General features: G+C 68.9%; 51 protein-coding genes and 1 tRNA gene (1 of these 52 only partly in view). 33 read left to right on the forward strand and 19 right to left on the reverse strand.

All coding sequences use genetic code 11. The features are described 5' to 3' along the window. The first annotated feature begins 476 nt into the window (after positions 1–476). Positions 477–1,682, forward strand: a complete 1,206-nt coding sequence (locus HR086_RS05515; protein ID WP_174465061.1) for an endonuclease/exonuclease/phosphatase family protein — start codon at positions 477–479, stop codon at positions 1,680–1,682. A gap of 27 nt (positions 1,683–1,709) precedes the next feature. Here HR086_RS05515 and HR086_RS05520 read toward each other — a convergent pair whose 3' ends face one another. The 3 genes from HR086_RS05520 to HR086_RS05530 all read right to left on the reverse strand — a co-directional run bounded on the left by HR086_RS05520 (position 1,710) and on the right by HR086_RS05530 (position 5,337). Continuing rightward, positions 1,710–2,177 (reverse strand): nuclear transport factor 2 family protein, encoded by a 468-nt coding sequence (locus HR086_RS05520; protein WP_174465062.1) that lies wholly within the window; start codon positions 2,175–2,177, stop codon positions 1,710–1,712. Between the two features lie 75 nt (positions 2,178–2,252). Next, positions 2,253–3,701 carry an aldehyde dehydrogenase family protein gene (locus HR086_RS05525; RefSeq protein ID WP_174465063.1) on the reverse strand — a complete coding sequence of 483 codons (1,449 nt, stop codon included), beginning with the start codon at positions 3,699–3,701 and terminating at the stop codon, positions 2,253–2,255. Next, the gene (locus HR086_RS05530; protein ID WP_174455101.1) at positions 3,691–5,337 is read right to left on the reverse strand and encodes an acetolactate synthase large subunit; all 1,647 of its coding nucleotides are present in this window, start codon (positions 5,335–5,337) and stop codon (positions 3,691–3,693) included. The genes HR086_RS05525 and HR086_RS05530 overlap by 11 nt, the downstream gene beginning before the upstream one ends. A 102-nt stretch (positions 5,338–5,439) precedes the next feature. On the opposite strand from HR086_RS05530, the gene HR086_RS05535 reads away from it, so the two are divergent. From HR086_RS05535 to HR086_RS05545, 3 genes are all read left to right on the forward strand, one after another. Continuing rightward, a complete protein-coding gene (locus HR086_RS05535; RefSeq protein ID WP_174455100.1) occupies positions 5,440–6,324 on the forward strand; it encodes a LysR substrate-binding domain-containing protein in 885 nt (294 codons plus the stop codon). A 125-nt stretch (positions 6,325–6,449) separates the two neighbouring features. Further along, on the forward strand, positions 6,450–6,833 hold the full coding sequence (locus HR086_RS05540; protein WP_174455099.1) for a VOC family protein: 384 nt from the start codon (positions 6,450–6,452) through the stop codon (positions 6,831–6,833). A gap of 139 nt (positions 6,834–6,972) precedes the next feature. Further along, on the forward strand, positions 6,973–7,359 hold the full coding sequence (locus HR086_RS05545; protein WP_174462270.1) for a hypothetical protein: 387 nt from the start codon (positions 6,973–6,975) through the stop codon (positions 7,357–7,359). Positions 7,360–7,525: 166 nt separating this feature from the next. On the opposite strand, the gene HR086_RS05550 is transcribed toward HR086_RS05545, so the two are convergent. Continuing rightward, positions 7,526–8,104: a hypothetical protein gene (locus tag HR086_RS05550; RefSeq protein ID WP_174462269.1), complete on the reverse strand. Its 579-nt coding sequence runs from the start codon at positions 8,102–8,104 to the stop codon at positions 7,526–7,528. Between the two features lie 413 nt (positions 8,105–8,517). Here HR086_RS05550 and HR086_RS05555 point away from each other — a divergent pair, with 413 nt between their 5' ends. Both HR086_RS05555 and HR086_RS05560 read left to right on the forward strand, forming a co-directional pair. After that, complete coding sequence (locus tag HR086_RS05555) at positions 8,518–12,084, forward strand: hypothetical protein (RefSeq protein ID WP_254626197.1); 3,567 nt, start codon at positions 8,518–8,520, stop codon at positions 12,082–12,084. Positions 12,085–12,148: 64 nt separating this feature from the next. Next, positions 12,149–12,970 (forward strand): phytanoyl-CoA dioxygenase family protein, encoded by an 822-nt coding sequence (locus HR086_RS05560; RefSeq protein ID WP_174455096.1) that lies wholly within the window; start codon positions 12,149–12,151, stop codon positions 12,968–12,970. Positions 12,971–13,234: 264 nt separating this feature from the next. Here HR086_RS05560 and HR086_RS05565 read toward each other — a convergent pair whose 3' ends face one another. Next, complete coding sequence (locus HR086_RS05565) at positions 13,235–13,936, reverse strand: sigma-70 family RNA polymerase sigma factor (protein WP_174455095.1); 702 nt, start codon at positions 13,934–13,936, stop codon at positions 13,235–13,237. A 31-nt stretch (positions 13,937–13,967) separates the two neighbouring features. Between HR086_RS05565 and HR086_RS05570 the strand changes: the two genes are divergently transcribed. Then, positions 13,968–16,937, forward strand: coding sequence for a tetratricopeptide repeat protein (locus tag HR086_RS05570; RefSeq protein ID WP_174462265.1), 2,970 nt, complete (start codon positions 13,968–13,970; stop codon positions 16,935–16,937). Then, entirely contained in the window at positions 16,921–17,493 is a 573-nt protein-coding gene (locus tag HR086_RS05575; RefSeq protein WP_174462264.1) for a GNAT family N-acetyltransferase, read from the forward strand. Before HR086_RS05570 ends, HR086_RS05575 begins: the two co-directional genes overlap by 17 nt. 65 nt (positions 17,494–17,558) lie before the next feature. On the opposite strand, the gene HR086_RS05580 is transcribed toward HR086_RS05575, so the two are convergent. The 3 genes from HR086_RS05580 to HR086_RS05590 all read right to left on the reverse strand — a co-directional run bounded on the left by HR086_RS05580 (position 17,559) and on the right by HR086_RS05590 (position 19,283). Then, positions 17,559–17,957, reverse strand: a complete 399-nt coding sequence (locus HR086_RS05580; RefSeq protein WP_217440161.1) for a four-helix bundle copper-binding protein — start codon at positions 17,955–17,957, stop codon at positions 17,559–17,561. Between the two features lie 177 nt (positions 17,958–18,134). Next, on the reverse strand, positions 18,135–18,485 hold the full coding sequence (locus tag HR086_RS05585) for a hypothetical protein (protein WP_174455092.1): 351 nt from the start codon (positions 18,483–18,485) through the stop codon (positions 18,135–18,137). Positions 18,486–18,761: 276 nt separating this feature from the next. Further along, complete coding sequence (locus HR086_RS05590; protein ID WP_174455091.1) at positions 18,762–19,283, reverse strand: hypothetical protein; 522 nt, start codon at positions 19,281–19,283, stop codon at positions 18,762–18,764. A gap of 161 nt (positions 19,284–19,444) precedes the next feature. Here HR086_RS05590 and HR086_RS05595 point away from each other — a divergent pair, with 161 nt between their 5' ends. Next, on the forward strand, positions 19,445–20,776 hold the full coding sequence (locus HR086_RS05595) for a DUF4105 domain-containing protein (protein ID WP_174462263.1): 1,332 nt from the start codon (positions 19,445–19,447) through the stop codon (positions 20,774–20,776). Here HR086_RS05595 and HR086_RS05600 read toward each other — a convergent pair. Continuing rightward, entirely contained in the window at positions 20,688–21,992 is a 1,305-nt protein-coding gene (locus HR086_RS05600) for a sensor histidine kinase KdpD (RefSeq protein ID WP_174462262.1), read from the reverse strand. The two genes, HR086_RS05595 and HR086_RS05600, sit on opposite strands and share 89 nt — an antisense overlap. Here HR086_RS05600 and HR086_RS05605 point away from each other — a divergent pair. The 22 genes from HR086_RS05605 (at position 21,991) to HR086_RS05710 (ending at position 43,763) form a co-directional block, all read left to right on the forward strand. Next, positions 21,991–22,539, forward strand: a complete 549-nt coding sequence (locus HR086_RS05605; RefSeq protein WP_254614464.1) for a response regulator — start codon at positions 21,991–21,993, stop codon at positions 22,537–22,539. The two genes, HR086_RS05600 and HR086_RS05605, sit on opposite strands and share 2 nt — an antisense overlap. Before the next feature lie 652 nt (positions 22,540–23,191). Then, positions 23,192–23,923 (forward strand): beta-ketoacyl synthase chain length factor, encoded by a 732-nt coding sequence (locus HR086_RS05610; RefSeq protein WP_141640879.1) that lies wholly within the window; start codon positions 23,192–23,194, stop codon positions 23,921–23,923. Then, entirely contained in the window at positions 23,916–24,695 is a 780-nt protein-coding gene (locus HR086_RS05615; RefSeq protein ID WP_174462260.1) for a 1-acyl-sn-glycerol-3-phosphate acyltransferase, read from the forward strand. Before HR086_RS05610 ends, HR086_RS05615 begins: the two co-directional genes overlap by 8 nt. Next, positions 24,682–24,942 (forward strand): phosphopantetheine-binding protein, encoded by a 261-nt coding sequence (locus HR086_RS05620; protein WP_141640877.1) that lies wholly within the window; start codon positions 24,682–24,684, stop codon positions 24,940–24,942. The genes HR086_RS05615 and HR086_RS05620 overlap by 14 nt, the downstream gene beginning before the upstream one ends. A gap of 34 nt (positions 24,943–24,976) precedes the next feature. Beyond that, complete coding sequence (locus tag HR086_RS05625; RefSeq protein ID WP_141640876.1) at positions 24,977–25,234, forward strand: acyl carrier protein; 258 nt, start codon at positions 24,977–24,979, stop codon at positions 25,232–25,234. Then, positions 25,231–25,782, forward strand: coding sequence for a hypothetical protein (locus HR086_RS05630; protein WP_141640875.1), 552 nt, complete (start codon positions 25,231–25,233; stop codon positions 25,780–25,782). The genes HR086_RS05625 and HR086_RS05630 overlap by 4 nt, the downstream gene beginning before the upstream one ends. Continuing rightward, positions 25,775–27,475 (forward strand): AMP-binding protein, encoded by a 1,701-nt coding sequence (locus HR086_RS05635; RefSeq protein WP_174465064.1) that lies wholly within the window; start codon positions 25,775–25,777, stop codon positions 27,473–27,475. The genes HR086_RS05630 and HR086_RS05635 overlap by 8 nt, the downstream gene beginning before the upstream one ends. Beyond that, complete coding sequence (locus HR086_RS05640) at positions 27,472–28,209, forward strand: glycosyltransferase family 2 protein (RefSeq protein ID WP_174455086.1); 738 nt, start codon at positions 27,472–27,474, stop codon at positions 28,207–28,209. Before HR086_RS05635 ends, HR086_RS05640 begins: the two co-directional genes overlap by 4 nt. Continuing rightward, the gene (locus tag HR086_RS05645) at positions 28,206–29,150 is read left to right on the forward strand and encodes an acyltransferase (protein ID WP_174465065.1); all 945 of its coding nucleotides are present in this window, start codon (positions 28,206–28,208) and stop codon (positions 29,148–29,150) included. The genes HR086_RS05640 and HR086_RS05645 overlap by 4 nt, the downstream gene beginning before the upstream one ends. Then, positions 29,125–30,681, forward strand: coding sequence for a histidine ammonia-lyase (hutH, locus tag HR086_RS05650; RefSeq protein ID WP_174455085.1), 1,557 nt, complete (start codon positions 29,125–29,127; stop codon positions 30,679–30,681). Before HR086_RS05645 ends, hutH begins: the two co-directional genes overlap by 26 nt. Beyond that, positions 30,671–31,090, forward strand: a complete 420-nt coding sequence (locus HR086_RS05655; RefSeq protein WP_141640870.1) for a thioesterase family protein — start codon at positions 30,671–30,673, stop codon at positions 31,088–31,090. The genes hutH and HR086_RS05655 overlap by 11 nt, the downstream gene beginning before the upstream one ends. Further along, positions 31,087–31,698, forward strand: coding sequence for an outer membrane lipoprotein carrier protein LolA (locus tag HR086_RS05660; protein WP_174455084.1), 612 nt, complete (start codon positions 31,087–31,089; stop codon positions 31,696–31,698). The genes HR086_RS05655 and HR086_RS05660 overlap by 4 nt, the downstream gene beginning before the upstream one ends. Continuing rightward, positions 31,688–33,985: an MMPL family transporter gene (locus tag HR086_RS05665; RefSeq protein WP_174465066.1), complete on the forward strand. Its 2,298-nt coding sequence runs from the start codon at positions 31,688–31,690 to the stop codon at positions 33,983–33,985. Before HR086_RS05660 ends, HR086_RS05665 begins: the two co-directional genes overlap by 11 nt. Continuing rightward, positions 33,982–35,214 (forward strand): NAD(P)/FAD-dependent oxidoreductase, encoded by a 1,233-nt coding sequence (locus HR086_RS05670; RefSeq protein WP_141640867.1) that lies wholly within the window; start codon positions 33,982–33,984, stop codon positions 35,212–35,214. The genes HR086_RS05665 and HR086_RS05670 overlap by 4 nt, the downstream gene beginning before the upstream one ends. Then, positions 35,202–35,768 carry a DUF3261 domain-containing protein gene (locus tag HR086_RS05675; RefSeq protein ID WP_174455082.1) on the forward strand — a complete coding sequence of 189 codons (567 nt, stop codon included), beginning with the start codon at positions 35,202–35,204 and terminating at the stop codon, positions 35,766–35,768. Before HR086_RS05670 ends, HR086_RS05675 begins: the two co-directional genes overlap by 13 nt. Positions 35,769–35,772: 4 nt before the next feature. Beyond that, positions 35,773–36,954, forward strand: coding sequence for a beta-ketoacyl-ACP synthase (locus tag HR086_RS05680; RefSeq protein WP_174455081.1), 1,182 nt, complete (start codon positions 35,773–35,775; stop codon positions 36,952–36,954). After that, on the forward strand, positions 36,954–37,418 hold the full coding sequence (locus tag HR086_RS05685) for a hotdog family protein (protein ID WP_174462255.1): 465 nt from the start codon (positions 36,954–36,956) through the stop codon (positions 37,416–37,418). Before HR086_RS05680 ends, HR086_RS05685 begins: the two co-directional genes overlap by 1 nt. Then, positions 37,411–38,142: a 3-oxoacyl-ACP reductase FabG gene (gene fabG / locus HR086_RS05690; RefSeq protein ID WP_141640863.1), complete on the forward strand. Its 732-nt coding sequence runs from the start codon at positions 37,411–37,413 to the stop codon at positions 38,140–38,142. Before HR086_RS05685 ends, fabG begins: the two co-directional genes overlap by 8 nt. After that, complete coding sequence (locus HR086_RS05695) at positions 38,139–39,377, forward strand: beta-ketoacyl-ACP synthase (RefSeq protein WP_141640862.1); 1,239 nt, start codon at positions 38,139–38,141, stop codon at positions 39,375–39,377. The genes fabG and HR086_RS05695 overlap by 4 nt, the downstream gene beginning before the upstream one ends. An 11-nt stretch (positions 39,378–39,388) precedes the next feature. After that, on the forward strand, positions 39,389–39,832 hold the full coding sequence (locus tag HR086_RS05700; RefSeq protein WP_141640861.1) for an excinuclease ATPase subunit: 444 nt from the start codon (positions 39,389–39,391) through the stop codon (positions 39,830–39,832). A gap of 123 nt (positions 39,833–39,955) precedes the next feature. Further along, positions 39,956–41,731 carry a serine/threonine-protein kinase gene (locus tag HR086_RS05705; protein WP_174455076.1) on the forward strand — a complete coding sequence of 592 codons (1,776 nt, stop codon included), beginning with the start codon at positions 39,956–39,958 and terminating at the stop codon, positions 41,729–41,731. Positions 41,732–42,041: 310 nt separating this feature from the next. Then, positions 42,042–43,763, forward strand: coding sequence for an FG-GAP-like repeat-containing protein (locus HR086_RS05710; RefSeq protein ID WP_174465067.1), 1,722 nt, complete (start codon positions 42,042–42,044; stop codon positions 43,761–43,763). Positions 43,764–43,780: 17 nt separating this feature from the next. On the opposite strand, the gene HR086_RS05715 is transcribed toward HR086_RS05710, so the two are convergent. The 9 genes from HR086_RS05715 to HR086_RS05755 all read right to left on the reverse strand — a co-directional run bounded on the left by HR086_RS05715 (position 43,781) and on the right by HR086_RS05755 (position 53,683). Beyond that, positions 43,781–44,602, reverse strand: a complete 822-nt coding sequence (locus tag HR086_RS05715; RefSeq protein WP_174465068.1) for a DUF429 domain-containing protein — start codon at positions 44,600–44,602, stop codon at positions 43,781–43,783. Between the two features lie 212 nt (positions 44,603–44,814). Next, on the reverse strand, positions 44,815–45,294 hold the full coding sequence (locus tag HR086_RS05720) for a hypothetical protein (RefSeq protein ID WP_174455073.1): 480 nt from the start codon (positions 45,292–45,294) through the stop codon (positions 44,815–44,817). A gap of 33 nt (positions 45,295–45,327) precedes the next feature. Beyond that, positions 45,328–46,029, reverse strand: a complete 702-nt coding sequence (locus HR086_RS05725; RefSeq protein ID WP_254626198.1) for a DUF6585 family protein — start codon at positions 46,027–46,029, stop codon at positions 45,328–45,330. A 970-nt stretch (positions 46,030–46,999) separates the two neighbouring features. Continuing rightward, a tRNA-Leu gene (locus tag HR086_RS05730) sits at positions 47,000–47,081 on the reverse strand. Between the two features lie 87 nt (positions 47,082–47,168). Continuing rightward, entirely contained in the window at positions 47,169–47,585 is a 417-nt protein-coding gene (secG, locus tag HR086_RS05735) for a preprotein translocase subunit SecG (RefSeq protein ID WP_174465069.1), read from the reverse strand. Positions 47,586–47,678: 93 nt separating this feature from the next. Continuing rightward, positions 47,679–48,452, reverse strand: a complete 774-nt coding sequence (tpiA, locus tag HR086_RS05740; protein ID WP_174465070.1) for a triose-phosphate isomerase — start codon at positions 48,450–48,452, stop codon at positions 47,679–47,681. Positions 48,453–48,500: 48 nt separating this feature from the next. Then, positions 48,501–49,688 carry a phosphoglycerate kinase gene (gene pgk / locus HR086_RS05745; protein ID WP_174465071.1) on the reverse strand — a complete coding sequence of 396 codons (1,188 nt, stop codon included), beginning with the start codon at positions 49,686–49,688 and terminating at the stop codon, positions 48,501–48,503. A gap of 28 nt (positions 49,689–49,716) precedes the next feature. Beyond that, positions 49,717–50,727, reverse strand: a complete 1,011-nt coding sequence (gap, locus tag HR086_RS05750; RefSeq protein WP_141640853.1) for a type I glyceraldehyde-3-phosphate dehydrogenase — start codon at positions 50,725–50,727, stop codon at positions 49,717–49,719. Positions 50,728–50,827: 100 nt separating this feature from the next. Beyond that, on the reverse strand, positions 50,828–53,683 hold the full coding sequence (locus HR086_RS05755) for an N-acetylmuramoyl-L-alanine amidase (protein WP_174465072.1): 2,856 nt from the start codon (positions 53,681–53,683) through the stop codon (positions 50,828–50,830). A gap of 78 nt (positions 53,684–53,761) precedes the next feature. Here HR086_RS05755 and HR086_RS05760 point away from each other — a divergent pair, with 78 nt between their 5' ends. Beyond that, positions 53,762–54,457, forward strand: coding sequence for a diacylglycerol kinase family protein (locus tag HR086_RS05760; protein WP_174455069.1), 696 nt, complete (start codon positions 53,762–53,764; stop codon positions 54,455–54,457). A 95-nt stretch (positions 54,458–54,552) separates the two neighbouring features. On the opposite strand, the gene HR086_RS05765 is transcribed toward HR086_RS05760, so the two are convergent. Next, positions 54,553–54,753 carry a hypothetical protein gene (locus HR086_RS05765; RefSeq protein WP_246137768.1) on the reverse strand — a complete coding sequence of 67 codons (201 nt, stop codon included), beginning with the start codon at positions 54,751–54,753 and terminating at the stop codon, positions 54,553–54,555. Between the two features lie 326 nt (positions 54,754–55,079). Here HR086_RS05765 and HR086_RS05770 point away from each other — a divergent pair, with 326 nt between their 5' ends. After that, positions 55,080–55,971: the 5' portion of an NAD(P)/FAD-dependent oxidoreductase gene (locus HR086_RS05770; protein ID WP_174465073.1), read on the forward strand. The gene runs 704 nt beyond the window's last position; the window shows 892 of its 1,596 coding nt (coding positions 1–892); it begins with the start codon at positions 55,080–55,082; the stop codon falls past the right edge of the window.

Genomic DNA, 55,971 nt, shown 5'->3' on the forward strand with positions numbered 1-55,971 from the left:
TATAAGAGACAGGCCCCGCCCACTGCCACAGCTCCAGTCCACCCCAGGAGCCCTCCGGCACCGGCACGGGCAAGGGCGGCGCGGCCCCTTCCACACCGGAGGCCTCGGTGGGCAGGGCAAACAGCAGCGACTGCAGGGAGCTTGTACGAACCATGTCTCGGGCCTCTCGTGGCGGGACGCGTGCGAGCCAGCGCGCACCGGACGGTGTGCCCTGGCGGGTGCCTCCACCCTCGGGTGAATGTTTGAGGTCAAACCTACTAGCGGTATGAGTGGGCCGCGTCCATGAACTTCTCCGAGCCCGGACGCCCTGCGGCCCACGAGGCGTCAGCTCGGGGACAGCGACTCCCGGGGTCCAAACGACCCGGCGTGCTTTCCTGGGATGGCGGGGCTGAGCGACACTCGGGGTTCGTGCAGAGAGCCCTCGGGGCGCGCGGCGCCTGGCCGTGCGCTCCCTCATGGAACGCGAGGAGTCGACGATGAGCATCTGGAATGTGGCGGGTCGCTGGGCCCGGAACGTCCTTCAGCAGCCGGCCGCCGCCCCTGTCGGCAACGAGGCCCGGGCGAAGAATGGAAGCGCCGCGGAGACGCCGAAGGACTCCTTCACGCTGTCGCCTTCGCCGGGCCCCAGTCCCACCCGGCCGGAGCTGAACCCCGCGCCGCCGGAGGGGTACTCGAAGCCGGTGAAGGCGAACGAGCTGCCGGACGTGGGCAACGGCTCTGGCGTGCTGACGCTGAACCTGGCCAACGGCGCGGGCTCCAAGTACCGCACGGAGGACAACCGCGAGGACCAGGCCCGGCTCATTCGCGAGACGGGCGCGAACATCGCGGGCTTCCAGGAGGTGGACATCAACGTCGACCGCAGCGGCAACGCCAACACCGCGCTGAGTGTCGTCACCCACCTCAACCCGGCGTTCGAGGCCTTCAAGTCCGGCACGGTGCCCACGGTGCCCATCGGCGAGGACGCGCCGGCGACGGCCATCCGCAAGGGCAACGACGGCACCACGCTCTACCAGACGCCCGAGGGCACGCTGGTGACGGGCGAGTCCTTCTCCGGTGATGACCGGAACATCAAGGGCGACAGCGGCGCGGACGCGACGTACGGCAACGCGGTGTACGTGGGCGCGCCGGACAAGGTCGTCGACGCGTACACCATCACCCTGCCCGCCGCCGAGTCGGGCGGCCCCACGGTGTCCTCGCCGGAGCAGCTCGCGGCGCTGGGCGACGGCAAGGTCACCGACGCGGAACGCAACGAGCTGGGTCAGCGCAACGAGGCGCTGCGCAAGAACAGCCCCTCCGAGCCGCGCACCGCGCTGGTGACGCGCGTGGTGGGGCCGGACGGTCGGGAGAAGAGCATCATCAACGTGCACCTCGCGGCGGGCAGCGAGTCCAGCGGGCTGCGCGCGAAACAGCTCGCGTACCTGGCCGACATCGCCCGGGCGGAGGCGAAGGGCACTCCGGCGCGCGAGCTGGTGGTGATGGGCGACTTCAACGACTCCACGAAGAACGTGGGCGACGCGCTGGAGGGCGCGGGCCTGCGCCGCGTGGTGGGCGGCAAGAAGGCCAACGGCGACAACTTCGACCAGGTCTGGGTATCGGGCGGGCTGGACACCGACACCAGCGCCCAGGTGAAGACGGAGGGCGTCAGCGACCACGCCCACGCCGGCTACACCGTCATCCGCTGAGCACGGCCCCGCGTGACGGCTGGCGGGCTACTTCTTGCCAGTCGTCGCGGGAGGCGCGGCCTTGGGGAGTCGCGAGATGTGGCTCGCGGCAATCCGCCAGCGCCCGTCGCGCTTGATGAGCGTGTCGGTGAAGCGGAAGTCCACGTCGAAGGGCGAGCCACCGGAGACGCCCTTCACGGAGGTGATGCCAATCACCACCGCCGTGTCGCCGTAGAGGCGGACCTTCATGTCGTGGTTGCGGAAGACCTCGTAGCGAGGCTCCTTCGCGCGGACCTCGGCCAGGGTGGCCGCGCGGTCCGTCACGTTTCCCGCCGAGTCCATCTGGGTGAAGCCGCCGGCGAGAAAGCCCTCCAGGAAGGCGACGTCGCCCTTCTGGAAGGCCTCGCACGCGGCGTGGAGCCCGTCGAGCACGGCCTTCTCATCCGCGCTCGGAGACGCGGCGACCGAGGGAGACGACAGCGCGAGGACCAACAGGGTGAGCATCGACTTGAGCATGGAGGGCCTTCCAGGAAAGGCCCTCGACGTACAGGGGATGCCACCGGCTGTCGAACCGTCGTTGCTTCTTGAAGCTCAGTCGTCGCTCGACGCCCGCTGGCGCAGCACGAGCAGCCTCGGCTCGGTCATGTCCTCGATGGCGTACTTCACGCCCTCCCGTCCCAGCCCCGAGCCCTTCACGCCGCCATAGGGCATGGTGTCGACGCGGAAGCTCGGCACGTCACCCACCACGACTCCGCCGACCTCCAGCTCGTCCCACGCCCGCATCGCGCGCGACAGGTCATTGGTGAAGAGGCCGGCCTGCAAGCCGTAGCGGCCCTCGTTCACCGTGCGCAGGGCCTCGGTGAAGGACGTGAAGGACTGGAGCAGCACCACCGGACCGAAGGCCTCCTCCGCGCAGAGCGGCTCGTCCGCGGGCACGCCCTCCACCACGGTGGCCTCCAAGAGCGCGCCCTTGCGACCACCGCCCGTCAGCACGCGAGCGCCTTTCGCGACCGCGCTCTGAATCCAGCCTTCGAGTCGCCGCGCCGCGGGCTCATCAATCATGGGGCCGAGCGTCGTCGCCTCGTCCCGGGGGTTGCCCGCGAGCAAGGCCTGAGCCCGGGTGACGAGTCGCTCCTTGAGCGCCTCGTAGTGCGAGGCATGCACGAGCACGCGTTGCACGGAGATGCAGCTCTGCCCCGACTGGAAGAAGGCGCCGTGCGCCACCCGGTCCGCGATGACGTCCAGCGAGGCGCCGGGCTCGCGGTCCACCACGCAGGCCGCGTTGCCACCCAGCTCCAGCACCACCTTCTTGCGTCCGGCGCGGGCCTTGAGGTCCCAGCCCACCTTCTCCGAGCCGGTGAACGACAGCAGCTTGAGTCGCTCGTCCTCGATGAGCGGACCGATGTCCGCGAGCGAGGGGGTGATGACGGAGAAGGCGCCTTCGGGCAGGGCCGTCTCCGCGAGCACCTCCGCGAGCAGCATCGCGCTCACGGGTGTGCGGTCCGACGGCTTGAGGATGAAGGGGCAGCCCGCGGCGATGGCGGGGGCGACCTTGTGGGCGACGAGGTTGAGCGGGAAGTTGAAGGGGGTGATGAGCGACACGGGGCCCACCGGCACGCGACGGGTGAAGCCTCGGTAGCCCTCCGCTCGCGGCGACACCTCCAGGTCCATCACTTCGCCCCCACCCCGCACGGCCTCCTCGGCGGCGGCCTTGAAGGTCTCGATGAGGCGCGTGACTTCACCGCGTGCGTCGCGCAGGGGCTTACCCGCCTCGATGCAGAGCACCTGGGCCAGCTCCTCCGCGCGCTCCTGGAAGCGGCGCACGCAGTGTTCCAGGACGGACTGGCGCGCGTGGGCCGGCAGCTTGCGCATGGGCTCGGCGGCGCGCACCGCGGAGGCGATGGCCTCTTCCACGGCGGCGGCGTCCGCGAGCGCGACTCGCGTCACCACCTCTCCGGAGTACTTGTCGACGACGGGCAGGTCCGAGTTGGGCTGGCGAGGACGATTGGCCAGATAGTACGGGTAGCGTTCAGCCAGCATGGAGCACCTCGAGTTCCTTGTCCCCGACGCCGAGCGCGCGGGTGTTGTCCGAGTAGTCGATGGGCAGGTCGATGACGTGGACGCCGCCCGCATCGAGGCTGCGCGCCAGCGTGGCGCCGAACTCCGACGCGCTCGTGGGCCGGTGACCCCTGGCACCGTAGGCCTCCGCGTAGCGGACGAAGTCGGGGTTGCCCAGGGCCATGCCGAAGTCCGGCAGGCCCATCTCCCCCTGCTTCCAGCGAATCATTCCGTAGCCATCGTCGCGTACGACGATGACCACCAGGTCCAGGCCCAGGCGCACCGCCGTCTCCAGTTCCTGCGAGTTCATCATGAACCCACCGTCTCCGCAGACCGCGACCACCTTGCGGCGGGGGTGCACCATCCTGGCGGCGATCGCCGACGGGAGCCCCGCGCCCATCGTCGCCAGCGCGTTGTCGAGCAGCAGCGTGTTGGGCCGCCGCGTGCGGTAGTAGCGGGCGAACCACAGCTTGTACATGCCGTTGTCCAGGCAGACGATTCCGTCGTCCGGCAGCGCGCGGCGCACCTCCGCCACCAGTCGCGCGGGGTAGATTGGGAAGCGGTCATCCGCGAAGCCTTTCGCGAGCTGCGCCTCCAATCCCGCCCGAGCCTTCTCGAACGGCGTGAAGTCCCAGTTCGTGCGCGAGCCCAATCCCTCCGCGATGCGCCACACGGCGTTGGCGATGTCGCCCGTCACCTCCAGCTTCGGGAAATAGACGGGGTCCACCTCCGCCGAGGAGAAGTTGAGGTGGACCACGGCGCGGCGGCTGTCGCGCATGACGAAGGGCGGCTTCTCGATGACGTCGTGGCCCACGTTGATGATGCAGTCGGAGGCTTCGATGGCGCGGTGGACGAAGTCGCCGTCGGACAGCGCGGCGGTGCCCATCCACAGCGGGTGGGACTCATCGACGACACCCTTGCCCATCTGCGTGCTGGAGAAGGGAATGCCCACCCGGTCCACGAGGACGCGGAGCATCTCCGACGTGAGCTTCCGGTTGGCGCCCGCGCCAATCATCAGCAGGGGCCGCTTCGCGGAGGCGATGGTCTCCACGGCCTGCGCGATGGAGCCTTCATCCGCCACGGGCCGCTTCCAGGCACTGGGGGCCAGGAGCGCGGCCTCGGTGGAGTCACGCGCCACGTCCTCGGGCAACTCCAGGTGCGTCGCGCCGGGCCGCTCCTCTTCCGCGCGTCGGAAGGCCTCGCGCACCGCCGACGGGATGTGCTCCGCGGAGACGAGCGTGCGCGTCTGCTTGGTGAGCGGGCGCATCATCCCCACCACATCGACAATCTGGAAGTGGCCCTGCTTGCTCGCCTTGATGGGCTTCTGCCCGGTGAGCATCACCATGGGCATGGCGCCGAGCTGCGCGTACGCGGCGGGCGTGACGAGGTTGGTGGCGCCCGGCCCCAGCGTCGCCAGGCACACACCCGCGCGCCCCGTCAGCCGCCCCCAGGTCGCCGCCATGAAGCCGGCCGCCTGCTCATGCCGGGTGACGACCAGCCGCAGGCCGGAGGCACGCATCGACTCCAGCAGGTCCAGGTTCTCCTCTCCAGGGAGTCCGAAGACGCAGCGCACGCCCTCCGCTTCGAGTGCTTTGACGAACAGGTCCGAGGCCTTCATCGCAGTCCTTCCTTCCGTGACAAGGGAGGTTCTACGGTCCGGGCTCGATTCGTACATTCGTTTGTTCGCATGGAGTCGATAGGCACCATCTATGATGGCGCCATGGAGCTCAGGCACCTGCGCTACTTCACCGCCGTCGCCGACACGCTGCACTTCGGCCGGGCCGCGCGGCGGGTCCACGTCTCCCAGCCCACGCTGTCCCAGCAGATCCGCCAGCTCGAGGAGGAGCTCGGTACACCCCTCTTCGAGCGGGCCAGGACCGGGGTGCGGCTGACGCAGGCGGGGGAGCTGTTTCGCACCTACGCCTCGCGGGCACTGGAGGACGTGGACGCGGGTCGGATGGCGGTGGGCGCGCTGCGGGGCCTGGCGACAGGCTCGCTGCGCGTGGGCTATCCGCCCAGCATGCGCGGCCTCGTCGTGCCCGCGCTCGCCGCCGTGTTGCGCCGCCATCCAGGGCTGGTGTTGAGCGCGGAGGAGGCGGTGGTGCGGCGGCTGGAGCGACGACTGGCGGATGGAAAGCTGGACGTGGGGTTGGGCTATGCGCCGGCGCGCTCGCCGGACCTGGACACGGAGGCCGTGTTCGACAGCCGGCTCGCGCTCGTCGTGGCGCGCGGGCATGTGCTCGCGTCAGCGGAGTCGGTCGGGGCCCGGCAGCTCGCGAGCGAGCCCTTCGCCCTGCTCTCTCCGGGGCTGCGCGTGCGCTCCCGCGTGGATGCGTACTTCGCCACGCTGCGCCTGTCCCCGCGCATCGCGCTCGAATCGAACGCGGTCGCCACGGTGCTGGCCATCGTCCGCGCGGGGCTGGCCGTCACGGTGCTGCCCGAGCCCCGGCTCGCGGACGTGGAACGACTGGTGGTGAAGCGGCTGGCGCCCGCGCCACGCTCCGAGCTGGCCGCCCTCCTCTGGCGCAAGGGCGCGCCCCGTGCTCCCGCCGCCGAGCTGTTCGCCTCCGAGGTCCGCGCTCGCGCGAAGGAGACGGGCGACTGAGTGAAGCGCGTCCCGCATACTCACAACCAGGTGGTTGACTGTCACTTCGTCGCCGCTATGCTCAACAAAGTGGTTGAACGTCGTCCGGATGCCCCGTGGCGACTCCATCACCTCCCGAGGGAACGATGCGAATCCCCTTCTGCAGTCTGTTCGTCGATGACCAGGAAAAGGCGCTCAAGTTCTACACGGAGAAGATGGGCTTCGTGGAGAAGGTGAACGTTCCCGCGGGAGGCGCGCGGTGGATCACCGTGGTCTCCGCCGAGGACCCCAACGGCACCCAGCTCGTCCTGGAGCCCAATGGGCATCCTGCGGCGACGACGTACCAGAAGGCCCTCTTCGCGGATGGCATTCCCGCCACGGCGCTCATGTCCTCGGACATCCAGAAGGACTATGAGCGGCTGAGCGCACTTGGCGTGGAGTTCCGGCAGAAGCCCACGCAGATGGGGCCTGTCATGGGGGCCATCTTCGACGACACCTGCGGAAACCTCATCATGATCAACCAGCTCTGAGGCAGGGCTCCGGGGGCGTGAACATCGCGCCCCCCGGCGCGTCGGGCCGTGACAGCATCGCGACGAATCACCCCACATATCTGGGATTGCCTCGCCTCATCTGACTCCGGCACGCTCCCTCTCAACCCGGGAGGAATACATGCGAGCAGAACGGAGTCTTTGCGGTGCACTGGGGGTGGCCATCCTCATGCTGACGGGCTGCGCCCCTGACGAACTCTCGTTCGAGCACGAGGAGACTCTCCTCGGCGACAGCGAGCGAGCGCTGGTTCTCGATGAGGAGAGAGACTCAGACCTGGGCGTCGAGCACAGGGACATGCCGGATGCCGGAGGACCCGACGCAGGCGGGCCAGGCCCGGGTGAGCCGTCCCCGGACTACTGCTTTGGAAACTGGGAGACCTTCTACTATTCCAACATCCTCTACACGATCCCCGTGGGGAGGGCTCGCTGCAACTGCGGCTACTTCGCCCAGTTTGGCGAGACGACCTCTTGGAGCATCTCCACCAACCTCGGGTCCTGTCTGAAGTAAAGACAACCTGAATCATGAAGACCGCATCACCGCGCCCGGGCAGGAGGTCCGCCGCCCCGTGCCTGGGCGTGTTCTTCGTGGAGAGGAGGCCCCTGCTCACGCCGAGGGCCCCCCTCTCCACTTCAACCACCGTCCGCGATGCGAATGGCGAGGACGTGTTCCCAGCTCAGTAGATGCACTTGAGGCCGAGGTTCAGCACGAACGGGACACCGGTGTTGGCGTAGCTGTCCATCGTGCCCGTGGTGTAACCGAAGTACTGGCAGACCCGGTTGATGGACCCGCGCAGGTGCCACCACGAAGCAAACGGCGGGTTCATGCCACTGAGGAACGGGAAGCGAGAGTCATTGGTGTCGACCCCGCGAACCGCGACGTGGGTGCTCGGGACGCAGACCAGTCCGAAGAGATCCGCCGACGTGTCCGCGAAGCCCGTGAAGAACCCCGTGTTGTAGAAGGAGCCACACTCGTTATCCGCGATGGCGCCCGCGTTGTAGGCCGCCTGCGAATCAAGCGAGATGGAGCTGCCCTGCCACAGGGCCCACGCCCGCGCATCGCCGCCAGGGATATCCTGCCAGGTCACCATGTCCGAGGTGAAACAATGGATGCCCATCAACTCACCGTCCTGGTCGCCGGTGTACATCCCTCGCGCGTAACCATAATAGGCACACACCGCCTCCGCGCTCCGGTTCGCGTAGGCCCAGCCCACGTCGTTGCGGTTCGTGATGGGAAAGCCTGCCGCGCTCCGCATCGCGGCCGTCGTGTCGAACCATACAGGCCCGGCGAAAGCCGGGACCGAGACCAGTGCGACGATGGTGGATGCAAGGGCTGTCACGAGCTTGGAAATTCGCACGGCTCCAAACATGCTTCTCTCTCCTGGAAGGGACATCGACTGAGGTAGCCGAGAGAGATACGGAGCCCTGGCAAATCCTGGTCGTCGCCGCCTGTGCATTCCCGAGAAGGCGTGCAGCGCGCTGCACGATTCTCATACAAGTGGATTCACGGATGCACGTCAGCCCAGGGCCTGCTTCGGCCCAGCGGCTCCACTCCGAGTCCTGCCTCCGCGTCCTGGGCAGCCAAGATGCGCGGACAGAGGCCGTCGCTCATTCCACTCCCCCGGGAGGGGTTGTCAGGCCCGGGAACGTCGGCCAGTCTCCCGCGTCCATGCACGAGACTCGCCTCACCGAGCTGCGCGCCGAGTTGTCCGCGACCCACCACGATGCTCGCGTCACCAGGATGGTCGAGTTGGGCCGCCTCGCGCCGACGAACTCCGAGGTCCGCGAGGTCCTTGGGCACTTGTCCCAGGGCGATGCCCACGACCGGCAGCTCGCGCTGTTCGCCCAGTACAGCTGGCGCGATGGGCGGCAGGTGCTCTCCGCCACCACCGACGTGTCCGCTCGCGTCCGTTCCCTGGCCTACCATCTGGTGCCCCTGGCCTGTGACGACACGCAGGCGCTGGAGGCGCTGAAGATGGCGCGCGTCGTTCGCCGGCAGGATGGACTCCTCCGAGGGCTCGTGCGGACCGAGCGGAGGGGCGTCATCGATGCGTATCTCGACGGGCTGGCCTCCTGTGCGGACGTGCCTGACTTCGCTGACGCCGTCCCCTGGGCCACCCCGGAGGGAATCCGCCGCCACCTCCCCCGAGCACTCACGCGCCCCAGCATGCGCTTCTGGAACCGGTTGGCGCACGACGCCCCCGGCATCCTCGCGGAGGTGCTCTCCGCGCGACTGAAGGCGGTGACGGGCGAGCCCGACCCCGTGACGAGGATGTACCTCCGGGCGTACCTGCCTCGCATCGCCGATCAGGCTCCCGACGCGGCCCTGGAAGTGTTCGAGCTGCTGCTCTCCCGCCACATCCACCCCGACACCTATGACTGGCATTGCCTGGTGCTTCATCGGCCCGAGGCCGCCGTGGCGCTGCTCCAGCGGCATGAGCACGCCCCTGTCTTCGAGAAGCAGTTCGCCCGCGCCGCGCCGCGATTGAGCGAGGACGCGCTCGTGTGGCTCGTTCGCCGCGCGCCCATCACGCTGGGGGACGCCAGGACCCTGCTGCCCCGGCTCTCTGAGTCCGCCCGTCGCGCCGTGGTCGAGGCGTGGTGCGCGGCCGTGGATGTGGCTCCGGACTGGGGCGCGCAGTTGCTCCGCTCCATCCCCGACACCCACGAGCGAGACCGCGTCCACGCGCGCTGGAGCGTGGCCGCGAGGAATCCGGAGGGCATCATCCCTCCCGCCACGCTGACCGCGCTGCCCAACGATTTGCGTGAGCGCGAGGCGCGCCGACACCTCCACGAGGTCGTCGCCCTGGGCACCCGCCCCCTGCCGCGCATGGAGTACGCGCGACTGCTCTCGTGGGACGAGGCAGAAGCGCTCCTCAAGTCCCATCTGGGCCACCCGGAGGGCAACATCCGCGGCGAGGCGCTGGCTTCGCTGCTGGCCATCCCCGGGTTGCGCGCCGACGAGCCGGCCCTGGTGGACCGCGCCCTACCCCTGGTCCTGGCACGCAAGAACGAGCAGGACCCCGTGCGCATGGCGATGCTGGGTGCGCTCGTGCTGTGGCCCCGCCGTGTGTGGCGCGCGGAGCACACCGAGGCCGTGGGCCGGATTCTGCGCGACGCGCTGGATGCGGCGGACCTGTCCCATCGGACCGCGGTGCTCGCCGAGACGCTGCTGCTGCGCACCTTCGCCCGGGCTCCCGCTTGGGGCGCGACGTGGTTGGCCACCCTGCTCAAGGAGCGCGGCCAGCTCTTCAACACGCGCCTGGGCGAGTTCCTCACGGATGACGAGGTCCGCACCGCCTCGCCCCACCTCCTGGGCATCGCCCGGGGATGGGCTCAGCGCGAGCGTGGGGGGCCGATGCTGGCGCTGGTGAACAGCCTGGGCGAGCGTGTGAGCCTGGTGCCGGGCCTGCCCGAGCTCGCCGCATCCATTCGCGACGAGACGCCCTGGTCCTTGCTCGCGCTGGGGCTGGCCCAGTGGCAGTCCAAGTACGACCGGGCGGGCTTCGAGTCCACCGTGGGCGCCGTGGTCCGGCGCTTCCACGACCGGGGTTGGTTCTCCGAAATCATCGCGCTGGCCCACTCGGAGGAGGAGGCACGGCCGCTGCACTCCGAGCTCGTCTCCGCACTGGAGCGTGTGGCGCTCCACATGGGGAAGGAGGCTCACTCCGCCTTGACGGTGCTCCGCTCCAGGGCGTGGATGGCCTTTGACGGGTTGCTGCCTCGGTTGCTGCGGTCTGATGCCAGCGTCATCTGCTTCCCCGTCGTTCACACGTACCTGCACCGCCGCAGGCAGGAGCTGCTGACGCCCTACCTGAGCGCGCCCGTCATCACGGGCCGCTTCGCGACGGCGAAGACCGGCTGGCTGCTGGCGTTCAACGCCAACGGCTTCCATCGGTGGACGTCGGAGCAGAGCGCCCTGTACTCGAACGCGGTGGGGCGGCTGGTCGAGGACCTGGAGCGCGACACGCCGACGTTGCTCTGGGGCGTCGCGACGCTCGCGGCGGTGGATTGGGCGCCGATGGAGGGGCTGTGCGCGCTGGTGGATGACGCGCGGCTCGCGGTGCGCGACAAGGCCATCCAGGTCCTGTCGCGGTGCGACCAGGGCCAGGGGGTGCCGACGCTGCTGCGCTGCCTGGAGGATGCCCGCGCGCGCGTCGCCATCTACGGACTGCGACGTGCTTTCAACGGCATGCCGCCTGGGCGTGTGCTGTCGCTGTTGGCCAGCGTCCCGCTCACCAAGGTCACCGTCGCCAAGGAGGTGGTGCGCCTGCTGGGGGAGCTGCGCACGGACGCCGCCTACGAGCGACTCCTGGAGTTGGATGGAATGCGCCTGCATCGGGATGTGCGCATCGCCATGCTGCGCGCGCTCTGGGACCACCTGGAGCGCGAGCCCACCTGGACTGTCTTCGCCCGTGCGGTGGAGGACGCCGACTGGGTCATGGCCGCGCGCCTGGGCGACGTTCCCGCGGACCGGCTCACCGAGGACTCTGACCGCAAGCTGTCCGCGCTGCTCGGACGGGTGCTGGCGCGGCCCGAGCCGGAGGCGCGCATTGAACTGCTCCAGCGCGCGGCGTGGCTCGGCGTGAAGGATGTCGAGCGGACCTTCCTCTCCGCCTGTGGGGCTCGGCTGGCGTCGCCCTACGATGACGAGGGGGGCGCGGCCATGCGGGCCGTACTCCATCGCTCCAATGAGCATGACCTGGAGCGATTGGAGGGCATGTTGGAAGCAGTGGCCCCGGACCGGCGCGCGTTGACCGTGGCGCTGGAACAGCTCCTGCGCCTCGACGTGAAGTCCCGCGCCAGCTACGTGCTGGCGGCGCGTGCGGCCGAGCAGGTTCTCTCCCAGGACAGCCGCCTGGCGCCGCTGCGTGTGCGGTGCGCCACGGCGGCGCAGGCGCCTCGGGAGCTGGCGGAGCGACTGGTCCACATGGGCGAGGCGGGCCATCTGCATGCGGATGCGCTGGAGGCGTGCCGTGCCGCGGTGAACACGTTGCCCGTGGGCGACCTGGAAGCCGTGGAGGCCCGACTCACCATGAGCGGGAGCGCGGAGGCACGGCGCGTGGCGGTGTGGTGCCTGGTGCGCGACTCGGCGCCGGGGCGTGGATGGACGCCGGAGCGCCTGGGCCGGCTGAAGCGGCTCCAGCAGGACGTGTCGCCGCTGGTCTCCGGTGCCGCACAGGCCATCTTTCCGCCTCGCGAGCAGGTGTCGCCGGCCGTGGCGCCCTCCACGTAGGACCGCTCACCCTGGGCGGTCTGGCCTTCATCCATCGATAGGCATTGAGCCGAGGACGATTCCCATGACCCCTCCCCACCCTGCCCCCCTGTCTGTTCTAAGCGATGCCCAGGTCCAACAGTTCATCGAGGAAGGCTTCGTCCGGCTCGATGACGCATTTCCCAGACAGGTCGCGGACGCCGCGCGCGACATCCTCTGGCGCGATACGGGCTGCTCCCCGGAGGACCCATCCACCTGGACACGTCCCGTCATCCGGCTCGGTGAATACATCCAGGAGCCCTTCCGACAAGCAGCCAACACTCCTCGCTTGAGGGCCGCGTACGACCAGCTCGTCGGTCCCGGGAGATGGGCTCCCCGGATGAGCCTGGGCAGCTTTCCCATCCGCTTCCCCAGCGCCGAGAATCCCGGCGACGACGGTTGGCACGTCGACACCAGCTTCCCGCCTCCAGATGGCGGAACGGGCTCCTTCTTTGAGTGGCGCGCCAATGTCGCCTCCCAGGGGCGCGCGCTGCTGATGCTGTTCCTGTTCTCCGACGTCGGAGAGCACGACGCCCCCACGCGCATCCGCGTCGGCTCCCACCGGGACATCGCGAGACTCCTCGCCCCGGAAGGCGCCGCGGGACTGAGCTTCATGGAGATCGCGAGCAGGCTCGACACCACCACCCACTGTCCTGAAGCACGGGCCACCGGTGACGCGGGAACCGTCTACCTGTGCCACCCCTTCATCGTGCACGCGGCGCAGCCCCACCGGGGTGCCCGGCCACGCTTCATGGCCCAGCCTCCGCTGTTCCCCTCGGGGCCCAGGACGCTCGAAAGCAACGACGGTGACGAGTTTCCCGTCACGCGGGCGATTCGCCGGGCACTCGGCGCGACTCCCGCGCCCTGACGAACCGTCCGCCGCGTTCGAACATGGAGCGTGGAGCCGCCCCCCGCGGGTCGGCTCCACGCTCCCGTCGAATCCCAACCGCAACGGTCATCCCGCCCCGGACCCGCACCGCGTGGGGTGTGAGGAAGCAAGGCACGCTCCGGGGTGCATCTCCTGGAAGACACGGCCCGCGAACAGGTGGCGCATTTCTCGCGAGAGAATCTCCACCCGCGCCACAACCCCCTGGTTTCCCAGCGCTTTCGCCCGCGAGTCCCCTGAAGGGATTCAGGTGGGCGTCGCGTCTCGCATGACGCTGCGGATGCTCAGGTCCAATTGGCTCTGGAGCACGCGAAGCAGGCTGCTGAGCCCCTGGGTGTCCTCGCCCAGTCGGGCCGCGAGGCGCTGGCGCACATCATCACGCAGCCGCTCCCGCGACTGCGCCAGCCACCGCTTCACCGTGGACCGGTCCACCTGATACGCGCGGGCAATCTGCGCCGTCCCCAACCCCTCCACCAGATGCAGGCGCAGGAGCGTCCGTGAGCGCGGCTCCAGCGCCTTGAGCGCCTCCTGGAACGCCGCCGCGAAGTCCTCGCGATAGTGCTCCTGGATGAACCGCCGGTCCGCGTCCACCTCCGGCACGCTCGTTTCCGCGAGCTTGGAGTCGTCCAGATCGAACGAAATCCTCCGCTCCCGCATCAGGTTGAGCGCGGTGCGCAGCGCCGCGACACGGAGCCACGCCAAGAGGGTGCCCTCTCCCTCGTAATCCGCGATTCGCGGAGCGCGATCACCGCTGGGAAGAAAAAGCTTCACGCGCAGCACCTGGAGCGCCTCGTCCACCACCGAGACTTCCATTCCTCGGTGCAGCAACGCTTTTCGGAGCTGCGGGACGTAGCGGGCCTCGAACTCCGCAAGGGCCTGCGCATCACCGCGAGCGCAGGCTCGCGCGAAAGACACGTCTACTTCATGGTCGGTGCCATTCATCGTCATGACCGCCCACGTCGGTTATCGTCCTCGCGTCATGGAATGCCTCGAGACGCGACGACTCTTCGCCTTCGCACAGGGTGAACTGGACGCAGAAGCCGCGCACCAGGTGGAGCAGCATCTTGATTCCTGCGCCTCCTGTCGAGCACTCGTAGGGGAGGCGGCCCGCACGGAGGACGGGGAAGCAGGCTCGTCCACTCCGTCCCCTTCCTCGTCGGTCCCCCCGCTCTCCTGGCTCGAGCGCGGCGCGCTGCTGGGCCGCTACGTCGTGCTCGAGCGCATCGGAGCGGGCGGCATGGGCGTCGTCCACGCCGCATATGACCCGGAGCTGGACCGTCGCGTCGCGCTCAAGCTGATTCGCATCGACTCGACGACCCCCGCCCACCTGGAGCGCGCGCAGGCCCGACTGCTGCGCGAGGCCCAGGCCACCGCGCGCGTCATCCACCCCAACGTCATCACCATCCACGACGTGGGCCGCTTCGGGGAGCACGTCTTCCTCGCCATGGAGCTGGTGGACGGCACCACCCTGCGCTCGCACATCCGCGCTCGCAAGGGACGCAACGACTGGCGCGAGACACTGAGCCTCTTCATCCAGGCGGGACGCGGTCTCGCCGCCGCGCATGCCCAGGGACTGGTCCACCGCGACTTCAAGCCAGACAACGCGCTCGTCGGCAAGGACGGCCGCGTGCGCATCACCGACTTCGGACTGGCGCGCATCGTCGAGGGCATCGACGACACGCCCACGCCTCCGGGCTCCTCGTCTCCCGTTCCCCTGCGCTCCGAGTGGCACACCCGCTCGGACATGGTGCTGGGAACTCCCGCGTACATGGCTCCCGAGCAGAAGCGCGGCGAGCCCTCCGATGCGCGCAGCGACCAGTACAGCTTCTGCGTCGCGCTCCATGAAGCGCTCTACGGCAAGCGGCCTTTCGCCAGGCCCGCCGCGGTGGTGAACGCCACGCCGGAGGCCCCCCTTCCCGAGCCAGGGCCGCGCCCGCCGCAGGGCTCGGATGTTCCCGCATGGGTGCATCAGGTGATTCTCCAGGGACTCTCCGCATCACCCGACGCGCGCCACGACTCCATGGAGGCGCTGCTGCGCAGGCTCGGCCATGCCCCGGGAGAAAAATGGCGGCGCGCGGTGCTCGCCGCGAGCGCGGGTTTGTTGCTCCTCGCCGGTGGCGCGGCCCTTCACCGCTCCACCTCCGGAGACCCCTGCGCGGGCAGCGAGCAGTCCCTCATCGGCATCTGGGACGCCTCCCGCAAGGCCACCGTCCAGACCGTCTTCAAGAGCAGCCCCCTCCCCTACGCCGCCGGAGCCTGGAGCGAGGTGGAGCGCACCCTGGACGGCTTCGCGCGCAACTGGGTGGCGGCGAGTCACGAGGCCTGCGTCGCCACGCGCGTGAAGGGCCAGCAGACCGAACGCCTGCTCGAACGGCGCGTCATCTGCCTGGACCAGCGACTCAAGGACCTGGGCGCCGTGGTGGACACGCTCGCGACCGCGGACACGCAGGTCATCCAGAACTCGCCGCGCATGGCGCACGGCCTGGAGAACCTCTCGGTCTGCGCGAACCTCTCCGCGCTCGCCGCACCGGAGCCTCCGCCCACCGACGAGTCGAGCCAGAAACACATGGAGGCCGTGCGCGCTCAGCGCGCGCAGGTCCGCGCGAAGCTCACCGCGGGCCAGTTGGCCCCTGCCCTCGCGCTCGCGACCGAGGTGGCACGCGAGGCGCACGAGATTGGCTACGGGCCCCTGGAGGCCGAGGTCCTGGACCTCGTCGCCGAATCCCAGGGAAAGAACCTCGCCTACCGCGACGCCATCAAGACCCTGCACCACGCCATCCAGGTCGCCACCGCGAGCCGCCACGACCGCCAGGCCGCCGAGTCCTGGGCGGGGATGATCCGGCTCATCAGTCTGGTGGGGCCCGAAGTGGACCCCGATGGCGTGGCCCCGGCCCATGCGGAAGCCGCCCTCAAGCGGCTGGGCGAAGACGCACGCATCGAGGCGATGTACTTCCGCAACCTCGCCAGCCTGCACCGCACCCGAGGCCGCCCCGCGGAGGCGCTGGCCGCGAGCGAGAAGGCGGTGGAGCTCGCCCGGAAGGTCTACACCGCGAACGAACCCGAGCTCGGGACGGCGCTGCTCACGATGAGCCACGCACTCCATGAGTTCAATCGCCACGCGGAGGGCCTGCGCTACCTGCTCGAGGCGGAGGCCATCTACCGGAAGACCTACGGCCCCAATCATCCCTATCTGGCGACCGTCCTGGGCAACCTCTCCGTGTTCAGCATCCGGGTCGGCGACTCCGAGAGCGCGCTGAAATACGCCAGGGAGTCCCTGGCCATCCACCAGGGCGCCTATGGCGAGGAGAGCGAGCCCGCCGCCAGCGTGCTTCACAACATCGGCGGCTTCCTGCTGGAGCTGGGGCGCACGGAGGAGAGCATCCAGCACTATCAGCGGGCGATTCGCATCCGCGAGAAGGTGATGGGCCCCGAGCATCCCGAGGTCGCCTCCTCCCTGTCGAGGCTCGGGACCGCGCTGGCCTCCCTGGGGCACTTCGAGGAGGCCTTGAAGCATCACCAGCGCGCCTTGCTCATCAACGAGAAGAGCCTGGGCCCCCAACACTCCATGGTGGCGCTCGACCTGCTCGGCATCGGCGATGACTACCAGGGGCTCGGAGCCCCGAAGAAAGCGATTCCCTTCCTCGAGCGGTCGGTGACGGTCTACGAGAAACAGACGTCGACCAAGAACGACGACTTCCTCGCGGATGCCCGGTTCTCGCTCGCGCGTGCGCTCATGAGCACGTCCAACGGCCTGGAGCGGGCCCGCCAGCTCGCCACCGCCACGCAGGAATACAACCACCGCTTCCCCAAGCCCCGAGCCCGGCAGGTCAAGGAAGTCGAACAGTGGCTGGCGACCCATCGCGCGCCGGGCCCCCGCCAGGCTCCGAGCGAAGCCGAGACACGCGAACCCGGTCCCCATTATCCTCCGGCGCATGGCCAGCCCCTATGACGTGACACCGGTGCGCAGCCCCTCGGAGCTCGCGCGAATCCTGGACCTCCAGCGCAAGAACCTGCCCAAAGCCATCAGCGCGGACGAGATGCGCGCACAGGGATTCGTCACCGTGGAGCATGACGTGGCGGCCCTGGAGCGGATGCACGCCCTGGCCCCCAGCGTCATCGCGAGCCACGCGGGAGAGCTCGTGGCCTACGCGCTGACGATGCCCCGGGAGTGCCGCTCGCTGATGCCCGTGCTCGTCCCCATGTTCGACCTGCTGGACACGCTGGACTACCAGGGCCGTCCGCTGGGTGAGCAGCGCTTCTATGTCATGGGGCAGATCTGCATCGACAAGGCCCACCGGGGCGTGGGGCTGTTCGACCAGCTCTATGCCGGGCATCGCGAGCTGTACCGCGAGCGCTTCGACGTGCTGGTGACGGAGGTCGCGACCCGGAACACCCGCTCCCTGCGCGCCCACGAGCGCGTGGGGTTCAAGCCGCTACACACCTACCGCGACGCGACGGACGAGTGGGCCATCGTCGCCTGGGACTGGAGCGAGCCCTCCGCGTAGCCCGCCGCTCCGGGCTCCGGCCGGCGCCCCGACAGCGGCGCGGCCGGCCCGTGATGCACGCGACGTCAGGACATCTTCGCCATGCGTCGGCAGGACTCGACGCAGCGGCGACAGGACTCCGCGCAGGCCTTCATCACCGCGTCGTCCGCCATGCGCTCGCACGCGACGGCACACCGCTCGCAGACCTCCGCGCAGACAGCGCACGTCTGCGGATGCAGCGGCGAGGTACGCAGCATGAAGTCCGCGCTCGTCTTGCACATCTGCACACAGTCCTCCAGCAGGCGGATGGTGTCCGCCGAGGCCATCTTCCCGCCCTTCTGGAGGCAGTACGTCATCGTCTGCAGGCACACGGCCGCGCAGGACATGCAGTTGCTGATGCAGGCGCGCATGTCATCCGTGAGTTGACTGTTCGCGCCGACGAGGAACGGCTGCATCTGGAACTTCTGGGATTCCACCTGAGCCATGCGACAACCTCCGTGCGTTGGGTTCGCGTACAGGTGGGGAGGGACAGGGCGCTTCACAACGGCCGCGGGGGCTTCGCAGGGGCGAGCGGAGAGACAGGGCCTGGGCACCATGGCTGGCGACCAGACGTGCTCGTGGTGGCCAGAGCGGACCGCCTGCTCATGAGGAAGGGGGCGTGGCTAGAACCAGGCCGAGCACTGCCCGGAGCTGGTGTTGCACAGCCGCAGATGGAAGCGCGCGACGCCCGAGTAGCTCCCATTCCACGCGGCGTTGACGACCCACCCATCGGCGTAGAACTGGAGCTTGACGCCACTGCCGTGGCTGCTGGTGGACCACGTGCCCTTGTAGTAGCCGCCGCCCGTGGCCGTCCACGTCTTGCACACGCTCGCCTTCCTGCCGCCCGGCGCCGTCAACGTGGTGCAAGCCCTGGCGAGTTCGGCATCGGCGGACGCGTCCGGGGCGGCATCGGGGACCGGGTTCGACCCGGCCACACCCGCCGCGGCCAGAATGCCTGCGAGGACCTGAAACATGGCGTGACGCTCCTGCCCGCATGGGGCCGTGCAGCCGATGCCGGCTGATGAGAGCGGCCAAGCTGCCGTCGAGGCCTCGGAGCGGCAATGCACCCCGGAGGGACCCTCTCTACCTGATGCGAGACACGTCACCGCGGGCCAGCGACCCGCACGCGGCCCCGCACCTCGACGCGGACGCCGCGCCAGGGCCCGACGACGGAAAAACGCCGGCCCCCCCGAAAGTCCTGGGGAGGTCCGGCGTCGCGCGCGGCCAGGATGGCCCTGGCCCGGGTCGCGCTAGAGCGCGGTGGCCCAACGCGTGTCGTGGTCGCTCCAGAAGCGGTGCAGGTAATTGTCGGCCTGCTGGATGATGACGGCCTCCGTCCCGTCATCGAGGACGGCCGTCACGGTGATGGCGTTCATGTTCCAGTTGTCACCCGTGGCGAAGATGTCCGGCTGGCCGGAGGTGAACTGGATGCTGAACTCGACGAGGTTGGCGAGCAGCATGCCCGTGGGCGTCACCATCGTCACGGTGTGCGAGGTCCAGTCAGGCCAGCGCGCGCCGTTGTTCAGGTTGATGCTGGCCGTGAGCTGGTTGCCGGACAGCCCCACGTACTTGATCGCGGCCACCGCGTGGCTGGCATTGCGCAGGTCGTCTCCGCCCGTGGCGACGGTGATGCGGAGCCGGGTGACGGAACGGAGTCCATCGTCGGCGTGCGCCATTCCGGGCAGCAGGAACAGCACGGCGGCGGCAAGCATCGCCATCAGGCTCGAACCAAAGCGAGGCGTCATCGCAGTGGGGAAAAGGGCAGCGGTCATCGTCGTCTCCTCTAGAGGTGGGTCACACTCGTGGGCATGGCGCGGCCCCAGGGGCCACGTCGCTCACGAAGCGAAGCCAAGGTGCCGCGAAGCCAGGAACCTGCCCACTGCCAGATTTCTTGCCCTGCCCCGGATGACGGCGAAGTGGAACCCTCGCGAGCATGGGAAGACTCGCGACACTCCCCCTGCTCCTGGGGCTGCTCTGGAGCACACCGCTGCTCGCCGCGACGGCCGAGGACTTCGGCGCACAGCCGGAGGCGCTGCGCATCCAGGTGGTGACCTTCGGTCCCGGCACATACGTCCAGGAGCGCTTCGGACACAGCGCCCTCTGGGTCGAGGATACGCGGCTGCGTGAGGTCGCGCTCTACAGCTATGGCGTGACCTCCCACGGCCCCGCCGCCGAGGTGCGCTACCTCCTGGAGCGACCCACCTATTGGGCCGCCCGGCTCTCGGTGGAGCATTCGTTCTTCCTCTATCGCGCGCGGGGGCGCTCCATCTTCCTCCAGGAGCTGGACCTGTCCGTGGAGCAGCGGCGCCGACTCCTCGCGCGCCTCGAACGCGACGTGAATCCCGAGACGCGCGAGTACGCGTATGACCCGCTGCGGGGAAACTGCGCGACGCGCCTGCGCGATGCATTGGACGACGCCCTGGGCGGAGCGCTGCACGCCCGGCTCGCGGGCCCCGCCGCGCTGACCCACCGCGAGCACCTTCGCCGCTACACCCGCGACACCCCGCTGTTCCAGTGGGCGCTGATGCTCTGGCTGAACGACGACGTGGACGCGCCGATGACCCGGTGGGAGGAGGCCGCCTTTCCCCTGGAGCTGGCCCGGGCACTCGCGGAGTTCTCCTTCATGAGCGGACAGGGCACTTCGACTCCGCTCGTGAGGCGAAGCCACGATGAGCACCTGACCACCACCATTCCTCCCCCGCTGGCCCCGGGCCCGACCTCGCTGACGCGAGGGCTCCTCGCCCTCCTCGTTGCGGGCGCGATGGTCCTGCTCGCGGTGCCCCGCGCGCATACGCACCGTCGCGCCTTCCGAGTCACCTTCGGCCTGTACCACGCGTTCATCGGCGCGACGCTCGGCACGGCGGGCGCCATCGGCTTCGTCCTGATGCTCGGCTCCGAGCACCCCTACTTCGGCCTCAACGAGAACCAGTGGCTGGCCCATCCCCTCTCACTCGCGCTGCTCCCGCTCGGCCTGGGCATCGCCTGGGGGAACGAGCGCGCCGAGCGCCGGGCACGTCACTGCGTCGGCGTGCTCACCCTCGGCTCCCTGCTGGCGGTGCTGCTCAAGCTGTCGCCCACGTCACACCAGGAAACGCTCGAGCCGATGACCGTCCTGCTCGCCGCGAACATCGGACTGGCGCTCGTCCACGTGAAGCGGTGGCGGGCCCCCCAGACGCTCACCCACCGGCGAGGAGCATCACTTCGACCCGAGCCCCACCCTCCGGGAGATTCGACGCGCGCAGCGACCCTCCACTCGCCTCGATGAGCCCGCCCACCAGCCGCATTCCCAGGCCCGAGCCCTCCGGCTTCGTCGTGCCTCCCGTGAGACGCGCCCCGTCCAGCAACCCCGCCCGGAAGCCCGGCCCGTCATCACTCACCCGCAGGAGGATGTTCCGCGTGCCGCCCTCCGGCTCGACGCTCACCTGGACGGTGCCGGCGCCACGTTGCCCATCCCCTTCACACGCATTCACGAGCAGGTTCGTCACCACGTGCGCCAGCCCCCGCTCGCCGCCCACCACCCAGACGCGCGGCCCCTGTCCCTCCGGTGCCCCGGGCCCGAGCAGGATTCGCACATGCGAGTAGCGCGTCTGGACCACGGCGGCCGCGTTGCGCAGGGTGGCGGAGACCTCGACGGGGGTCGCCTCGTCAATCATCGCCAGCTCGCCCAGGGCGCGTGACTTCACGCTCTCCACGAACTCCCACAGCTCGCGCAGGTCCGACGCCAGCCCCTGCACATGCCGCGAGCACGAGGCGCCTCCCGGGTCTCTCAGGAGCAGGTCCGCGCGAAGCCGCGCCGCCGACAGGAGCGTCCGCGCATCGTGGTGCTCGCGCAGGATGACGCTCAGGTTCGTGCGCGCCCGGCGAATCCTCACCCCCTCCGCACCGGACTTGAGGACCATCCGGCGCGCCACGCCACACGCGACCGCGGCCACGCTCCCCGCGCTGCCGACGAAGATGACGAGCAGCGCGACCTCCGAAACGCCATACGTCAGTTGACTGGCATTGAACCGGAAGTCGAGGGCGACGAGTCCCCCCAGGAGCAGCAGGTTCGCGCCGGTGCCCACCCAGGCGACACGAGGTGACAGTCGCAACGCGGTGATGAAGACCACCGCGATGACGGCGGAGGGGTCCGGCATCCGCAACAGGCCGGTGTAGCTGTCGCCATGCCACAACAACGTGGACAGGAGCGTGCCCTGGGCGACCACGGCATCCAGGAGCGCGGAGGCCACCAGCAGCCTCGGACCGAACAGTCGCCGCCGTCCCGCCCAGAACGCGACGACGGACAGCGTCATGCCCGAAAGCAACAAGGCCAGCTCCAGCACCGCGGCCGGCCAGCCCCCATCCGCGGCCACGCCTCCCAACGCCAGGAAGCGCGCCATGACCAGCGCGCAGAAGACGATGCGCACCGCGCTCACCAGCACTTCGCCGTCGTTGGACGCATCGGTGAGGACCTTGCGTGTTATGCTTTCCTGTATGGCCATGGTCCAACACCTCCTGCTGATAGAGGACTCGGTCAGCCTGGCGCGCGTGCTCGAAGACGTCCTGCAATCCCGCGCTGAACGAATCACGCACGTCACCACCCTCGCCGCCGCGCGCGAGGTGCTGCGAACCCAACCTCCCGACGCGGTGCTCCTGGACGTCAGCCTTCCGGACGGCACCAGCGACTCCCTGCTGGATGACCTGCTCGCGGTGGAGCCCCTGCCGTATGTCATTGCCATCAGCGGCAGCGCGACGGCCGAGCAGGCCTTCCGACTGGCCGCCAGTGGCGTGCGCGCCTTCGTCCCCAAGCCGCTGGACCTCGCGCGGCTGGAAGCCGTGTGGACCCAGACGCTGTCAGGCCCTCCGGAGCTGGGCCCCGCGTTGAGGGCGAGCGCCGGCAAGGTGCCGCTGCATCACTTCGAGAGCCTGGTCCGCGACACCCTCGTGGACGAGGCCCTTGCCAGGTCCGGAGGCAGCGTGCGCGGCGCCGCGAAGCTGCTCCAGATTTCCCGCCAGCTCCTCCAACACATTCTCAACGCCCGGGATTGAGTCGGGCCTCCTCGCGGCTACCTCCGGTCCGGCGTTCCGGCGAATCACCTGCGCTCCCTGGGACGAACGGCTCCCGCCCACAATCTTCAAGCGGCGTACCAGGGACGCGACGCGGCGTTCTCCCCCACGAGCGGCCTCGCGAATCACTCCCGCGCGAGCACTCACGCGTGGCCCCGAGGACAACCCGTTGGCCCGGTCCGTTGCCTCACGGGCCACAACCCCATCGCGATTCCATCCTGGCGGAAGCGATGAGCCCCCACGAAGCACCTGCCCGGAGATCCATCTTCCGCCCCGGGTAGGAACCGACCGGGGGGAATCCGCGAGAGGCCAATCCCACCCCCTACCACCCAGCGTTGCTGCACCCTGGCGCTCCGCATACGCCACGTGCGAATGAGCGCTGCGTTCCGGGTGGAATCGCGGGCGTCACGGCTCCGAATCCCAGCGCCGCGCGGCTTCTTCCCCTCCGGCCATGCGAGCGCGGCCGCCGCCCCACCCCTCTCGGCCCGGTGCGGGCGCGGCGTAGCATGGCCGAGTGAATACGGAGGCCCCTTGGCTCGTCCTCCGAGGCAATCCTCATTGGAGCCAATTGTCTCGTATATGATGCTTTGGTAGAGGACCGCCGCACGCAGCATCCGCCTTTTTCCCTGCCATCATGGTTTTTTCCGTCCACCACTGGGCCGCGTGGGCTCCCGGGCTTGTCGGGCAAGACGCCTGGCGGTCCTGGCTCTCACAGCCGCATCCGCTTCCGGCCGAGGGCACCCCGCCCTTGACCGAGATGCCGGCGATGATGCGCCGTCGGGTGGACCGGCTGGGTCGCATCGCGCTGCAGGCGGCCTATTCGTGCCAGGCGGACGCGCCTCCGTGTCCCATGGTGTTCGCGTCGCGCTACGGGGACATGGGCCGCTCCGTGGAGCTGCTGGAGCAGTTGGCCCAGGCCACCCCGCTGTCGCCCACGTCCTTCAGCCTGTCGGTGCACAACGCCATTGGCGCGCTGTACTCCATCGCCCGGGGTGACCTGACGGCGCAGAGCGCGGTGGCCGCGGGCGCGGAGACGGTGGAGGCGGCCTTCGTGGAGGCGTGCGGCCTCTTGGCCGAGGGCGCCCCCGAGGTCCTCGTCGTCGTCTATGACGAGCCCCGCCCCGCCCCCTTCGCGCACTTCCCCGAGCAGGTAGCGCTCCCGCATGCCTGGGCCTGCAGCGTGCGGGCGGCCGGAGAAGGCCCCACCTACCAGCTCACCTGCGGCGCCTCGGAGGGCGCACCGGAGCGGACGTCCGTGGACCCGCTGCCGGAGGAGCTCTCCGTGCTGCGCTTCCTCGTCTCCGGCGAGGCGCGCTTCGAGCACCACACGGGCTCCCGACTCTGGCGGTGGCACCGCGATGCTTGAGCGATTGGATCGCGGCTGGCGGGTGATCGCCACGGGCATCTCCTTCGCCACCTTCGGCGTGGGGGGGCTGGCGCTGCGCCTGCTGTTCTTCCCCCTGCTGTCGCTCCTGGTCCGCGACAGGCCGCGCCGCACCCGGCTGGCGCGGCTGGCGGTGCACCACTCGTTCCGCTTCTTCGTCGGGCTGATGCACTTTTTGGGGTGCCTGGACTACCGCGTCGAGGGCGTGGAGAAGCTGGCGCGCCCCGGGCTGCTCATCCTCGCCAACCACCCGACGCTCATCGACGTCGTGTTCCTCATCTCGCTGGTGCCCAACGCGGACTGCGTGGTCAAGGCGAGCCTGGCGAACAACCCCTTCATGCGCGGCCCCATCGAGGCCACCGGCTACCTCTGCAATGACTCCGGCCCGGAGCTCGTAGAGGCCTGCATCGCGTCCGTGAAGGCGGGCAACAACCTCATCATCTTCCCGGAGGGCACCCGCACGCCCTTGTCCGGCCCCATGAAGCTGCAGCGCGGGGCGGCCAACATCGCGGTGCGAGGCCCGTGCGACATCACCCCGGTCACCATCCAGGTGGCGCCCATGGCGCTCACCAAGGGGATGCCGTGGTGGCGCGTGGCCCCCACCCGGATGAAGTTCAACATCGTGGTTCAAGACGACATTCGCGTGTCGTCGCTGGTCGAAGAGGCGCACGGAGAGGCCCTCGCGGCCCGCCATCTCACCGAGAGATTGCACGACTACTTCTCCACGGAGACACAACGCCATGCAGGCGCTTGAGCAGGAAATCAAGAAGCTGGTCATCGAGACGCTGAACCTCGAGGACCTCAAGCCGGAGGATATAGACCCGGCGGCGCCGCTGTTCGTCGAGGGGCTGGGGCTCGATTCCATCGATGCCCTGGAACTCGGCCTGGCGCTCCAGAAGGCCTATGGGGTAGCGCTGGCGAGCGACTCCAAGGAGAACCGCCGTCACTTCGCCAGTGTGCGCGCCCTCGCGGATTTCGTGAGCGCCCACCGCAAGTCCTGAGGACCCGCACCACCCATTCGAGGGGGATATGCACATGACCAAGACCCAGCTCTTCGAGAACCTGCGCACGCTCCTGCAGGACACCTTCGACATCGACCCGGCCCGGATTACCCCCGAGGCCCGCCTCCGCGACGACCTGGACATCGACAGCATCGATGCCGTGGACCTGCTCGTGAAGCTCAAGCCCGTGACGGGCAAGCGGCTTCCGCCGGAGGTCTTCAAGTCGGTCCGGACGATTCAGGACGTCGTCGACGCCCTGCACAGCCTGCTCGACGAGTCCGTGGCGGCGTGAAGCTTCTGCGTCCAGCGCTGCTCGGCGTGCTGAGCCTCGCGTATCCGCTGCTGGTGTACTGGGGCCTGGGCCGGTTCGAGCCTCGCTGGATGGCGGTGCCCCTGGCGGGCATGGCCGTCGTGCGGGCCGTGGCCACGCGCGAGCGCGTCTGGCTCGTCACGGCCGCGGGGGCCCTGGTCCTCGCGAGCACCAGCCTGCTGGGCAACCACGCATTGCCGCTGAAGCTCTATCCGGTGCTCGTGAACACGATGCTGCTCACCGTCTTCGCCACCAGCCTCGTGTCCCCTCCCAGCGTCATCGAACGGCTGGCGCGGCTGCGCGAGCCCGAGCTCCCCCCGTCCGGCGTGGCCTATACGCGGCGGGTGACGCAGGTGTGGTGCGGGTTCTTCGTCGTCAACGGGAGCATCGCGCTGGGCACCGCGCTGTGGGCCAGTGACGCCACGTGGGCGCTGTACAACGGGCTCATCGCCTATGGGCTGATGGGCGTGCTCTTCGCCGGGGAGTGGCTGGTGCGCCGACGCGTGAAGGCAAGCCACGCCCATGGCTGAGCGCATCGCCATCGAACACCTCCTCAGCCGTGGACGCCCCGCCGACTTCCCGGTGGCGTTTCGCGAGGGGCAGGTGCTCACCTTCGCGGACTTCGAGGCCCGGGCCGCCGGCTGGCGCGCCGCGTATGAGCGGCACGGGGGCCACCGCTTCGCCCTCTCCTTCGAGGACACCTTCGAGTTCGCAGCGGCCCTGCTCGGCGCCTGGCACGCGGGCCGGTGCGTCTATCTTCCCTCGGAGATCCAGCCCACCACGCGCGAGAAGCTTCGCGGCGAGGTGGACGGCTTCGCCGGCCAGATTCCCTCGTCCACCCCGCTCCTGAAGTTCCAGGAGGGCGCGCGCGCGGAGTGGACGCCGCTCTCCCCGGAGGCCCAGGCGCTGGTCGTCTACACCTCCGGCTCCAGCGGAGAGCCCGCCGCCATCCCCAAACACCTGGGGCAGCTCACCCGGGAGGTCGCCACGCTGGCGGACCTCTTCGATGACAGGCTCGGTCCCAGTCCCTGCCGCGTGCTCGCCACGGTGTCGCACCAGCACATCTACGGCCTGCTGTTCCGGGTCCTCTGGCCGCTGACGTCGGGCCGGCCGTTCCTGGCCCGGAGCCTGCCGTACCCCGAGGACATCGTCGCCGAGCTTTCGCACGGGCCGGCGGCGCTCATCGCCAGCCCCGCCCACCTCAAGCGGCTGCCGGACACGTTGGACTGGGCGGGCGTGCGGGGGAACCTGCGCTCGGTGTTCTCCTCGGGGGGCCCCCTGTCCACCGACGCTCTGCACGCCTGTCGCGGGCTGCTCGGGCAGGCGCCCGTGGAGGTCTACGGCAGCTCGGAGACCGGGGGCATCGCCTGGCGCCAGCGCACCCAGGACGAGGCGCTGAGCTGGAGGACGATGCCCGGCGTGGAGGTCCGCCTGACGGAGGACGCCCTGGCGGTCCGCTCCCCCCACCTGCCGGACGGGAACTGGTTCCAGACGGAGGACCGGGCCCGGGTACTGCCAGAGGGCTTCGAGCTGCTGGGGCGCATGGACCGGTTGCTCAAACTGGAGGAGAAGCGGGTCTCCTTGAGCGCCATGGAGCGGGCCCTGCTGGAGAGTGACCTCGTCCGCGAGGCGCGGGTGGTGCCCCTGTCCGAGGGAAATCGCTCGGTTCTGGGGGTGGTGGCCGTGCTGGGGCCCACCGGCCGGCACCTTCACGCCGACAGTGGAAAGCCCTTCCTGAACCGGGCCATCCGAAAGCACCTGTCTTCCCAGTTCGAGCCCAGTGTCCTTCCGCGTCGATTCCGGTATCTGGAGGCGATGCCAGTCAACTCCCAGGGCAAATCCACCGAGGCCGCGCTCGTCGCCCTCTTCGACTCCCGCCGCCCGCCCCTGCGCGTGCTCGAGCACACCGCGGACCGCGCCGTGCTGAGCATCGAGACACCGGCGAGCCTGCCGTACTTCAAGGGCCACTTCCCGGAGAAGGCCATCCTGCCCGGCGTGGCGCAAATCGAGTGGGCGCTCCATCTGGGCCGGGAGTTGTTCACGCTCCCGCCGGAGTTCCTCCGCATGGAGGCGGTGAAGTTCCAGCAGCTCATCGTCCCCGAGACGCTCCTCACCCTGGAGCTCACCTGGACGCAGGCCAAGGGCAGCCTCCAGTTCAAGTACACGTCCGAGGCCGGCACCCACGGGAGCGGCCGCATCCTGCTCGGTGAGGTCCGCGGATGAAGCTCTGCGTGGTGATTCCCGTCTACAACCACGGCGAGGCGGTGGGCGCGGTGGTGAACTCCGTGCGCGCGCACGGGCTGCCGTGCCTGCTGGTGGATGACGGCAGCGAGCCGGGCTGCGCGAAGGTCCTGGACACGCTGGCGGAGGCGGACAGGTCCGGCATCGAGCTGGTGCGCCTGCCCCGGAACGAGGGCAAGGGCGGGGCGATGATGGCGGGCTTCCGGGCGGCGAAGGCCTCCGGCTTCAGCCACGCGCTGCAGATTGACGCCGACGGCCAGCACGACACCCGGGACATCCCCCGCTTCGTCGAGCTGGCGGCCTCGGCCCCGGAAAAAATCATCTGTGGCACGCCCATCTACGACGAGTCGGTGCCCAAGGGCCGGCTGTACGGCCGCTACGCCACGCACATCTGGGTGTGGATCAACACGCTGTCACTGGCCATCCGCGATTCGATGTGCGGCTTCCGCGTGTATCCGCTGACGCCCACGCTCGCGCTCATCGACTCGGTGAGCATTGGCAGGCGCATGGACTTCGACGTGGAAGTCATCGTGCGGCTGTACTGGCGAGGGGTGGGCATCCTCAACCAACCCACCCAGGTGCGCTACCCCACCGACGGCATCTCCCACTTCGACGTGCTCTGGGACAACGTGCGCATCTCCCGCATGCACGCCCGGCTCTTCTTCGGGATGTTGCTGCGGCTGCCGCTGCTCTTGTGGCGGAAGGTCTCCGCATGAAGCCGCGGCATTGGGCGGAGATGGGCGAGAGCACCTTCGTGCTCGGCATCTGGCTGTTGTACTGGGTCCACCGGCTGCTGGGGCGCTGGCCGTTCCGCCTCTGTCTGTACCCCGTGGTCCTGGTGCACTGGCTGGCCCGCCCCGTGGTGCGCAAGGCATCGCTCCAGTACCTCTCGCGGGTGGAGCAGGCCACCGGCGCGCTCGGGCGCAAACCCGGGCGAGGCGACAGCCTGCGCCACATGGTCACCTTCGCGGAGACGATGCTCGACAAGCTCCTGGCCGTCAGCGGGAGATACCACTTCGAGCAGGTCCACACCGAGGGGCGCGAGCAGTTCTACGAGGTGGTGAAGGCGGGCAAGGGCGGCATCATCGTCACCGCGCACATGGGCTGCCTGGAGCTGTGTCGCGCCATGGCGGAGAAGCGTGGCGAAGTGAAGCTCCACATCCTGGTGCACACCCGACATGCCGAGCAGTTCAACCGCCTGCTCAAGCGGCTCAATCCGGACAGCGGGTTCCAGTTGGTGGAAGTCACGGACATGGGGCCTGGGACGGCCGTCGCGCTGGAGAAGTACGTGACGGAGGGCGGGTTCGTGGTGATTGCCGGAGACCGGGTGCCGGTGAGCGCCAGTCAGACGGTGGACGTGGACTTCCTGGGGCACAAGGCCGCCTTCCCCGTGGGGCCCTACGTGCTGGCCTCGCTGTTCAAGTGCCCGCTGTACCTGCTGGGGTGCATCCACGAGAACAACGGATACACCATCCATTTCGAGACCCTGGCCGAGCGTGTCGAGCTCCCCCGGGGCAAGCGCGCGGCCGCGTTGACGGGCCACGCCCAACACTATGCCGAGCGGGTGACGGCGCTGCTGAAGCGCTCTCCGTTCGATTGGTTCAACTTCTTTCCCTTTTGGGATCAGGCGAATGCCTCCGCCAGGAATCAAGAATGAGCGTGCGGTCCGGTTCGATGGGAGCCGGCTCGCCATTGAAGACGTGTCCGCGCTGTCACGCCGGGAGCGTGACGCCGAGCTGAGCACTTCCACCGACTTCCGCCGCAGAATCACCCGGGGCGCGGAGTTCCTGGACCGGCTGCTGGCGGAGGACGGGAACATCTACGGCGTGACGACGGGGTACGGAGACTCGTGCACCGTCTCCATTCCGCCCGAGCTGATCGCCGAGCTGCCGCACCACCTCTACGCGTACCACGGCATTGGCGCGGGCCGGTTCCTGACGCCCGAGGAGACGCGCGCGGTGCTGGCGGCGCGGCTGGCCTCGCTGGCCCAGGGGGTGTCCGGCGTGGGGCTGGGGTTGCTCACCCAGTTGGAGCTGCTCCTGCGCCACGACATCCTGCCGCTGATTCCCGCCGAGGGTTCGGTGGGTGCCAGTGGCGACCTCACGCCGCTTTCCTACGTGGCGGCGGTGCTCTGCGGAGAGCGCGAGGTCTGGTACCGGGGCGAGCGACGTCCCGCCGCGGAGGTGCTCGCGCGGCACGACCTGAAGCCCTTGAAGCTGCGCCCCAAGGAAGGCCTGGCCATCATGAATGGCACGGCGGTGATGACCGCCCTGGCCTGCCTCGCGTGGGAGCGCGCCGAGTACCTGGGACGACTGGCCACCCGGCTCACCGCCTTCAACGTGGTGGCGAGCGCCGGCAACGCGCACCACTTCGACGAGGCGCTGTTCGCCCTCAAGCCGCACGTGGGACAGCAGCGCGTGGCCGCGCGACTGCGCGTGGACCTGGCCACGGACCGGCCGAGCCGCAACGAGCAGCGCCTGCAAGACCGCTACTCCCTGCGCTGCGCGCCACACGTGATTGGCGTGCTCGAGGACGCCCTGCCCTTCTTCCGGGCGCAAATCGAGAACGAGCTGAACAGCGCCAACGACAACCCGCTCATCGACCCCGACAGCGAGCGGGTGCTGCACGGCGGCCACTTCTATGGGGGCCACATCGCCTTCGCCATGGACGGGCTCAAGACGGCCGTGGCCAACGTGGCGGACCTGATGGACCGGCAGCTCGCGCTGCTGGTGGACACCCGCTACAACCACGGGCTGCCCTCCAACCTCTCCGGCTCCACGGGGCCCCGCGCGGCCATCAACCACGGCCTCAAGGCGGTGCAGATCAGCGTCTCCGCGTGGACGGCGGAGGCGCTCAAGCAGACGATGCCCGCGTCCGTGTTCTCCCGCTCCACCGAGTGCCACAACCAGGACAAGGTGAGCATGGGCACCATCGCCGCGCGCGACTGTCTCCGGGTGCTGGAGCTGTCCGAGCAGGTGGTGGCGGCGATGCTCATCGCGGCGCGTCAGGGAATCACCCTGCGCGGCCGGATTGCTCAAGAAATGAATCTGGCGCCGTCTCTTGCGTCGATGCAGGCCGATCTGGAGCAGCGAATCCCGCTGGTGGTGGAGGACCGAGCGTTGGACAAGGAGCTGCAAGGGCTGCTGGGCGCCATCCGCGCCCGCGAGTGGGGGCTCTATGAGGCCTGACCTCAGCCATGAAATCGAGCTGTCGCCGCCCTTCCATGACATCGACCTGATGGAGGTCGTCTGGCATGGCCACTACGTGAAGTACCTGGAGCTGGCGCGGTGCGCGCTCCTGGCGAAGTTCGATTACGACTACCCGCAGATGCTGGCGTCCGGCTTCGCGTGGCCCGTCGTGGACATGCGGCTGAAGTACGTGCAGCCCGCGCTCTACGGAAAGACGCTGAAGATTCGCGCCGAAATCACCGAATGGGAGAACCGGCTCCGTATCGACTATGTGATTCGAGACGCCTCCACGGGCCGCAAGGTGAACCAGGCCCACACCGTCCAGGTCGCCGTGTCGATGGCCACCAAGGAGCTCCAGTACATCTGTCCGCCGGTGCTCTGGCAGCGGCTGGGGGTGAAGCCCGAATGAAGCGCGCGCTCTTGCTGGTGATGCTGCTGGTGGGCTCGACGGCCAGCGCCGGTGACGACATCGTCGCGGGGGTCCGAGCCCGGCTGGCGGACGTGCCGCTGTTGCGGGGGGACTTCGAGCAGAAGAAGACGGTGGCCGGCTTCAAGAAGCCGCTCGTCTCGCGCGGGGCGTTCCTGCTGTCGCGGGAGCACGGCGTGCTGTGGGACACGCGGGTGCCCTTCGCGTCCACGCTCACGCTGACGCGCAAGTCGCTGAGCGCCGAGCAGGGAACGGGCGCGGCGGCCTATCGCCTGGACGCGAGCAAGGAGCCGGGGCTCGCGGCGATGAACGAGGTGATGTTCGCGCTCCTGTCCGGTGACGTGGCCGCGCTGTCCAAGCGCTTTCGCGTCGAGGGCGAGCTCGTGGGCACGACAGGCTGGAAGCTGACCCTGACGCCCACGGACGCGGGCCTCGCGCGGGTCTTCAAGAGCATCCATCTGGAGGGAGACTCGTACGTGAGGCAGGTCAAGCTGGACGAGGCGCGCGGCGACACCAGCGTCATCCAGTTCGACAAGCTGAGCCAGACACCCGCCCCCAATGACGCGGAAGCCGGGCGTCTTGCGAAATAGGGCCGCCATCCTCTGGCTGTTGGTGGTGCTGGCCGTGGGTGTGCACCAGGTCCAGTTCTGGCGCTCGGCGCGCCTGGACACCGACGTCCTGGCGCTCCTGCCCGAGGACGAGCAGGCCCCGGAGGTCGATGCCGCCACGCGCAAGCTCGCGGACCAGGCGGGCCGGGAGCTGGTGTTGCTGGTGGGTGCGCCGGATTGGGCATCCGCCCAGCGCGCGGCGGACCTCGTCACGGCGGAGCTTTCGAAGGACACCTCGCTCCTGAGCCCCTCCGCCCTGGACGCGTCCTCGCTGGATGCGGCGCTGGAGCTGTACCGTCCCTATCGAGACAGGCTGCTGACGCCCGCGCAGCGCACGTGGCTTTCGCGGGCGACACCGGAGGAGCTGGGCGGCACGGCGCTGATGAAGCTGTACCAGCCCGCGGGGCCCCACCTGACGGACTGGGAGGCGGACCCGCTGGGCCTGTGGCCGGACTGGTGGGCGGCGCGCGCCTCCGAAAGCACCGCGCGCCCGCGCGACGGTCGCCTCTGGCTGTCTGGCGAAGGCCGCGAGTGGGTGCTCCTGGCGTGGCACAGCCAGGTCTCCGCCTTCGCGCTGGGCGCCGACGGAAACATCACCACCGTGGTGGACCGCGCGCGGGCCGCCGTGACGACGCAGGTGCCCGGCAGCCGGGTGGTGGCCGCGGGCGTGCCGCTGTACGCGGAGGCCGCCGCGTCCCAGGCCAGCAACGAGATGTCCACCATTGGCATCGGCTCGCTGGTGGCGGTGCTCGTGCTGGTGTGGCTGACGTTCCGCTCGGTGCGGCCCATCATCCTGGTGGGTGTGTCGCTGGGCATCGGCTGCGCGGTGGCGATGAGCGTCACGGCGCTCGTGTTCGAGCGGGTCCACCTGCTCACGCTCGTCTTTGGCTCCAGCCTGGTCGGCGTGGCGGAGGACTACGGCTTCCACTACTTCGCCGCGCGCCAGGGCAAGCCGCCCTCCGAGCGCGGGCCGCTGATGCGCAGCCTGCTGCCGGGCATGGTGATGGCGCTGCTCACCAGCGTGGTGGCGTATCTGGCCCTGGGCGTGGCGCCCTTCCCCGGGCTGCGGCAGATGGCGCTGTTCTCCGCCACGGGACTGGTGGGCGCGTTCCTGACGGTGGCCTGCTGGTTCCCGACGCTGGACACCGGCGCCCTGCCCGTGACGTCCTTCTCCACGCGCTTCGCCACGTCCCTGGCGCGCTGGCCCCGCTTCGCCTCCACCCGCGCGTGGTGGGTGGGGACCGCGGCGCTCGTCCTGTTCATCATCGGAGGGCTGTGGCGCGTGCGGACGCGCGATGACGTGCGACAGCTGCAGGGCGCGCCGGCGCATCTCATCGCCGACCAGCGCGAGCTGGGGCGGCTCCTGGGGTTGCCCAGCCCCGCCCAGTTCTTCCTCGTGGGAGGCCAGGACGAGGAGCAGGTGCTCGCGCGCGAGGCTTCGCTGAAGGCGCGCTTGGACCCGCTGGTGACGGACAAGGTCCTCGCGGGCTATCGCGCGGTGTCTGACTGGTTGCCCAGCGCGGAGCAGCAGCGCTCGGACGCGAAGCTGAGCGCCCGCGCGGAAGCGCAGGCGGTGGCCGCCGTGGCCCAGGCCACGGGCGAGGAGCCCACCCGCGCGCGCTTCGCGGACGACGTGCTCACTCCGGAGCGGCTGCTCGCCAGTCCCGCCTCGGCGGCCATCCGGCAGCAGTGGTTGGGGCGCCTGGGCGAGAAGCACTTCAGCATCGTCATGCTGCGCGGGCTGAATGACCCGTCGGTGCTCCCGCGCATCGCCGACGCCGCTCAGGGGCTGGAGGGCGTGCGGTGGGTGGACAAGACGCAGGAGATCTCCCGGCTCCTGGAGCGCTACCGCCGGCTCATGGGCGGGCTCATCCTGCTGGGCTATGTCGCGGTGCTGTTGCTGCTCGTCGTGCGCTTCCGACGCGAGGCGTGGCGGGCCTGGCTGCCCACGGTGGTGGGCACGCTCGTCACGCTGGCGGTGTTCGGCTGGGTGGGCGAGCCGCTCCAGCTCTTCAGCGTGCTGGGCCTCATGCTGCTGCTGGGCATGGGCGTGGACTACGGAATCTTCATGTTGGAGCACCCGGGTGAGGGCTCCGCCTGGCTCGCGGTGGCACTCGCGGGCGTGAGCACCCTCCTCTCATTCGGTCTCCTGGGGCTCTCGGCCACTCCGGCCCTGCGCTCCTTTGGTCTCACCATGCTACTGGGCGAAGTCACCATCTGGTTGCTCACGCCCTGTTGCAGACTGCCTCCTGGCAAGGACGTGTCGTGAAGGTAGAAAAGACAGAAGTCGTCATCATTGGGGCGGGCCCCTCTGGCTCGGTGGCCGCGGGGATTCTGCGCAAGCAGGGTCGTCAGGTGTTGATCCTGGAGCGCGAGCAGTTCCCTCGCTTCTCCATCGGAGAGAGCCTGCTGCCGCAGAGCATGGAGTACATCGAGGAAGCGGGGATGATTCGCGACGTGGTGGAGGCGGGCTTCCAGTTCAAGAATGGAGCGGCCTTCGCGCGCGGCGAGACGTACACGGACTTCGATTTCCGCGACAAGTTCTCCAAGGGCTGGGGCACCACGTACCAGGTGCAGCGTGGAACCTTCGACCACGTGCTGGCGCTCGCCGCCGAGCGCATGGGCGCCACCCTGCGCTTCCGCCACACCGTCGAGTCCGTGGATGTCACCGGCGCGGAGCCCGAAATCACGGTGCGCTCGCCCGAGGGCGAGACCTACCGCGTGCAGGCGCGCTTCCTGCTCGACGCCAGCGGCTTTGGCCGTGTGCTGCCCCGCCTGCTCCAGTTGGAGACGCCGTCGAACTTCCCGGTGCGCGGCGCGCTCTTCACGCACGTGGAGGACCGCGTGCCGTCCGGCGGCAACTTCGACCGCAGCAAGATTCGCGTCACCGTGCATCCCAAGCACGTGGACGTCTGGTACTGGACCATCCCCTTCTCCAACGGGCGCTGCTCGCTGGGCGTGGTGGCCAAGCGCGAGTACCTGGAGCAGTTCCAGGGCACCGAGACCGAGCGGCTCAAGGCCATCGTCGCGGATGACCCGACGCTGTCGAAGCTCTTGAAGGACGCCGTCTGGGACACGCCCGCGCGCAGCATCACCGGCTACGCGGCGAACGTGAAGTCGCTGTGGGGCAACGGCTTCGCGCTCCTGGGCAACGCTGGCGAGTTCCTGGACCCGGTGTTCTCCTCGGGCGTCACCATCGCCGTCAAGTCCGCGAGCCTCGCGTCCAAGTGCATCGGCCGTGTGTTCGCGGGCGAGACGGTGGACTGGGAGCGCGACTACGCGGTGCCGCTCAAGGCGGGCGTGGACACGTTCCGCACCTTCGTCGAGTCCTGGTACGCGGGCGGCTTCCAGAACGTCATCTTCCACCCCAACGCGTCCCCCGAGGTGCGTCGGATGATCTCCGCCATCCTGGCCGGCTACGCCTGGGACAAGGAGAACCCCTTCGTGGCTGACAGCCGGCGACGGCTCGGCGTACTCGAGCAGCTGTGCGCCGCCTGATTCCCATCGTCGTCCTGTTCGGGCTCGTCTCCTGCGTCACCCCGCCCCCTCGGCGGGTGGCGCCGGAGGTGGCCCTGCCCACGCTCACGCTGGCTCCGGCGACGTTCGGAGGCAGCGTGAGCCTGTCGCAGCGCTTGAGCTTCGCGCATGACGCGGACCCGGGCGGACCTCGCTCGCTGGAGGCGCTCGTCGAAATCGACGCGTCGTCGCTCCAGCTGGCGGGGTTCGCGCTGGGCCAGCGCGTCTTCACCCTGCAGTGGGACGGCGCGAAGCTGGACGAGCAGCGGGACGCTCGCGTGCCCGAGCAGCTCCAGTCGCGCACGGTGCTGCGGGACCTCCAGCTGGTCTACTGGCCGGCCCCGGCGGTGCGCGCGGCCCTGCCGCCGGACTGGACGCTGGAGGATTCGCCGGGCATGCGCGTGCTGCGCCACGCGGACAAGGACTGGCTCACGGTGCGTTATGATGGAGAGCCGCGCTGGGTGGGCCGCGCGGAGCTGGTCAACCTGGCGGAGCATTACCGGCTGACCATCGAGTCACGCCCCTCGGAGGAATGAGCTCATGATTCCGCCCGTCTTCCTGAATCAGCTCGGCCTCGTCTGCGCCCTGGGACAAGGCCTGCTCGAGGTGGCCACGGCCCTCTTCGGTGACAGGCCCACGGGCGTCTCCGAGCGCTTCGACTTCGCGGACCGGCCACTCCACGTGGGGTACGTCACCAAGCCGCTCCCCCCCACGGACGAGCTGCCGGTGCCGCTGCGCAGCCGGAACAACGCGCTCCTCCTCTCCGCGCTCTCCCAGGTGCGTCCCGCCGTGGACGAGGCCATGCGGCGCTATGGCCCGGAGCGCGTGGCCGTGGTCCTGGGTACCAGCACCTCCGGCATCGGGGAGAGCGAGGCCGCCATCGTTTCGCGCGCGGCCACTGGCCAGCTCCCCTCCAACTTCGATGTCCGTCAACAAGAGTTGGGCTCTCCCGCCATGGCGCTGAACCATGTGCTGGGCGTGAAGGGCCCCTCGTTCGTCATCTCCACCGCGTGCTCGTCCAGCGCCAAGGCCCTGGCCACGGCGGCGCGGCTCTTGCGCTCCGGCGCGGCAGACGCCGTCATCACGGGCGGCGCGGACGCGCTGTGCCGCTTCACCATCGCGGGTTTCACGTCGCTCGACTCGGTGAGCGACGCGCGCTGCAACCCGATGAGCGTCCACCGCCGGGGCATCAACATCGGCGAGGGCGCGGCCCTGTTCCTGATGACGCGCGAGCCTGGGCCCGTGCGGCTCGCGGGTTGGGGCGAGTCCTCGGACGCGCACCACCTCTCCGCGCCCGAGCCCGGGGGCCGGGGCGCGCTCATCGCCATGAGGACGGCGCTGGGGCGCGCGGGAATCACCCCGGCCGACGTGGGCTACGTCAACCTGCACGGCACCGCGACGCCGCAGAACGACGCCATGGAGAGCCGGGCGGTGAGCGCGCTTCTGGGGGGCAACGTGCCGTGCAGCTCCACGAAGCCGCTCACGGGCCACACGCTGGGGGCCGCGGGGGCGCTGGAGGCGGCGCTGTGCTGGCTCACCCTCACGGACGACGCCCAGGGGCGGCTGCCTCCGCACTGGTGGGATGGAGTGGCTGACCCGTCACTGCCCGCCCTCGCGCTGGTGAAGCCCGGTGAGGCGCTCGGGCGCCCGCCGCGCTATGTCCTGAGCAACTCGTTCGCCTTCGGTGGCAGCAATGCCGCCCTCATCCTGGGAAGGGCCTGATGCGCACGCCCATTGCCTTCGACATCTCCGAGATTGTGCCCCACGCCGACCGCATGCGGCTGATCGACCGCGCGGTGGAGGGCGACGAGGAGAGCCTCGTGGCCGAGGTGACGCTGCGCGAGGACTGCCTGTTCCAGGAGTCCGGCGCCGTGGGCGGTTGGGTGGGCATCGAGTTCATGGCCCAGGCCATCGCGGCCTACGCGGGCTGGCGTCAGCGGCTGCAGGGGGAGACCCAGCGGATGGGCTTCCTGCTCGGCACCCGTCGGTATGAGTGCAGCCGCCCCGCGTTCAAGGTGGGCGAGCAGTTGCGCATCGAGGTCCGCCGGCAGTTCTGGACGGACAACGGGATGAGCCAGTTCGATTGTACGCTCGGGATTGGAGGCGAGACGGTGGCCACGGCCGCGCTGACGGTGTTCCAGCTCCCGGCCTCGATGGACGTGATGAAGGCGGGCACGGATGAGTGAGAAGACGGTACTGGTGACGGGCTCCAGCCGGGGCATTGGCCGCGCGGTGGCGCTGCGGCTGGCGCGCGACGGCTTCGACGTCGTGGTGCACTGCCGCGCGAAGGTCGAGGAAGCGGAGGCGGTGGCCGCCCAGGTCCGCGAGCTGGGCCGGGCTTCCCGCGTGCTGCGCTTCGATGTGGCGAACCGAGCCGAGACGGAGAAGGCACTGCTCGCCGACGTCGAGGCGCACGGCTGCTACTACGGCGTGGTGTGCAACGCGGGCATCGCCCGGGACAACGCCTTCCCCGCCATGCCGCCCGAGGACTGGGACGCGGTGATTCACACCAACCTCGACGCCTTCTACAACGTGCTCAACCCCCTCTCCATGCCGATGGTCCGTCGGCGCAAGCCGGGCCGCATCGTCACGCTGTCCTCCGTCTCCGGGCTTACCGGCAACCGGGGCCAGGTGAACTACAGCGCGGCGAAGGCCGGCATCATCGGCGCCACGAAGGCGCTCGCGGTGGAGCTGGCGAGCCGGGGCATCACCGTCAACTGCGTGGCGCCCGGTTTGATTGACACGGAGATGGTGGAGCCGCACATCGTGGAGGAGGCGCTGAAGTTGATTCCAGCCAAGCGCCTGGGACGGCCCGAGGAGGTCGCCGCCGCGGTGAGCTTCCTGATGAGTGAGGACGCGGGCTATGTCACGCGGCAGGTCATCTCCGTGAACGGAGGGCTGTTCGGATGAGGCGCGTCGTCGTCACGGGCTTTGGAGCCCTCAGCCCCCTGGGTCACGACTGGCCGCAAGTGGAGGCGCGGCTGAAGTCGCTGCGCAACGCGGTGCAGGTCATCGAGGACTGGAAGCAGTACGAGGGGCTGAACACGCAGGTGGGTGCCCCCGCCGCGCCCTTCGTGCTGCCGCCGCAGACGTACTCGCGCAAGACGATGCGGGGCATGGGCCGGGTGGCGCTGCTGGCCACGCGCGCCAGTGAGCTGGCGCTCGTCGATGCCGGGCTGTTGGGAGACCCGCTGCTGTCGAGCGGGAAGATGGGCGTGTCCTACGGCTCGTCCACGGGCTCGCCGCCGAGCATCGGTGACTTCGGCCGGATGCTGGTGGCCAAGAGCACCGAGGGCATCACCGCCACGTCCTACGTGCGGTCCATGTCCCATACCGCCGCGGTCAACATCGGCGTCTTCTTTGGCCTCACGGGCCGCATCATCACCACCTCGAGCGCGTGTACGTCGGGGAGCCAGGGCATCGGGTACGCGTACGAGGCCATCAAGATGGGCCGGCAGGTGGCGATGCTCGCGGGCGGCGCCGAGGAGCTGGATGCCACGGGGGCCGCGGTGTTCGACACCCTGTTCGCCACCAGCACGAAGAACAACGGCACGCCCGAGCTGACGCCCCGACCCTTCCACGCGCAGCGCGACGGCCTGGTCCTCGGCGAAGGCGCATGCACGCTGGTGCTGGAGGAGCTGGAGCACGCCAGGGCCCGAGGCGCGCGCATCTACGCGGAGCTGGTCGGCTACGGCACGAACAGCGACGGGCGACACATCACCCAGCCCCACGCGGAGACCATGGCCCAGGCCATGCGCCTGTCGCTGGAGGACGCGGGCCTGGAGCCAGGCGTCGTGGAGTATGTGAATGCCCACGGCACGGCCACCGACACGGGCGACGTGGCGGAGACCACGGCGACGCAGCAGGTCTTCGGTGAGCGGATGCCCATCTCCTCCCTCAAGAGCTACATGGGGCACACCCTGGGGGCCTGCGGGGCGCTGGAGGCGTGGATGACCATCGAGATGATGCGCTCGGGCTGGTTCGCTCCGACGCTGCATCTGGACGCGGCCTCGGTGGATACGCGCTGCGCTCCGCTGGACTATCTGGTGGGAGATGGCCGAAGAATCCAGACCGAGGTCGTCATGACCAATAACTTCGCCTTCGGCGGCATCAACACGTCGTTGATCTTCCGCCGGTGGCAGTGACGGAGAACCCCATGAAGAAGGCAATGCTGCTGTCGCTGCTCGCGCTCACCGTCTCCAGCCCCGCGCTGGCGCGAGACACCGTGACGATGATTCCGCTCGCCTCCGTCCTGTCGATGCCGCAGGCCCAGGGGAAGCTGGATGGCACGGTGAAGTTCTACCTGGCCGGCGCGAAGACGCCCGAAGTCACCAAGGAACTGGGCGAGGACGTCTCCAACAAGAAGACCAGCGGCGTGGGCAAGTCCGACGAGGAGGGCTGCAAGTGGGCCATCCTGTCGGCGCTGATTTCGCTCCAGGAAGGCGCCCAGAAGCGCGGCGCCAACGCCGTCGTCAACATCGTCAGCTATTACAAGAGGAACGAGCTGCAGAACGCCTCTGAAATCGAGTGCCATGCCGGCACCTTCGCCGTCGGCGTGACGCTCAAGGGCACCTACGCGAAGGTCGCGGGCAAGAAGTAGCTGTTCGCCGGGTCGATGACGCGAGCAGACCTCGCGTCATCCCCGGGGCACTCACGGCGGCCCCATCCTCCTGGATAGGCTGCAATTCGCGAGTACCGAGGTGTCTGGGTTAGGCTCCCGCCCGTGACGCCCTACACGATGCTGCACCTGGCGCTCGCGGGGGCATTCTTCGTGCTCGCGCTGGTGCATTTCGCGACCTGGGCGGCGGTGCGCTCCCAACGTGTCCAGCTATGGCTCGCGACGAGCTTCCTGGGCTTCGCGGCGCTGAGCCTCTCCGCGGGGGCCACTCGGCACGAAGTCGGGTGGATGTTCGTGGACACCCGTCCATGGTTGTTGCTCGGCGCGCTGTGTTCCATTCCCCTGCCCTACACGCTGCTGCGAGTCCTCTGGGCCTTGCTGGACGTGCCACTGACGCGCTCGCGGCGGGTGCTGCTGGGTGTGGCGGTGGCCTTCGGAGCGATGCGGGTCGCGGACGTGCTCGGGTCCGTGCTGGCGACGTCGGGGCCCCGGATGACGTCCGAGGACCTGTCCCGCGCGACGGTGGGCTTGGGGCTGCCGATGTTCTGGCTGCTGGCGGTGACGGTGGGAGGCACGTGGGCCCTGGAGGCCTTGCTGACACTGAAGCGTCGGGGCGCCATGGCCGCGGCGGTGCTTGGGGCCGCCCTGCTCGCGCTGGGCATCCTGGGGCGAGAGCTGGCGGTGGACGTCGGGTGGATTTCAGGTCCGCCCCTGTTCGCGCTCGTGGGTCTTCCGTTCCTGCTCCTGGCCACCACCTCGCTCGCCATCCTCACCGCTCGGTCCTTGAGGGGCGCGGACCTGGGCACGGGAATTCATCGCTACCGACGGCTCTCGCGCCTCGGACGTGGCGGCATGGGCGAGGTCTGGTTGGCGGTGCGCACGGGCCGCGCGGGGTTTCATCGGCTGGTGGTCCTCAAGCGGATGGTCGACGAGGACAGTGAAGACCCGGCCGTCCGGCTCCACCGTTTCATTGGAGAGGCTCGCACCGCCGCGCGCCTGCACCACCCGAACATCGTGTCCGTGCACGACCTGGGACAGGTGGACGGCGCGTGGTTCATCGTCATGGAGTACCTGAGCGGGGTGAACGCACTGAAGCTCGCGAGGCTGGTGCGACGCGGGGGCGAGGTGCCGCTCGAGGTCGTGGTGGAGATCTGCCTGCAGTCCCTGAAGGGGCTCGCGTACGCGCACGAGCGAGGCGTCATCCACCGCGACATCAGCGCGGACAACCTGGTGGTGACGTTCGACGGGGTGGTGAAGGTCGTCGACTTCGGCATCGCGCATGGGGTGGGCAGTCCGCAGGAGCAGCTGGCTTCGCGTTCGACGGCGTCTCTGCCTCCCGTGAGTCGGCTCACCCAGGCCGGCGATGTCATTGGCAAGCTCGCGTACATGCCTCCGGAGCGTCGGGCGGGTGCGGAGGCGACGACGTCGGGTGACATCTACGCGCTCGGCTGCGTCCTCCATGAGCTGCTCTGGGGAGACCTTCCGGGCATCAGCCTGAGCCTGCAACAGCGCGCGCGGTGGGAAGGCCCGGAGGCTCCCCCCGTGAATCGGCTGCTTCGTGGGATTGTGGAGAAGGCGCTGCACCTGACGCCCGCGAAGCGCTTCTCGGATGCGAGCGAGTTGGAGCAGGCGCTGCTCCCCGTGAGGCAGGCGCTTCCCGTGGTCGACCTCGCGAGCTGGCTGCGCGAGAACTACCCAGAACGCTGGTCTCATGAGCGCGAACTGTCCGAGCTGAGCGACCCCACACCCGAAGAGGTGCAGGCCCTGCTGTCCCGTGCGCCACCTTCCGCGCCTGCCGAGCTGGAGCCCACCCAGCTCATCTCGCCGAAGGAGAAGCCGCCCGAGGAGGAGGCAACCCGGCGCCTCGGGGGACCGGGCTGAGGCACGAGAGGCGCCGGCGGCAGAAGAACTCGGGAGCCGTGCCAGCACGTGGGGCGGCGCTCAGCATTCCGCCAACAAAGACATATCAGCGGCTCGAAGCGTCCGAATCGAACGGACCCGGGCGAAGAATCCCGGTGTCTCGCGTTCGATTCCTGCGCGCGGCCCCCTGTCCCTCTGGATGGCGCCTCGCGTCCGCCAAGGGAAAGTCATGTTCATCGAGACATCAAGGCACCGAAACACCGGGCTCTCTGGAGCCCGAGGGCTCCTCCTTACCATGGGCGCAGGACTGCTCGTCGCGTGTGGCGCCCCCATGGACTCCTCTCCGACCACCGACGCATCCCTCGTGGCCATCGGCACGTCGGAGCAGTCGCTGTATGTCGACTCGGACGAAGTCTGGGGGCGCCCCAACCTGACGGTGTGCTGGGACACGCCGGGCTTCGCCACCGAGAAGGAGTGGGTGCGCACCTCCATCCGCGACACCTGGGAGAAGGAGAGCAACCTGGTGTTCTCCGGTTGGGGCGCCTGCCCCAGCTCCGCGGACATCCGCATCACCATCAGCGACGAAGGGCCTCATACGGAGGGCCTGGGCACTGAAATCGAGGACGAGAACGAGGGCATGGTGCTCAACTTCACGTTCGCCAACTGGAGCCCTTCCTGTGCCTCCAGCGCCGCGCAGCGTGAGCACTGCATCCGCTCCATCGGCGTTCACGAGTTCGGCCACGCCCTGGGCTTCGCGCACGAGCACAACCGCGGAGACACACCGTCCACCTGCACCACTCCGTCCCAGGGCAGTGACGGGGACACCTACGTGGGCGCGTGGGACTTGATGTCGGTGATGAACTACTGCAGCCCGACCTGGAACAACGGCGGGCAGCTCAGCACCACTGACATCCAGGGCGTGCGGCAGTTCTACGGGCAGCCTCGCGGGGCCGACCAGCAGTTCCACGTGGCCAAGGTGGACTCCGACTTCCGCGCGGACATCCTCCAGACGTACCGGGGCTGGGGTTCTATTCCCATGTGCCGCTCGACGGGAAGTGGATGGTCGTGCACCAACCCTTCCGCGACCGTCTACAACTGGGGTTCTCCGGAGCAGCGGTACGTCACGGGTGACTTCAACGGCGACGGACGCACGGACCTGGTGCAGACCTATCGCTTCTGGGCCAGCTACCCGGTCTGTTACTCCACGGGCCTGGGGGCCTGGTCCTGCGCCAATCCCTATGCGGACATCTACAACTGGGGAACCGGGAGCCAGCGCTTCATCACCGGCGACTTCAGCGGTGATGGGAAGACGGATATCGCGCAGGCGTACCACGACTCGTCGATGCTGCCCGTGTGTCGCTCCACTGGCACCGGCTGGTCCTGCAACAACCCGGCGGCCACGCTCCGCACGACGGACTCTCCCGAGGTGCGCTACCTGTCGGGAGACTTCAATGGCGATGGACGGGATGACATCGCGCAGGCGTATCGCCGCTGGTTGACGCAGCCCGTGTGTCTGTCGACGGGCACGGCCTGGTCCTGCAGCAACCCCAGCGTAGCCATGTACGACGCGGGCAATGCCGAGCAGGACTTCCTCACCGGCGACTTCAACGGCGACGGGCGGGACGACATCCTCCAGTCCTATCGCGGATGGAATGCCATGCCGCTGTGCTACGGCCTGGCCTCGGCAACCTGGTCCTGCAACATCCCGTCGGGCACGTTCTACAACTCGGGCTCGCACGAGCAGCAGATGCTGACGGGCGACTTCAACGGGGACGGGCGCACGGACGTCATCCAGACCTACCGTGGCTGGGGAAGCATCCCCACGTGCTATTCCACGGGCTCGGGCTGGAGTTGCAGCAACTCGTCGGCAACCATCTACAACTCGGGGTCCTCCGAGCAGCGGTTCATGACGGCGGACGTCAACGGCGATGGGCGCACCGACGTCGTCCAGGTCCACCGCTCCTGGGCGCGCTACCCGGTGTGTCTGTCGACGGGCACTGGCTGGAATTGCGGCAACTGGCTGTCGACTGTCTACGACATCGGGACGTACTGAGCAGTCGATTCTCGCTACTACACGGGTCGCTGCCTCACGGAGTAGATCCACCCCTCCCCCGTGCTTGCCGACGTGGGAGGGGCGCCGGTGAAACCCGAGGCCCACGCCGACGCGGCAGACAGTGCGGCCAGCAGTGCATCGAGCGCATCTCCGTCCGCGTCAGAGACCATCGTGAGCAGGTCGCTGTCGGGGATGAGGAGGTCCGTGGATGCGCGGACGCGCCGGAGGATTTCTCGTCGGCGTTCCTCGAAGCCACGGCCCTTGTAGGTCTTGGGCAGGCCGAGCCACCGGACGACTTCGGCGGGAAGTACCTCCACCAGGGCCGGCCCGGGACTCGTGCTCCGGGGAGGAAAGGCGCCGCGACAGGAACCGAGTGCCCGCAGGCCCCAATAGGTCTGCTTGTACATGCGCAGGTTGGTGGGGGCGAACGGCGCGGAGCACTCCACCTCCGTGACGCGCTTCTTCTCTGGCCCGACGGCGGCCCTGAACGACTCCGCCGAGGTGAACATCTCGCCGATGGCCTGTCCCAGTTCTCGAGGGCCCGTGACGGGAAGACCCAATGCGACCAGTTGGCTGGCTTCGAGGCTGAAGCAGAAGTCGAGTCCCACCACGTCGGCGACCTGGGCCGCCAGCCACGGGCCCAGTCCCTCCGACACCGCCTTCGCGCCTCGTGAAGTGAAAGGCCGCTGGAGTTGGACGAGGTGCCCCTGGCCGCCCCTGAAGCTCAGGGTCGCGGCCCAGACCTTCCGGTGTGCCTGGGCCGCACCGCTCCAGTCCACGCCCACCGCTCGTCCTTCATGAGGCAGCAACATGCGGCAGGAGCTCAGTCGCGGCGTCACATGCCTCTCCTGGTTGATCTCGACCGAGCCTCGCAAACTTCACGGCTGCAGCATGGCGCTCGGGAGTCTATCGCAGGGGCCACATGGGCCCGCGTCCGCGCGGGACTCGTTCATCGGTCTCCGCCCGGTGTCACTGTGACTTCGCGACACTGGGAGGAGACCTCCCGCGCCGGGCCTGGCAGGGCCTGACGCAGGAGCGGCTCAGCAGTGGGTCACGCGGCCTGGCTGTAGCGGTCGCAGATGGCCAGATACTCGTCGCTCGACATCTGGACGGCGGCGACGCGCAGCTGCTTGGCCTTGGGCTTCTTCAGCGTGGTCTTCACGACCACCGACTTCCCGATGGGGATGCCCATGTACGACTGGTCGACGTAGGTGTTCTCCTTCATGTCGTCCCAGGCAATCAGCACGCCATCCGGGAAGAGGATGCCGTCCCGGCCGATGGTCAGCACGGGCGTGTCCAGACTTCCCAGCGGCTTGACACAGTTGAAGATCATCCAGATGGACGTCGCCGTGATGAAGCCGCAGAAGGCCATGACGCCCGTCTCGCCAATGGAGCGGTAGGTGAGCGCGCCGAAGAAGGCCGTGGACAGCGTCCAGATGACAGCGCCCACGATGAGCTTCGTGCGCGAGTAATAGAACGCGTGCGGCTGGTCCGACTTCGCCTTCGTCTTGGCAGAGCTATAGATTTCCATGAGGTGATGCCTGTTCGGGGTTGGGGGAAAAAGTCACTGCTCGAGACGGTCGGTCAGGTAGGCCAGGAGCACCGGGGCGTTGACGATCTTCTCCTCGTCGATCTTCCGGAACCTCCCGTGCGCCGTGATGATCAGCTCCCGGGTCGACACGCCCTGGTCGTGCCCGTCCTGGAAGCGGATGCTCTCGATGTCATCCCAGCGGATGAGCTGCTTCTTGTGCGTCAGTCCCTCGGAGCTGAGCGTCAGCGGGCCGAAGGCCACGGAATGCCCCGAGGCGACCTGGCGGCGCACCTTGTCCAGGAGCGCGGCGACGACACGGTCCGTCACCTCGGCCTCGAGTTCGTCCGAGTCGCTCCACAGGTTCAGCCGCAGCCGGTACTTGCCGCCGCGGTGGCGAAGCACGAGGCGGTCATGGTTGTGCTGGCGGACGATGCTGCCCACGTTCCCCCAGGCCAGCGTCGTGTCACCGGACGTGAGCCGCAGCGAGTCCACCGTCAGTGATTCAGGGGCGCGCAGCCAGACGAACAGGTCGCTGGCGCGCCACCCGATCACGTAGATGCCGCAGGGGATGCCCAGGATGAGGATGAAGAACCCGAAGTAGCTCCGCAGCAGGTCATGAACCATCGACAGCGGGAGCAGGTGGATGGACATGGGTGCGAGCACCGCCGCCATCACCACGTAGATGAGGATGAGGCCCACCACGAGCCAGTAAACGGCCGGCGTGGGGAAGACCAAGGTGTGTACGCGCTTCAGGGGACAGCTCCCAACGGGCCGGATGGGTTCACCGAGGGCCACAAGTCCCGGTGAATGAATGTTCGTTCACCCCTTTATAGACAATGACAGTCGCCTTTTCGACCACCAAACACTCGAGCGCCCGCAGACAGTCGGTGAAGTCACGCATTCCCTGGCAAGCCAAGGAAACCCAATCAATACAACACGCCAAACACTTCCAACCTCTCATGCACTGAGAGAACCCTGAGCAAGATTTCACGCGCTGTGTGTTTTCAATCCCGTCGTGTTTCACCTCGGTCAGCGCCACGGAAAGGGGGTGGGCACTCGTCGCTTTCGCAGAGCACAGGAATGGCGCTCGCCTGCCCACGCAGACAGTCCCACGCGCGCCACACGTGTCCGCATCGACAGGACGCGAAGCGAACGACAGCGCCCTTTGCGACGCGAACGAGCCCACCTCGTCCCATCAATGAAGCCGATGCCAGGTCGGCGGGAACTTCGAGCCGAAGCAGCAGTCGCGCCCATCACCATCAGGCAGTGACTTGATGAAGAGCTCCACGGGAAGGTGAACGTGCTCGCCCACGGGTTAGGAGGCGCGATTCTTTCTGAAGGCCACGCACCATCTCGCGCCACAAAGGGCGAGCGCCCCTGCGATGAGCGCGAGGTCCGGAACCAAGAGCATCGCCCTCACGAGGAACGACGAAGGGCCCAAGACCCGCGTGAGAGCGCGTCACCCCCCAACAGGACAAGGAGGAGTCGCGCACTCCCGCGACAGACATGAGCGGCGCCCGCGACTTCCGCGGACCACCTCGCGCTCCGGATCCGAAGCAGCACTCGCGCCCTCTCCCCGAACGACGGAACACTCGCTCCCTCTGCGCCAGGGACGGCCTCATCGCCTTCGCAGGCCCCACGACAACCCCGACCCCTGAAACGACAAAAGCCCCCGAGTCTTTCGACTCGGAGGCTTCTATCGGAGTGCCCAGGGCGGGATTCGAACCCGCACACCTTTCGGCGCCACCCCCTCAAGATGGTGTGTCTACCAGTTCCACCACCTGGGCGTTTCTGCGCGGACCATCTACAGGACCGCACCGGATCACGCAACGAGTTTCTAACCGCTGCGTGCTCCAGATTTATTCGACGGGCTCTTACGGAGCCGGAGTCGGCGCCGCCGGCTGAGCAGGAGCCGACTGGCCCTCCGCCGGAGCCGCCGGAGCCTCACCACGAGGCTGCTCGACCGCGCCAGGCGCCGACTGCTCGCCCGCCGGAGCCGCCGCGCCCGGAGTCGAAGCCGCCGGAGGAGGCGCGGCCACCGAGCCACCCGCCGCCACCGAGGAGCGAAGCCCCACGAAGGAGAGGCCGAGCGAAGTGAAGAAGAACATCGCGGCACAGACGCCCGTGAGCTTGCTCAGGAACGTCACGGCACCACGGCCACCAAAGGCGCTCGTGGCCGCGCCGCCGCCGAGGGCCGAGCCCATGCCAGCGTCCTTACCCGGCTGCAGCAGGATGACGAAGATCATGAACACGCAAACGAGGACGTGCACGATCGTGACGAAGGTCAGCATGAGAGATCTTTCGAACGTTCCGTGAAAAGGAGGCGCACCCTACACAAACTGCCGAATGGGTGACAACTTCTTCCGCCCGCCAGTGAGCCTACTCTAGGTGGCCGCCTTGATGATGGCCGCGAAATCGCCCGCCTTGAGGCTCGCCCCGCCGACGAGCGCCCCGTCAATATCCGGCTGCCCCAGCAATTCCGCGGCGTTGTCGGGCTTCACACTGCCGCCGTACTGGATCCGCACCCGCCCGGCCGTCTCCCCGTCGTACAGCCGACCGAGGAGCCCTCGGATCGCCGCGTGGACCTCCTGCGCCTGCGCCGACGTCGCATTGCGCCCCGTGCCGATGGCCCACACCGGCTCGTACGCCAACACGAAGGTCGCCACGTCCTTCGCCTCGAAGCCCGCCAGCCCGCCCCGGACCTGACGCTCCACGACGTCCAGTGTCTGGTTCGCCTCGCGCTCGGCCAGCGTCTCGCCCACGCAGAGGATGGGCTTCATGCCGGCCGCCAGGACAGCCCGGGCCTTCTTGTTCACCGTCTCGTCCGTCTCGCCGAACAGCTGCCGGCGCTCCGAGTGCCCCACGATGACGTAGGCGCACCCCAGCTCCGCCAGCATCGGCGCGGACACCTCACCGGTGAAGGCACCGGACGACTCCCAGTGGCAATTCTGCGCGGCCAGTTGCAGCGGCGCCCCTTCCAGGGCGACGTGCAGCGGCTGCAGCGCCAGGAACGTCGGCGCCACCACCACCTCCACCACATCTCCGACGGCGGCCACGGTCCCCCGCAGCTCGCGCACCAGTGCCAGCGCCTCCGGCACCGTCTTGTTCATCTTCCAGTTGCCGGCGACGATCTTCCGACGACGAGCCGAGACGGCCATGAATCGCTCCCCCAGAGGTGTGGTGGTGTTGCTTGGCGACGCGGAAGATTAACGCGTTTCCAGCGCCTTGATGCCCGGCAGCTCCTGACCTTCCAGGAACTCCAGTGATGCGCCTCCGCCAGTGGACACATGGCTGAGCTCCTTCGCCACGCCCATCTGCTCCACGGCCGCCGCGCTGTCGCCGCCGCCAATGACGGTGACGGCCTGCTTGTTGTTCGCCATGGCCGTGGCGACCGAGCGGGTGCCCTCGGCGAACTTCGCCACCTCGAACAGGCCCATGGGGCCGTTCCAGATGACGGTGCGCGCGTCGCGGATGTGCTGGGTGAAGATGGCGCGCGTCTTGGGGCCGATATCCAGGCCCATCATGTCCTGGGGCACCACGTTGTCCGGCGTCTCGAGCGCGATGCTCTTGTCCGTCAGCTCCGTGCCGACGATGTGGTCCACCGGCAGGACGATGGGCGTCTTGAGCCGGTGCGCCGCTTCCAGGAGGCGCGTGGCCAGCGACAGCTTGTCCCCCTCGACGCGGGACTTGCCGACCTCCACGCCCTGCGCCTTGAGGAAGGTATAGGCCATTGCGCCGCCGATGAGCAGCGCGTCCACCTTGGGCAGCAGGTTCTCGATGACCTTGATCTTATCGCTGACCTTGGAGCCCCCGAGGATGGCCACGAAGGGCTTCTCCGGGTTCTTCAGCACGCGGCCCAGGTACTCGATCTCCTTCTTCATCAGGAGGCCCGCGGCCTTCTCCTTCACGAAGGGCACCATGCCCGCCGTGGAGGCATGGGCGCGGTGCGCGGTGCCGAAGGCGTCGTTGATGTAGACGTCGGCCAGCGCCGCCAGCTCGCGGGCGAAGGTCTCATCGTTGGCCTCCTCTTCCTTGTGGAAGCGGAGGTTCTCCAGGACGACGACCTGGCCTTCCTTCAGGTCCTTCACCTGCTTCTTCACGCCGTCCCCGATGCAGTCATCCGTGAGGATGACCTCGTGCTTGGGGCCGAGCAGCTCGGCCAGTCGCGCGGCGACCGGCTCGAGCGACAGCTTGGGGTCCGGGCCCTTGGGACGGCCCAGGTGGGAGGCCAGCATGACCTTCCCGCCGAGCTCCAGCGCTCGCCGGATGGTGGGCAGCGCCTCTCGGATGCGGGTGTCGTCCGTCACGCGCCGCCCCTCCAGCGGGACGTTGAAGTCCACGCGAATGAAGGTGCGCTTGCCGGTGAGCTGCAGCTCGTCGATGTAGCGGATCATCTGGTCTCCCCTGGGCCCCTGACGGGGACTAGACGCCCTTGGACACGAGGAACTTCGCCGTGTCCACCATGCGGTTGGAGAAACCCCACTCGTTGTCGTACCAGGCCATGACCTTGACCATGTTGTCGCCCATCACGAAGCAGTTCGTGGAGTCGAAGATGGCCGAGTGCGGGTTGCCGTTGTAGTCCACTGACACCGTCAGCGCGTCGCTGAACTCCAGGATGCCCTTGAGCGGGCCGGCGGCGGCCTTGCGGAACGCCTCGATGATGGCCTCGGCCGTCACGTTCTTGGTGGTGTTCACCGTCAGGTCCACCAGCGACACGTTCGGGGTGGGCACGCGCACCGACATGCCGTGCATCTTGCCCTTGAGCTGCGGCAGCACCTCGCCAATGGCCTTCGCGGCGCCGGTGCTCGAGGGAATCATGGACAGCGCGGCGGCGCGGGCGCGACGCATGTCATCGTGGGTGAGGTCCAGGATGCGCTGGTCGTTGGTGTAGCTGTGGATGGTCGTCATCAAGCCCTTCTCGATGCCGAAGCCGTCCAGCAGCACCTTGGCGACGGGCGCCAGGCAGTTGGTGGTGCATGACGCGTTCGAGACGATGTGGTGCTTGGACGCGTCGTACTCGCCGTGGTTGATGCCGTAGGCGATGGTCAGGTCCGGGCCCTTGGCCGGCGCGGAGATGAGGACCTTCTTGGCGCCCGCCTTCAGGTGCTTCTCGGCGCCCTCGCGGCTGGTGAAGCGGCCGGTGCACTCCAGCACCACGTCCACGTTCATGCTCTTCCACGGCAGCACCGTGGGGTCCTTCTCCGCGGTGACGGTGATCTCCTTGCCGTCCACCACGATGCCCTTGTCCGTCGACTTCACCTCGCCCGGCCAGGTGCGGTGCACGGAGTCGTACTTGAACAGGTGCGCCAGCGCGGCGGGCTTGTCGAGGTCATTGATGGCGACGATCTCGAGGTCTTCCTTGCGGCTGAGGGCGGCGCGCAGGATGCAGCGACCGATGCGACCGAAGCCGTTGATGGCGATGCGGGTGGCCATGTTCGTGTCTCCTTGGGAGAGGTGGGCGCGGATGGGGCGCCCACGGGTCATCACGTCAGAAAATAAGGGCCGCCGACCGTAGGCACGCGGCCCCGCCGAGTCAACGCTTCACGTCGCTCGCGCGACGACGCGCGCGCCGAAGCTGAACAATCACCCCGAGCAACAGCCAGAGTCCGGTGCCCGTTCCCGCGCCCGCCCCACAGCCGCAGCCGGAGTCACCGAGCGGATAGAACTGCGGCAGCGCGTCCAGGACGATGGGGGCCGGAGGCTCGGGCGGCTCCGGAGGATGCGGGTCCACCCCGCGCGGCGCCACGCATCCGCTCAGGAGGCCTGGGCCCGAATCGCCGGAGTCCCCGACGGGCGGAGTGGCCGGCGCGGGGAAGCCCGCGCGCACCAGGAACGCGGACAAGAGCCGCGCCCGGGCCGCCCGGTCCACCACCGACTCGAAGGGAACACCCAGCAGGAGCACCTGTCCCCCCGGCATGGAGAACACGCCAGCCGACAGGTTCGTCCCCGCGTACCGCAGCACCGCCGAGCCCCCCGACGCCGGGGTGAGCACGTCCGTCACTCCCACCGGGTAGGCCCCTCGGGTGCCGTCGTCCAGCGTCAGTCCGGTCAGCTCGGAGAGGAAGTCCCCCGGCACGCCCTCCACGCTCAAGGGCGGAGTGCCCGTGCCAGGCGAGGCCCGGAGGATGTCCGCGAGGAACGCCTTGTCATCCGCGTCCCCCACCGACAGCGCGGAGGTCAACTGACCACCGGACAACAACAGGTGACCGCCCCCCGTCACGAAGGCGCGCAGCGCGTCCTGCTCCGCGCGCGTCGGACGGGCCCCCGCCTCGCCACCCCGGCCGGTGAACCAATCCACCACGCGGTACCCCGCTCCCACGGACACCAGCCCCGCCGCCACCGCTCCGCTCGTCGCGCTGTCGAAGGCGAGCCCGGACTGGCTCATCGCATCGCCATGGCGACGCACGTACGTGCCGTCGTTCATCGCCTCCAGCAGCACCCGCAGCGGAGCCTGGAGGTCATAGACATCCAGCGCCTCGCCACAGGCCAGCGCCGAGTCCAGCCGCTCGAACGCGTTGACGACCAGCGCTGGCGGCGCCTCGCCCGCGCGAACCCCGACGATGGCGGAGGGGAAGCCCTCGCCGCCCGCGCTCACCGCCGCGACTCGGAAATAACGCACGGTGCCCGCCGCGAGGGGCAGGCTGAAGGTCGTCTGCGTCACCTCGGTCCCCTCGTCCCAGCCCTGACCATCCGCGCTCTGATAGATGCGGTACGCGGTGGGCGCGTCATGGCCCTCCTCGTCCGGGTTCGCCGCGGGTATGGCCCAGCGGACCTCCACCGTGCCCGCCGAGGCGTTGCGCGCCACCACCGCACCCGGCGCCTCCGGAGGAAGCTGGATGGCCACGCCGTCGCGGGTGGCGAAGTACTTGATGAGCCCCTGGAGGATGGCGCGCGCGGCGACACGTCGGAAGGCCGGCTCCTTGAGGCGGTTCGAGTCGGCGACGGCGTCGTGGTAGGCGATCTCCAGCAGCACGGACGGCATCTCCGAATTGTGCGTGGGGTTCACCTCGCCCAGGTTCGCGGAGCGCAGGTTGCGCACGCGCCAGTTGGCATCCACCTCTCGACGGACGTCCCGTCCCAGTTCGTCCAGCAGCGCTCGCGCCAGCACGTCACTGCCAGGCACGCCCGTGAAGTTCAGCGTGCCGTCCACCGGGTTCGGCCCGTACACGTAGGCCTCGGTGCCGATGACGTTTCCCGTCGTCGAGGCGTTGGTGTGCCAGGCCACGTAGACCGCATCCTCGCCCTCCTCGTGCAGCCACGCCGCGAAGCGCGCGCGTGCCGTCACGTCCGCGTTGCGCTCGTTGGCCAGGGCGTTGGCCCCGGTGGGCGCGTACACGGATGCCGGGGCACCACTGAACTGCACGTGGTAGCGCGCGGCCTCCTCGTAGCGGGGGCGCGGCAGCGCGGCCATCTGCGCATCGCCGATGACGCCACTGCCGCCGCCGAAGCGCACGGCGTCCAGCGACACCGTGCTCCCCTCCTCCGCGTCGTTCATCAGCACCACCGAGGCCGCCTCCGGCCCCGCGCCCGACTTGAAGAAGAAGCGACCCAGCAGCACCCACGTCCCGCCATGGCGACGCTGGTTGACGCGGAAGTGGCTCTCCCCTCCCGAGTGGCGCACCACATAGTGTGCATTCGTCGTCCGAGCGGGGTCCGCCCCATAGGAGACATAGACGTTGTAGTGGCCATCCGCCGGCACCACCGGCGCCCAGGTGGCCGACGCCGTGGGAGTGGTCGCGGTGGTGAGCACGCGCGTGGCCCCCAGCGTGAACGGCTCCACCGCGTTGCCCATGGGCGTCGGGGGCGTGCCCCAGCCCTTCTGCGCGGTGGTCTGGAACAGGCCGGCGTCCCCCTCCTGCGAGTAGCCCACACCCCCTTCGTCGACGATGACCATGCGCGGGTTGAGGTCCGACTCGCGCACCGGTACCACCGTGGCGCCAGCGCCCATCAACATGGGCAGCAGGTACTGGTTCACGACCTCCGCGGAGATGAGGTCCTCCACCACCGCCCATGTGTTGGGCCGCTGCGTGGCCCAGCGCCCCAGGGGAGCGGCCCGGTAGAAGCCGTGGCCCGGGCTCAGATAGATGACCTTCCCGGACAGCGCTCCGGCCCGCGTCCGGGTCTGCGGTACGCCCGCGAGCGACGCACGCACCGTCCCATCGCGAGCTTCCCGCCTCACGACGGGCGCCTCGGTGGCGCTCAGCTTGCGCGTCTCATGCGCGCGGGGCGAGGGCGCCGGGAGGTACACCACACCGGGAGGCTCCAGCCCACAGGCGTTCACTTCTTCTTCTTGAACAGGGGCAGGGGCCTGGGCCCCCGCGAGTGACGACGTCAACAGGAAGGCCAGCAGCACGCCACCTGGACGCGCCCGGAAGAAGTTGGTGCTCATGGCGAGTGACCTTACCTATTCACATCTCCACGGCAATCGAACCCGTGAGTGCTAGCCTGCCCGCCCCTTCAGCTTCCGATGACCGTACCTGCCCGGCCACCTCCCCACTTCCCTCCTCGTCGCGGCTCGGGGCTCTTCGCCTCGTTCGGCCACGCATGGGCGGGCCTCATCCACACCGTCGTCCACCAGCGCAACATGCGCGTGCACCTCACCTCCGCCATGCTGGTGGGACTGGTGGGCAGCGGCATCGCCCTGGGGCTCGCGGAGAAGGTGACGCTCATCTTCTGCGTGCTGCTCATCTTCTTCGCGGAGATCCTCAACAGCGCGCTGGAGCACCTGGTCGACCTGGCCGTGCAGCAGTTCGACGAGAAGGCCCGGCTCACCAAGGACGCCGCCGCCGCAGGCGTGCTGGTGCTCGCGCTGGGCACGGTGGTCATCTTCGCCGCCATCCTCGTGCACAACTGGGAGACGGTGCGCACCAGCACGGACGCCATCATCCGACAGGTGGCGTTCGGCATCCCCCTGACGGCCTGTGTCCTCGTGCTCGTGCTCCCCCAGCGCCGCCCGCTCTGGGTGGATCTGCTCGCCTTCCTCGGCGGCGGTGTGCTGCTGGGCATCCTGGCGACACGCTCGGCCAGCATGGTCTTCAGCGCGATGACGGCGGGGCTGCTCTTCGTCGCCGGCTCAGCGGCCTACACCCGCCGACGCGAAGCGCGCTCCACGGGGCAGCCACCGGGCGATTCGCCCATCAGCGGACATAAAAAAACCGGCTGACGCCGGTCCACCTGCCACCTCGTGGGCGGGAGCCCCGAAAACCAGTCCGGAGCCCGCTCACCCGCCGAGGGTCTATTCGGTGAAGTCTCGCACCATCAGGCGCGCTGGCGCCACTCGGAGCCCTGCTCCTGGGCCGGCACCGCGACTTCCTTGTCGCCTTCCTTCAGGTCCGACGTCACCAGATCAAGCAGCTCCGTGGCGATGCCGATGACCTGGTGCGGGGTGTACCCGCTCGCGCGCAGCTGGTTGAAGAAGGTGCGCGCCAGGATCCGGGTGCCCTTTTGATCGGTGCTCACAGTGAATGCCTCCAAATGGGGCGGCGAAATGAGGGGGGCCGCCGTGTAATCACGCGAGCCCTGTTCTTCAACCCCCGTGCCAGTCGTTCTCTTCCGGAATGATTCCGTAATAATTCCAATGACTTGGATGAAAATATGGCCCGGCATGGCCCCGCCAGGGGTGCGAAGGAGCCTACGCACCCTGGGGAACCCCCGAGGGAAGTGGATGGCGGGGTGCATCACGGGATACGCACCCGGATGAGGGCTCGGGCCCCCCGTGGTTTCAAGTGCTTGCAATCTTTCACCGGGGTGAAGCAGATACGCGCCCCCACCAGGAGCGAACGGCAATGGCGTATCGGGTGAACAACATCGGGCTGTGGCTGGACGAGCCGGAGGAGCTGCTCGGTCAGCGGGCCGCGGAGAAGCTGGGCGTCACCCGCTCCGATCTGGCCTCCGTGCGGGTGGTGCGTTCAGTGCTGGACGCTCGCAAGAAGGGCAGCCCCCGCTACATCTACACCCTGGAAGTGGAGATGGCCCCCGGCCGCAAGCCGGCGCACATTCCGCCGGACGTGGGCGAAGCCCCTCCGCCGCCGGAAGTCCTTCCCCCGGTGAAGCCGCCCGAGCAGTGGCCCATCATCATCGGCACCGGCCCCGCCGGGCTGTTCTGCGCCCTGGGCCTCTTGGAGCGCGGCGTTCGCAGCATCCTGCTGGAGCGCGGCCGTGAAGTCGTCGCGCGCCGCAAGGACGTGGCGAAGCTGATGCGCGACGGCACGTTGGACCCCGAGAGCAACATGAACTTCGGGGAAGGCGGCGCGGGCGCGTACACGGACGGCAAGCTGTCCACGCGCATCAACCACCCCATGGTGCGCAAGGTCATCGAGGCCTTCGCCCGCTACGGCGCGCCGGACCACATCCTCATCGAAGGCAAGCCGCACATCGGCTCGGACCTCCTGCCGGGCGCGGTGGCGAAGCTGCGCGAGGAGCTCATCGCCGGCGGCTGCCAGGTGCACTTCGAGCAGCGCGTGGACGACATCCTCTACCGCGACGGGCACGTGGCCGGCGTGAAGCTGGCCGACGGGCGCACGCTGGAGAGCAATCGCGTCATCCTCGCGCCCGGCAACTCCGCGCGGGAATTGTACGAGCGCTTCGCCGCCGACGGCCGCGTCCTCGTGGAGGCCAAGCCCTTCGCGCTGGGCTTCCGCGCCGAGCATCCGCAGGCGCTCATCAACGGCATCCAGT

The sequence above is a fragment of the Myxococcus sp. CA039A genome (assembly GCF_013336645.1).
GTDB classification, from domain to species: Bacteria; Myxococcota; Myxococcia; order Myxococcales; family Myxococcaceae; genus Myxococcus; species Myxococcus llanfairpwllgwyngyllgogerychwyrndrobwllllantysiliogogogochensis.

What these genes read in the sequence shown, in the direction of transcription:
- HR086_RS05515 (WP_174465061.1), top strand. Translation starts at nt 477, where the DNA reads ATGAGCATCTGGAATGTGGCGGGTCGCTGGGCCCGGAACGTCCTTCAG.
- HR086_RS05520 (WP_174465062.1), bottom strand. Translation starts at nt 2,177, where the DNA reads ATGCTCAAGTCGATGCTCACCCTGTTGGTCCTCGCGCTGTCGTCTCCC.
- HR086_RS05525 (WP_174465063.1), bottom strand. Translation starts at nt 3,701, where the DNA reads ATGCTGGCTGAACGCTACCCGTACTATCTGGCCAATCGTCCTCGCCAG.
- HR086_RS05530 (WP_174455101.1), bottom strand. Translation starts at nt 5,337, where the DNA reads ATGAAGGCCTCGGACCTGTTCGTCAAAGCACTCGAAGCGGAGGGCGTG.
- HR086_RS05535 (WP_174455100.1), top strand. Translation starts at nt 5,440, where the DNA reads ATGGAGCTCAGGCACCTGCGCTACTTCACCGCCGTCGCCGACACGCTG.
- HR086_RS05540 (WP_174455099.1), top strand. Translation starts at nt 6,450, where the DNA reads ATGCGAATCCCCTTCTGCAGTCTGTTCGTCGATGACCAGGAAAAGGCG.
- HR086_RS05545 (WP_174462270.1), top strand. Translation starts at nt 6,973, where the DNA reads ATGCGAGCAGAACGGAGTCTTTGCGGTGCACTGGGGGTGGCCATCCTC.
- HR086_RS05550 (WP_174462269.1), bottom strand. Translation starts at nt 8,104, where the DNA reads ATGCGGAGCGCGGCAGGCTTTCCCATCACGAACCGCAACGACGTGGGC.
- HR086_RS05555 (WP_254626197.1), top strand. Translation starts at nt 8,518, where the DNA reads ATGCACGAGACTCGCCTCACCGAGCTGCGCGCCGAGTTGTCCGCGACC.
- HR086_RS05560 (WP_174455096.1), top strand. Translation starts at nt 12,149, where the DNA reads ATGACCCCTCCCCACCCTGCCCCCCTGTCTGTTCTAAGCGATGCCCAG.
- HR086_RS05565 (WP_174455095.1), bottom strand. Translation starts at nt 13,936, where the DNA reads ATGACGATGAATGGCACCGACCATGAAGTAGACGTGTCTTTCGCGCGA.
- HR086_RS05570 (WP_174462265.1), top strand. Translation starts at nt 13,968, where the DNA reads ATGGAATGCCTCGAGACGCGACGACTCTTCGCCTTCGCACAGGGTGAA.
- HR086_RS05575 (WP_174462264.1), top strand. Translation starts at nt 16,921, where the DNA reads ATGGCCAGCCCCTATGACGTGACACCGGTGCGCAGCCCCTCGGAGCTC.
- HR086_RS05580 (WP_217440161.1), bottom strand. Translation starts at nt 17,957, where the DNA reads ATGGCTCAGGTGGAATCCCAGAAGTTCCAGATGCAGCCGTTCCTCGTC.
- HR086_RS05585 (WP_174455092.1), bottom strand. Translation starts at nt 18,485, where the DNA reads ATGTTTCAGGTCCTCGCAGGCATTCTGGCCGCGGCGGGTGTGGCCGGG.
- HR086_RS05590 (WP_174455091.1), bottom strand. Translation starts at nt 19,283, where the DNA reads ATGACCGCTGCCCTTTTCCCCACTGCGATGACGCCTCGCTTTGGTTCG.
- HR086_RS05595 (WP_174462263.1), top strand. Translation starts at nt 19,445, where the DNA reads ATGGGAAGACTCGCGACACTCCCCCTGCTCCTGGGGCTGCTCTGGAGC.
- HR086_RS05605 (WP_254614464.1), top strand. Translation starts at nt 21,991, where the DNA reads ATGGTCCAACACCTCCTGCTGATAGAGGACTCGGTCAGCCTGGCGCGC.
- HR086_RS05600 (WP_174462262.1), bottom strand. Translation starts at nt 21,992, where the DNA reads ATGGCCATACAGGAAAGCATAACACGCAAGGTCCTCACCGATGCGTCC.
- HR086_RS05610 (WP_141640879.1), top strand. Translation starts at nt 23,192, where the DNA reads ATGGTTTTTTCCGTCCACCACTGGGCCGCGTGGGCTCCCGGGCTTGTC.
- HR086_RS05615 (WP_174462260.1), top strand. Translation starts at nt 23,916, where the DNA reads ATGCTTGAGCGATTGGATCGCGGCTGGCGGGTGATCGCCACGGGCATC.
- HR086_RS05620 (WP_141640877.1), top strand. Translation starts at nt 24,682, where the DNA reads ATGCAGGCGCTTGAGCAGGAAATCAAGAAGCTGGTCATCGAGACGCTG.
- HR086_RS05625 (WP_141640876.1), top strand. Translation starts at nt 24,977, where the DNA reads ATGACCAAGACCCAGCTCTTCGAGAACCTGCGCACGCTCCTGCAGGAC.
- HR086_RS05635 (WP_174465064.1), top strand. Translation starts at nt 25,775, where the DNA reads ATGGCTGAGCGCATCGCCATCGAACACCTCCTCAGCCGTGGACGCCCC.
- HR086_RS05640 (WP_174455086.1), top strand. Translation starts at nt 27,472, where the DNA reads ATGAAGCTCTGCGTGGTGATTCCCGTCTACAACCACGGCGAGGCGGTG.
- HR086_RS05645 (WP_174465065.1), top strand. Translation starts at nt 28,206, where the DNA reads ATGAAGCCGCGGCATTGGGCGGAGATGGGCGAGAGCACCTTCGTGCTC.
- hutH (WP_174455085.1), top strand. Translation starts at nt 29,125, where the DNA reads ATGCCTCCGCCAGGAATCAAGAATGAGCGTGCGGTCCGGTTCGATGGG.
- HR086_RS05655 (WP_141640870.1), top strand. Translation starts at nt 30,671, where the DNA reads ATGAGGCCTGACCTCAGCCATGAAATCGAGCTGTCGCCGCCCTTCCAT.
- HR086_RS05660 (WP_174455084.1), top strand. Translation starts at nt 31,087, where the DNA reads ATGAAGCGCGCGCTCTTGCTGGTGATGCTGCTGGTGGGCTCGACGGCC.
- HR086_RS05680 (WP_174455081.1), top strand. Translation starts at nt 35,773, where the DNA reads ATGATTCCGCCCGTCTTCCTGAATCAGCTCGGCCTCGTCTGCGCCCTG.
- HR086_RS05685 (WP_174462255.1), top strand. Translation starts at nt 36,954, where the DNA reads ATGCGCACGCCCATTGCCTTCGACATCTCCGAGATTGTGCCCCACGCC.
- fabG (WP_141640863.1), top strand. Translation starts at nt 37,411, where the DNA reads ATGAGTGAGAAGACGGTACTGGTGACGGGCTCCAGCCGGGGCATTGGC.
- HR086_RS05695 (WP_141640862.1), top strand. Translation starts at nt 38,139, where the DNA reads ATGAGGCGCGTCGTCGTCACGGGCTTTGGAGCCCTCAGCCCCCTGGGT.
- HR086_RS05700 (WP_141640861.1), top strand. Translation starts at nt 39,389, where the DNA reads ATGAAGAAGGCAATGCTGCTGTCGCTGCTCGCGCTCACCGTCTCCAGC.
- HR086_RS05710 (WP_174465067.1), top strand. Translation starts at nt 42,042, where the DNA reads ATGGACTCCTCTCCGACCACCGACGCATCCCTCGTGGCCATCGGCACG.
- HR086_RS05720 (WP_174455073.1), bottom strand. Translation starts at nt 45,294, where the DNA reads ATGGAAATCTATAGCTCTGCCAAGACGAAGGCGAAGTCGGACCAGCCG.
- secG (WP_174465069.1), bottom strand. Translation starts at nt 47,585, where the DNA reads ATGCTGACCTTCGTCACGATCGTGCACGTCCTCGTTTGCGTGTTCATG.
- tpiA (WP_174465070.1), bottom strand. Translation starts at nt 48,452, where the DNA reads ATGGCCGTCTCGGCTCGTCGTCGGAAGATCGTCGCCGGCAACTGGAAG.
- pgk (WP_174465071.1), bottom strand. Translation starts at nt 49,688, where the DNA reads ATGATCCGCTACATCGACGAGCTGCAGCTCACCGGCAAGCGCACCTTC.
- gap (WP_141640853.1), bottom strand. Translation starts at nt 50,727, where the DNA reads ATGGCCACCCGCATCGCCATCAACGGCTTCGGTCGCATCGGTCGCTGC.
- HR086_RS05755 (WP_174465072.1), bottom strand. Translation starts at nt 53,683, where the DNA reads ATGAGCACCAACTTCTTCCGGGCGCGTCCAGGTGGCGTGCTGCTGGCC.
- HR086_RS05760 (WP_174455069.1), top strand. Translation starts at nt 53,762, where the DNA reads ATGACCGTACCTGCCCGGCCACCTCCCCACTTCCCTCCTCGTCGCGGC.